Source organism: Martinezella rhizogenes (assembly GCF_027460065.1).
GTDB lineage: Bacteria > Pseudomonadota > Alphaproteobacteria > Rhizobiales > Rhizobiaceae > Agrobacterium > Agrobacterium rhizogenes_C.
This window is the reverse complement of sequence record NZ_JAPYZZ010000025.1, coordinates 1-55,587: the sequence shown is the minus strand read 5'-3', so window position 1 is coordinate 55,587 and position 55,587 is coordinate 1. Positions and strand designations below refer to the sequence as shown.

General features: G+C 57.6%; 48 protein-coding genes and 2 pseudogenes. 14 read left to right on the top strand and 36 right to left on the bottom strand.

Features of this window, described 5'->3' with window-relative positions; genetic code table 11:
* From O8B93_RS25290 to O8B93_RS25240, 11 genes are all read right to left on the bottom strand, one after another.
* On the bottom strand, positions 1 to 1,510 hold a 1,510-nt coding region (locus O8B93_RS25290; RefSeq protein WP_269712582.1), incomplete at its 3' end, for an electron transfer flavoprotein-ubiquinone oxidoreductase.
* 13 nt (positions 1,511 to 1,523) lie between these two features.
* Positions 1,524 to 2,435, bottom strand: a complete 912-nt coding sequence (folD, locus tag O8B93_RS25285; RefSeq protein WP_269712581.1) for a bifunctional methylenetetrahydrofolate dehydrogenase/methenyltetrahydrofolate cyclohydrolase FolD — start codon at positions 2,433 to 2,435, stop codon at positions 1,524 to 1,526.
* Positions 2,436 to 2,438: 3 nt separating this feature from the next.
* Positions 2,439 to 3,329, bottom strand: coding sequence for a formyltetrahydrofolate deformylase (gene purU, locus O8B93_RS25280; protein WP_269712580.1), 891 nt, complete (start codon positions 3,327 to 3,329; stop codon positions 2,439 to 2,441).
* A gap of 68 nt (positions 3,330 to 3,397) precedes the next feature.
* On the bottom strand, positions 3,398 to 4,330 hold the full coding sequence (locus tag O8B93_RS25275) for an electron transfer flavoprotein subunit alpha/FixB family protein (protein WP_269712579.1): 933 nt from the start codon (positions 4,328 to 4,330) through the stop codon (positions 3,398 to 3,400).
* A 21-nt stretch (positions 4,331 to 4,351) separates the two neighbouring features.
* Entirely contained in the window at positions 4,352 to 5,113 is a 762-nt protein-coding gene (locus tag O8B93_RS25270) for an electron transfer flavoprotein subunit beta/FixA family protein (protein WP_269712578.1), read from the bottom strand.
* Between the two features lie 348 nt (positions 5,114 to 5,461).
* On the bottom strand, positions 5,462 to 6,166 hold the full coding sequence (locus O8B93_RS25265; protein ID WP_269712577.1) for a GntR family transcriptional regulator: 705 nt from the start codon (positions 6,164 to 6,166) through the stop codon (positions 5,462 to 5,464).
* Between the two features lie 116 nt (positions 6,167 to 6,282).
* On the bottom strand, positions 6,283 to 7,653 hold the full coding sequence (locus O8B93_RS25260) for an FAD-binding oxidoreductase (RefSeq protein ID WP_269712576.1): 1,371 nt from the start codon (positions 7,651 to 7,653) through the stop codon (positions 6,283 to 6,285).
* Positions 7,654 to 7,740: 87 nt separating this feature from the next.
* Positions 7,741 to 8,499, bottom strand: a complete 759-nt coding sequence (locus O8B93_RS25255; protein ID WP_269712575.1) for an amino acid ABC transporter ATP-binding protein — start codon at positions 8,497 to 8,499, stop codon at positions 7,741 to 7,743.
* On the bottom strand, positions 8,496 to 9,221 hold the full coding sequence (locus O8B93_RS25250) for an amino acid ABC transporter permease (RefSeq protein WP_269712574.1): 726 nt from the start codon (positions 9,219 to 9,221) through the stop codon (positions 8,496 to 8,498). The genes O8B93_RS25255 and O8B93_RS25250 overlap by 4 nt, the downstream gene beginning before the upstream one ends.
* Before the next feature lie 63 nt (positions 9,222 to 9,284).
* Positions 9,285 to 10,166: a transporter substrate-binding domain-containing protein gene (locus tag O8B93_RS25245; protein ID WP_269712573.1), complete on the bottom strand. Its 882-nt coding sequence runs from the start codon at positions 10,164 to 10,166 to the stop codon at positions 9,285 to 9,287.
* Between the two features lie 72 nt (positions 10,167 to 10,238).
* Positions 10,239 to 11,150 (bottom strand): dihydrodipicolinate synthase family protein, encoded by a 912-nt coding sequence (locus tag O8B93_RS25240; RefSeq protein WP_269712572.1) that lies wholly within the window; start codon positions 11,148 to 11,150, stop codon positions 10,239 to 10,241.
* Between the two features lie 645 nt (positions 11,151 to 11,795).
* On the opposite strand from O8B93_RS25240, the gene O8B93_RS25235 reads away from it, so the two are divergent.
* Positions 11,796 to 13,310 (top strand): aldehyde dehydrogenase family protein, encoded by a 1,515-nt coding sequence (locus O8B93_RS25235; RefSeq protein ID WP_269712571.1) that lies wholly within the window; start codon positions 11,796 to 11,798, stop codon positions 13,308 to 13,310.
* A 98-nt stretch (positions 13,311 to 13,408) separates the two neighbouring features.
* On the opposite strand, the gene O8B93_RS25230 is transcribed toward O8B93_RS25235, so the two are convergent.
* The 11 genes from O8B93_RS25230 to O8B93_RS25180 form a co-directional block, all read right to left on the bottom strand.
* Complete coding sequence (locus O8B93_RS25230; RefSeq protein WP_269712569.1) at positions 13,409 to 14,131, bottom strand: ABC transporter permease; 723 nt, start codon at positions 14,129 to 14,131, stop codon at positions 13,409 to 13,411.
* A gap of 76 nt (positions 14,132 to 14,207) precedes the next feature.
* Entirely contained in the window at positions 14,208 to 15,437 is a 1,230-nt protein-coding gene (locus O8B93_RS25225) for an ABC transporter permease (protein WP_269712567.1), read from the bottom strand.
* A 108-nt stretch (positions 15,438 to 15,545) separates the two neighbouring features.
* Positions 15,546 to 16,583: an ABC transporter substrate-binding protein gene (locus O8B93_RS25220; RefSeq protein ID WP_269712566.1), complete on the bottom strand. Its 1,038-nt coding sequence runs from the start codon at positions 16,581 to 16,583 to the stop codon at positions 15,546 to 15,548.
* 14 nt (positions 16,584 to 16,597) lie between these two features.
* Positions 16,598 to 17,701, bottom strand: coding sequence for an ABC transporter ATP-binding protein (locus tag O8B93_RS25215; protein ID WP_269712564.1), 1,104 nt, complete (start codon positions 17,699 to 17,701; stop codon positions 16,598 to 16,600).
* Positions 17,702 to 18,045: 344 nt separating this feature from the next.
* Positions 18,046 to 19,251, bottom strand: coding sequence for a M20 metallopeptidase family protein (locus O8B93_RS25210; RefSeq protein WP_269712562.1), 1,206 nt, complete (start codon positions 19,249 to 19,251; stop codon positions 18,046 to 18,048).
* Between the two features lie 120 nt (positions 19,252 to 19,371).
* Positions 19,372 to 20,535 (bottom strand): alpha-hydroxy acid oxidase, encoded by a 1,164-nt coding sequence (locus O8B93_RS25205; protein ID WP_269712561.1) that lies wholly within the window; start codon positions 20,533 to 20,535, stop codon positions 19,372 to 19,374.
* Between the two features lie 110 nt (positions 20,536 to 20,645).
* The gene (locus O8B93_RS25200) at positions 20,646 to 21,005 is read right to left on the bottom strand and encodes a RidA family protein (RefSeq protein WP_269712559.1); all 360 of its coding nucleotides are present in this window, start codon (positions 21,003 to 21,005) and stop codon (positions 20,646 to 20,648) included.
* Between the two features lie 13 nt (positions 21,006 to 21,018).
* Positions 21,019 to 21,801: an ABC transporter ATP-binding protein gene (locus tag O8B93_RS25195; protein WP_269712557.1), complete on the bottom strand. Its 783-nt coding sequence runs from the start codon at positions 21,799 to 21,801 to the stop codon at positions 21,019 to 21,021.
* Entirely contained in the window at positions 21,798 to 22,484 is a 687-nt protein-coding gene (locus O8B93_RS25190) for an ABC transporter permease (RefSeq protein WP_269712555.1), read from the bottom strand. Before O8B93_RS25190 ends, O8B93_RS25195 begins: the two co-directional genes overlap by 4 nt.
* A complete protein-coding gene (locus O8B93_RS25185) occupies positions 22,484 to 23,203 on the bottom strand; it encodes an ABC transporter permease (RefSeq protein ID WP_405049093.1) in 720 nt (239 codons plus the stop codon). Before O8B93_RS25185 ends, O8B93_RS25190 begins: the two co-directional genes overlap by 1 nt.
* 7 nt (positions 23,204 to 23,210) lie before the next feature.
* The gene (locus O8B93_RS25180) at positions 23,211 to 24,065 is read right to left on the bottom strand and encodes an ABC transporter substrate-binding protein (protein WP_269712554.1); all 855 of its coding nucleotides are present in this window, start codon (positions 24,063 to 24,065) and stop codon (positions 23,211 to 23,213) included.
* Between the two features lie 613 nt (positions 24,066 to 24,678).
* On the opposite strand from O8B93_RS25180, the gene O8B93_RS25175 reads away from it, so the two are divergent.
* Complete coding sequence (locus O8B93_RS25175; RefSeq protein WP_269712552.1) at positions 24,679 to 25,317, top strand: helix-turn-helix domain-containing protein; 639 nt, start codon at positions 24,679 to 24,681, stop codon at positions 25,315 to 25,317.
* Positions 25,318 to 25,416: 99 nt separating this feature from the next.
* Here O8B93_RS25175 and O8B93_RS25170 read toward each other — a convergent pair whose 3' ends face one another.
* Positions 25,417 to 26,886 (bottom strand): purine-cytosine permease family protein, encoded by a 1,470-nt coding sequence (locus O8B93_RS25170; RefSeq protein ID WP_269712550.1) that lies wholly within the window; start codon positions 26,884 to 26,886, stop codon positions 25,417 to 25,419.
* 547 nt (positions 26,887 to 27,433) lie between these two features.
* On the opposite strand from O8B93_RS25170, the gene O8B93_RS25165 reads away from it, so the two are divergent.
* The 3 genes from O8B93_RS25165 (at position 27,434) to O8B93_RS25155 (ending at position 32,411) form a co-directional block, all read left to right on the top strand.
* On the top strand, positions 27,434 to 28,711 hold the full coding sequence (locus tag O8B93_RS25165) for an MFS transporter (RefSeq protein ID WP_269712549.1): 1,278 nt from the start codon (positions 27,434 to 27,436) through the stop codon (positions 28,709 to 28,711).
* Between the two features lie 58 nt (positions 28,712 to 28,769).
* Positions 28,770 to 31,325 carry an alpha-L-rhamnosidase gene (locus O8B93_RS25160; RefSeq protein WP_269712547.1) on the top strand — a complete coding sequence of 852 codons (2,556 nt, stop codon included), beginning with the start codon at positions 28,770 to 28,772 and terminating at the stop codon, positions 31,323 to 31,325.
* Positions 31,326 to 31,409: 84 nt separating this feature from the next.
* Entirely contained in the window at positions 31,410 to 32,411 is a 1,002-nt protein-coding gene (locus tag O8B93_RS25155) for a LacI family DNA-binding transcriptional regulator (RefSeq protein WP_269712545.1), read from the top strand.
* Between the two features lie 290 nt (positions 32,412 to 32,701).
* Here O8B93_RS25155 and O8B93_RS25150 read toward each other — a convergent pair whose 3' ends face one another.
* The 9 genes and pseudogenes from O8B93_RS25150 to O8B93_RS25110 all read right to left on the bottom strand — a co-directional run bounded on the left by O8B93_RS25150 (position 32,702) and on the right by O8B93_RS25110 (position 41,326).
* Positions 32,702 to 33,190 carry a GlcG/HbpS family heme-binding protein gene (locus O8B93_RS25150; RefSeq protein ID WP_269712544.1) on the bottom strand — a complete coding sequence of 163 codons (489 nt, stop codon included), beginning with the start codon at positions 33,188 to 33,190 and terminating at the stop codon, positions 32,702 to 32,704.
* Positions 33,191 to 33,300: 110 nt separating this feature from the next.
* On the bottom strand, positions 33,301 to 33,888 hold the full coding sequence (locus O8B93_RS25145) for a response regulator transcription factor (RefSeq protein ID WP_269712542.1): 588 nt from the start codon (positions 33,886 to 33,888) through the stop codon (positions 33,301 to 33,303).
* Positions 33,889 to 33,899: 11 nt separating this feature from the next.
* Complete coding sequence (locus O8B93_RS25140; RefSeq protein ID WP_269712583.1) at positions 33,900 to 35,483, bottom strand: sensor histidine kinase; 1,584 nt, start codon at positions 35,481 to 35,483, stop codon at positions 33,900 to 33,902.
* Positions 35,484 to 36,072: 589 nt separating this feature from the next.
* The gene (locus O8B93_RS25135) at positions 36,073 to 37,104 is read right to left on the bottom strand and encodes an NADP-dependent oxidoreductase (RefSeq protein ID WP_269712541.1); all 1,032 of its coding nucleotides are present in this window, start codon (positions 37,102 to 37,104) and stop codon (positions 36,073 to 36,075) included.
* Positions 37,101 to 37,598: a PaaI family thioesterase gene (locus O8B93_RS25130; protein WP_269712539.1), complete on the bottom strand. Its 498-nt coding sequence runs from the start codon at positions 37,596 to 37,598 to the stop codon at positions 37,101 to 37,103. The genes O8B93_RS25135 and O8B93_RS25130 overlap by 4 nt, the downstream gene beginning before the upstream one ends.
* A gap of 8 nt (positions 37,599 to 37,606) precedes the next feature.
* Positions 37,607 to 38,305, bottom strand: coding sequence for an SDR family NAD(P)-dependent oxidoreductase (locus tag O8B93_RS25125; protein WP_269712538.1), 699 nt, complete (start codon positions 38,303 to 38,305; stop codon positions 37,607 to 37,609).
* On the bottom strand, positions 38,302 to 38,892 hold the full coding sequence (locus O8B93_RS25120; protein WP_269712537.1) for a 2-hydroxychromene-2-carboxylate isomerase: 591 nt from the start codon (positions 38,890 to 38,892) through the stop codon (positions 38,302 to 38,304). The genes O8B93_RS25125 and O8B93_RS25120 overlap by 4 nt, the downstream gene beginning before the upstream one ends.
* Positions 38,892 to 39,386, bottom strand: coding sequence for a winged helix-turn-helix transcriptional regulator (locus O8B93_RS25115; protein WP_269712536.1), 495 nt, complete (start codon positions 39,384 to 39,386; stop codon positions 38,892 to 38,894). The genes O8B93_RS25120 and O8B93_RS25115 overlap by 1 nt, the downstream gene beginning before the upstream one ends.
* A gap of 456 nt (positions 39,387 to 39,842) precedes the next feature.
* Positions 39,843 to 41,326: pseudogene (locus O8B93_RS25110) on the bottom strand (IS3 family transposase).
* A 118-nt stretch (positions 41,327 to 41,444) separates the two neighbouring features.
* Between O8B93_RS25110 and O8B93_RS25105 the strand changes: the two are divergent.
* A pseudogene (locus tag O8B93_RS25105) lies at positions 41,445 to 41,895 on the top strand (transposase); the annotation flags it as partial.
* A gap of 255 nt (positions 41,896 to 42,150) precedes the next feature.
* On the opposite strand, the gene O8B93_RS25100 reads toward O8B93_RS25105, so the two are convergent.
* Complete coding sequence (locus tag O8B93_RS25100; protein ID WP_269712535.1) at positions 42,151 to 43,371, bottom strand: ROK family transcriptional regulator; 1,221 nt, start codon at positions 43,369 to 43,371, stop codon at positions 42,151 to 42,153.
* 263 nt (positions 43,372 to 43,634) lie between these two features.
* On the opposite strand from O8B93_RS25100, the gene O8B93_RS25095 reads away from it, so the two are divergent.
* From O8B93_RS25095 to O8B93_RS25060, 8 genes are all read left to right on the top strand, one after another.
* Positions 43,635 to 44,903 (top strand): ABC transporter substrate-binding protein, encoded by a 1,269-nt coding sequence (locus O8B93_RS25095; protein WP_269712534.1) that lies wholly within the window; start codon positions 43,635 to 43,637, stop codon positions 44,901 to 44,903.
* Between the two features lie 83 nt (positions 44,904 to 44,986).
* Complete coding sequence (locus O8B93_RS25090; RefSeq protein WP_269712533.1) at positions 44,987 to 45,871, top strand: carbohydrate ABC transporter permease; 885 nt, start codon at positions 44,987 to 44,989, stop codon at positions 45,869 to 45,871.
* Positions 45,871 to 46,722: a carbohydrate ABC transporter permease gene (locus O8B93_RS25085; RefSeq protein ID WP_269712532.1), complete on the top strand. Its 852-nt coding sequence runs from the start codon at positions 45,871 to 45,873 to the stop codon at positions 46,720 to 46,722. Before O8B93_RS25090 ends, O8B93_RS25085 begins: the two co-directional genes overlap by 1 nt.
* Before the next feature lie 62 nt (positions 46,723 to 46,784).
* Positions 46,785 to 47,927, top strand: coding sequence for an ABC transporter ATP-binding protein (locus O8B93_RS25080; RefSeq protein WP_269712531.1), 1,143 nt, complete (start codon positions 46,785 to 46,787; stop codon positions 47,925 to 47,927).
* 24 nt (positions 47,928 to 47,951) lie between these two features.
* Complete coding sequence (locus tag O8B93_RS25075; protein ID WP_269712530.1) at positions 47,952 to 50,087, top strand: beta-galactosidase; 2,136 nt, start codon at positions 47,952 to 47,954, stop codon at positions 50,085 to 50,087.
* A gap of 70 nt (positions 50,088 to 50,157) precedes the next feature.
* Positions 50,158 to 52,173, top strand: coding sequence for an aldo/keto reductase (locus tag O8B93_RS25070; protein ID WP_269712529.1), 2,016 nt, complete (start codon positions 50,158 to 50,160; stop codon positions 52,171 to 52,173).
* Between the two features lie 44 nt (positions 52,174 to 52,217).
* A complete protein-coding gene (locus O8B93_RS25065) occupies positions 52,218 to 52,904 on the top strand; it encodes a Gfo/Idh/MocA family protein (RefSeq protein WP_269712528.1) in 687 nt (228 codons plus the stop codon).
* Entirely contained in the window at positions 52,901 to 53,122 is a 222-nt protein-coding gene (locus tag O8B93_RS25060) for a hypothetical protein (protein ID WP_269712527.1), read from the top strand. Before O8B93_RS25065 ends, O8B93_RS25060 begins: the two co-directional genes overlap by 4 nt.
* Before the next feature lie 142 nt (positions 53,123 to 53,264).
* Here O8B93_RS25060 and O8B93_RS25055 read toward each other — a convergent pair whose 3' ends face one another.
* The 3 genes from O8B93_RS25055 to O8B93_RS25045 are packed head-to-tail and all read right to left on the bottom strand — an operon-like array spanning position 53,265 to position 55,229.
* Positions 53,265 to 53,879: an exopolysaccharide biosynthesis protein gene (locus O8B93_RS25055; RefSeq protein WP_269712526.1), complete on the bottom strand. Its 615-nt coding sequence runs from the start codon at positions 53,877 to 53,879 to the stop codon at positions 53,265 to 53,267.
* Positions 53,876 to 54,184 (bottom strand): hypothetical protein, encoded by a 309-nt coding sequence (locus tag O8B93_RS25050; RefSeq protein ID WP_269712525.1) that lies wholly within the window; start codon positions 54,182 to 54,184, stop codon positions 53,876 to 53,878. Before O8B93_RS25050 ends, O8B93_RS25055 begins: the two co-directional genes overlap by 4 nt.
* A 58-nt stretch (positions 54,185 to 54,242) precedes the next feature.
* Entirely contained in the window at positions 54,243 to 55,229 is a 987-nt protein-coding gene (locus O8B93_RS25045; RefSeq protein ID WP_269712524.1) for a TerC family protein, read from the bottom strand.
* Positions 55,230 to 55,587 lie beyond the last annotated feature (358 nt).

Here is a 55,587-nt window from a genome sequence, read left to right as displayed (position 1 = left end):
CATAGACGCCGGCCGGACAATACCGCGTCGAGGGACCGGCATAGACGTCGTGTTCGGAGCGCTTCTGCAGCTCCATGTCCTTCACCTGAAGATGCACCGGCTGGTCCTCCTCATGATTGGTGGAGGAGAGGAACACCGAAGACAGGCGGTCGAAGGTCAGAACGCCATCCGGTTTCGGATAGGCGATCGGCTTGTGCTTCGAAGCCGGCTCGAGGCTCTGCGCATCCGTCTTGCCGTGCTTCAGCGTGCCGAAGAAGGAAAAGCCGAACAACTGGTTCGTCCACATGTCCAGACCGCCGAGGCCAACGCCGAGAGCCGTGCCGAATTTCGACCAGAGCGGCTTGACGTTCCTGACCCGCTTCAGGTCCTTGCCGATATCGCCGTCGCGCCATTCGGCTTCGATCTCGACCACCTCGTCATGGGCGCGGCCGGCAGAGAGGGCCGCAGCGATCTTTTCCGCCGCCAGCATGCCCGAAAGCACCGCATTATGGCTGCCCTTGATGCGCGGCACGTTGACGAAACCGGCGGAACAGCCGATCAGCGCGCCGCCGGGGAAGGTGAGCTTCGGCACCGACTGGTAACCGCCTTCGGTAATCGCGCGCGCGCCATAGGAGATGCGCTTGCCGCCCTCGAAGGTGTCGCGGATCGCCGGATGCGTCTTGAAGCGCTGGAATTCCTCGAAGGGATAAAGATAGGGGTTCTTGTAGTTGAGGTGCACCACGAAGCCGACGGCGACGAGGTTATCCTCCAGATGATACAGGAACGAGCCGCCACCGGTCTTGAAGCCGAGCGGCCAGCCGAAGGAGTGCTGCACGAGGCCCTGTCTGTGATGTTCCGGCTTGACCTGCCAGAGTTCCTTGATGCCGATGCCGAACTTTTGGGGCTCGCGATCCCTGGACAGATCGAATTTGGCGATCAGCTGCTTGGCGAGCGAACCGCGCACGCCTTCTCCAACAAGCACATATTTGCCGTGCAGCTCCATGCCGCGGGTGAAGGCGGGGCCGGGCTCGCCATTCTTCTCGATGCCCATATCGCCGGTGGCGACGCCGATGACGGCGCCTTCGTCATTGTAAAGCACTTCGGTGGCGGCAAAGCCCGGATAGATCTCGACGCCGAGCGCTTCCGCCCTTTCCGCCAGCCAGCGACAGACGAGGCCAAGCGAGACGATGTAATTGCCGTGATTGTTCATCAAGGACGGCATCATGAAATTCGGCAGGCGGATGGAGCCGGCCGGGCCCAGGAACATGAACTGGTCGTCCTTGACTTCGGTCTTGAAGGGATGCCCCTCCTCTTCCCGCCAGCCGGGCAGCAACCGGTCGATGCCGATGGGATCGACCACGGCGCCCGAGAGGATATGCGCGCCGACTTCGGCGCCTTTTTCCAGAACGACGACCGAAAGATCCGGCTCGACCTGCTTCAGCCGGATGGCCGCGCTGAGACCCGCAGGACCCGCGCCAACGATCACAATGTCGAATTCCATCGCTTCGCGTTCGGGTAAAACGTTCATCATCAGCAACTCAGTCTCATGATCTATCAAAGTGGGGCGCTTCGCGCCCGGTGGCACGCCACGCCGCTATAGCCGTGTTTGCCATCAGCATCGCGATCGTCATTGGCCCTACGCCCCCGGGAACGGGCGTGATTGCCTGAGCGACATCCTTCACCGTCTGGAAATCGACATCACCAACCAAACGGCTCTTTCCCTCGCCCCGCTCGGGCGCAGCGATCCGATTGATCCCGACATCGATCACGGTCGCACCCGGCTTTACCCAGTCGGCCTTAACCATCTCCGGTCTGCCAACCGCAGCAACGAGGATATCTGCATCGCGACAGACATCCTCCAAATCCTTCGTACGCGAATGCGCAACAGTCACCGTAGCGTTCGCGTTCAGCAGCAATTGCACCATCGGCTTGCCGAATAAATTTGAGCGCCCGATGACTACAGCTTTGAGGCCCGAAAGATCGCTCCCGTGGATGCCACCGACCAATACCATGGCGCCCGCTGGTGTGCAGGAAACCAGTCCAGTCCTCAGATCGCCCGTCGCAACCTTCCCCGCGTTCACGAAGTTCAGTCCGTCCACATCCTTCTCGGGCCGAATGGACTGGACGACCGCCTCGCTGTCCAGATGCCGAGGCAATGGAAGCTGCACCAGGATGCCGTGGATGCTCTCGTCTGCGTTCAATCTAGCCACAAGTTCGGTCAAGTCCTGCTGAGACGTCTCTTCCGGCAAAGTGTGCTGGATCGAGGTGAAACCGCATTCCTTGGCCATCCGACTTTTCGCGCCGACGTACGTGTGGCTCGCCGGGTCGCTACCGACGATGACGACAGCGAGGCCAGTCTTTACACCTGTCTCGGTCTTTAGGATTTCCGTGGCGTCCGCCACCGCCTGGATGACCGAGGCCGCAGCTTTTTTTCCGTCGATGAGCTGTACCGGCATAGGTCAGCCCATCCGCTCGGAGGCGTAGCTGCCGGGACTTGCGGGAAACACGACGGTGCGGTTGCCGTTGATGAAGGTACGATGGTGGATATGTGCATGGATTGCGCGCGCCAGGACCTGGCTTTCGACGTCTCGGCCGAGCGAAACATAATCTTCTGCCGACTGGGCGTGTGTGATGCGTACTGTGTCCTGCTCGATGATCGGCCCCTCATCGAGATCCGCCGTCACGTAGTGCGCCGTGGCGCCGATTAGCTTTACGCCACGCTCATACGCCTGCTTGTAAGGATTCGCACCCTTGAAGCTTGGAAGGAATGAATGGTGGATGTTGATGATCCGTCCGGACATCTTTGCGCAGAGCTGGTCCGACAGCACCTGCATGTATCGCGCCAGGACAACCAGCTCCGTACCGGTCTGCTCCACGAGATCAAGCATTCGCGCTTCAGCCTGGGGCTTGTTCTCTTTCGTTACCTTGATGTGATGGAAAGGAATGTCGTGGTTTACCACGACCTTCTGATATTCGAAATGGTTCGAGATAACACCGACGATGTCGATTGGAAGCGCGCCAATCCGCCAGCGATAGAGGAGGTCATTAAGGCAGTGGCCGAAACGCGATACCATCAGGAGGACCTTCGTCCGCTTCTCACCGTTATGGAAATCGTAGTCCATCGAGAAACTCTTCGCGACGTCGGTGAACCCTTCACGTATTTCATCTTCAGAAGCGCCTGATTCCGACCGGAAGCCGACCCGCATAAAGAATCTGCCAGTCTCGAGGTCATCGAACTGCGAACTGTCGATGATGCTGCAACCCTTCTCCGCAAGGTATCCGGAGATCGCCGCCACGATCCCTCTGGTGGACTTACAAGATACCGTTAAAACGAGATTGTCATTGGTCACGTGTTACTCCATCGAGCAGGAATGGGAATGGGAGCCGACCGTTCGGCTCTCGCGACGTTACGACTGCCCTAAAGCGTTTTTTGTAGCTCAGGCAGAATTTCGAAGAGATCGCCAACGAGACCATAGTCTGCTACGTGGAAGATCGGCGCATCCTCGTCCGTGTTGATGGCGACGATGACCTTCGAGTCCTTCATGCCTGCCAGATGCTGGATCGCGCCTGAGATGCCGCAGGCAATGTAGAGATCGGGAGCGACGACCTTACCGGTCTGGCCGACCTGCCAGTCGTTGGGGGCGTAGCCGGCATCAACGGCGGCACGCGAGGCGCCGACGGCGGCGCCGAGCTTGTCGGCCACCGGAAGGATGATGTCCTTGAACTTTTCGGCGGATCCCAGCGCGCGACCGCCCGAAATCACGATCTTGGCGGAGGTTAGTTCTGGACCATTCGACGTAGAGAGGGCGTCGGAAACGTAACGCGACGGTCCGGAAGAAAGAGCTGCCGTCGAGATTTCCTCAACGGCAGCAAAGGGGCCTTGGGAGGCCGGGGAAAAAGATGAGGTGCGCACGGTGATGACCTTCTTTGCGTCGGTCGCCTGCACGGTCTGGATGGCGTTACCCGCATAGATTGGGCGCTTGAAGGTGTCGGTCGAAACGACCTCGATAATTTCCGAGATCTGCGCGACATCCAGCAGGGCGGCGACCCGCGGCAGCACGCTCTTACCCACCGACGTGGCGGCGGAGATTATCGTGTCGTAGTCGCCTGCGATGGAATAAATGAGTTCTGCCAGCGGTTCCGCCAGATTGTTGGCAAGCTCGTCGCTTTCGGCGAGTAGCACCTTGGAGACGCCCGACAGCTTGGCGGCGGCATCGGCGGCGGCCTTCGCATCCTTGCCGGCGACGAGCACGGTGACATCGCCGGCAATCTGGCTTGCCGCCGTCAGCGTCTTCGCGGTCTGTTCGGAAATGCTGGTGTTGTCGTGATCAGCCAGAAGAAGAATAGCCATGGTGATATTTCCTTTCGGACCTTAGAGGACGCCGGCCTCGGACTTGAGCTTTTCGACGAGTTCTGAGACCGATTTGACCTTGACACCTGCTTTGCGGCTGGATGGCTCTTCGGTCTTCAGCACCTTCAGACGCAACGCGGTGGACACGCCGAAGTCGGAAGGCGTCTTCTTATCGAGCGGCTTCTTCTTCGCCTTCATGATGTTCGGCAGTGAGGCATAGCGCGGCTCGTTGAGACGCAGATCCGTTGTCACGACAGCAGGAAGCTTGACCTCGATCGTCTGCAGGCCGCCATCGACTTCGCGGGCGACCCTGGCGCTGCCTCCAGGACCAGGGGCGCCGATCTCGATCTTCGAGGCGAAGGTTGCCTGTGCAGAGCCAAGGAGTGCCGCCAGCATCTGGCCGGTCTGGTTGCTGTCGCCATCGATCGCCTGCTTGCCGACGATGATCAGCCCCGGCTGTTCAGCGTCGGCAACGCCCTTGAGGATTTTGGCGACGGCGAGCGGTTCGACAGTATCGTCGGTCTCGACGAGAATAGCGCGATCGGCGCCCATGGCGAGTGCGGTACGCAGCGTCTCTTCGGACTTGGCAGGACCGATCGAAACCACGACAACCTCCGTCGCGTCTCCACCCTCCTTAAGGCGAACGGCCTCTTCGACCGAGATTTCATCAAATGGATTCATCGACATCTTTACGCCAACCAGATCGACGCCGGATCCGTCAGCGAGAACGCGCACCTTCACGTTGGAATCGATCACTCGCTTCACTGGGACTACTATTTTCATGGCCAGGCTCTCAATGCTTCTTCATAAAACCTTATATATATTCTGCAAACTTTAAGTCAAGCGGTAGTGCCATTTTTTCCGGAGCGAGGTTCTCAGTCGCATTCATCCTGGCCGCCTGATCGGCAGAATGGTGGCGGCAAAAAGTGCGTGTCGGCTAAGCGTGCGAGCGTTCGCCGCTGGCGCAAGGGTTAGCAAGTATCGCAGAGAGCCACTGACAGTGCGTCGTCGACCAAGAGCCGTCCGATCCGTTCTACTCTGCGCTCGTCTCAGCAGAATCGTCGCTGTCGAAAACGTTGTGAGCGAGGCGACGGCTTATTCAAGCGAGCCTGTGACATCGGTTGCCCCACGTCATGTATCTCCGATGCCTTCGTCGACTTTGTCGGCGAAGCTTCCATGAACCAGCAGAAATTCTAAACCCGACCGGATGTCTTTGGATATGGCGGCACTCGCCCTGGCGGCATCTCGCGCGACGAGAGCATCGACAGCCTCCTCGCAGTAGGAGGTTGCCCGGACTTTGCGGGGATCAATACTGAGATGGCGAAGGAATGGACCGCACTGGAGCCAAAGTAATTCTATGTGGGAGCGCAGAGTTTCGGAACTGCAATGCCGGTAAATGCCAAACTTTAGCTTTTGGTTGAAATCGAGGTACTTTTCGAGATCATTCGCGTCCATGGCCTGGGTGAGGCCATCGCTAGCGCGTCGGAGATCCTCGAGACCTTGGCCATCAATACGACCGCACGCTTGAAACGTAGCATGCCCTTCGAGCAATTCGCGCAGCTCCATCACCTCTTGAAAGCGGCCTCGGGTCGCGACAGGAATGGTGAACGTGCCATTTGACTTCTGAATCAACGCCCTTTCCGCCAGCAATCGTCCCAAGGCGGCCCGGGCGGGCATCTCGCTCGTCCCGAGCGCCTTGCCCACCATCCGGCCACTGATTTTCTGACCAGGCTCGAACCCGCCTCTCATCAACACCGTGCGGAGCTGCTCGTAAACCTGATCCTGCATCGACTGAAAATCGATCGGCTCCAATACAAGCCCTGTCTTCATCGTCATTCTCAACTCTGGCATCCAAATCGAGGTTTAAGCACCACCAAAAATAGCATCAAAGGTCAAGCCGGGTGTCTGCGCACCCGGCGTCCAAAATCGGCTTACAAGAGTGTTTCTCTCCTTCAAGGAAGCACTTTCCCCGGATTCATGATATTATTTGGATCAAGGGCCTGCTTCAATATCCGCATGGTACCAATGGCGTTCTTATGTTCCCATTCCATGTACTTCGTCTTGCCGTACCCGATCCCGTGTTCGCCGCTGCAGGTTCCCCCCAAGGCCAAAGTCCGCTCGATGAGCCTGTCGTGTATTTCTTCCGCCAGTTCGAACTCGGCATGATCGTCTGGATCAATGACCATGCCGAGATGGAAGTTTCCGTCGCCGACGTGACCTATGACGCTCACGAAAAATGGCACGCGTTTTAGATCTTCTCTCGTCAGTCTCACGCATTCTGCGAGCTTCGAAATCGGCACGCAAGCGTCGGTTCCGTACACGCGCGCGTTCGGACGCATGGCTAGCAATGCGTAATGAGCTTCATGTCGGGCGTGCCAGAGCTTGTTGCGCTCCTCAAGGTCAGTGGAGGAAACGAGCGGCGAGCCGGAGTAGGAGGCAATGAGTTCTGAAATTTGTTCGATCTGATCCGCAACGGAAGCAGCGGAACCATGAAACTCGAAAAAAAGCGTCGGCGCAACCGCCAGGTCCAGCTTTGAAAAACGATTAACGGCAACGATCGTCTGCTCATCGAGGAACTCGACACGGGCGATCGGTACGCCGAGCTGGACGGCTTCAGTAACCAGCGAAACGGCTGCCTCGACGGTTGGGAAGTTCGACACACCCGATGCAATCACTTCGGGAAGGCCGTAGAGCTTGATGGTAATTTCCGTGATCAAGCCCAAAGTGCCTTCGCTTCCAACGAACAGGCTTGTGAGATCGTAGCCCGCTGCGGATTTTCTGGCCCGCGAGCCGGTCCTGATGATCTCGCCGCTTGGGAGCACGACTTCGAGTGCGAGAACATTCGCCTTCATGTTACCGTAACGGACCGCGTTCGTCCCTGACGCACGGGTCGCCGCCATTCCGCCGATGGTGGCGTCCGCACCCGGATCAACGGGGAAGAAGAGGCCGGTGTCACGAAGATAGGTGTTTAGCTGCTTACGGGTGACGCCTGGAGCGACCGTTGCATCAAGGTCTTCTGCGTTAACCGCGTGAACGACATTCATCCTGCTCAGGTCGATACAAACGCCGCCCTGCAGCGCCGATACGTTGCCTTCCAACGATGTGCCAGCGCCCCAAGGTACTACAGGAATGCCCGTTTCATTACAGATCTTGACGACCGCGCTGACCTCCGCAGTCGATACTGGAAAGCACACGGCGTCCGGCGGCGACGCCGGCAGGTGCCCCTCACCACGCGCGTGCTGTTCGATGATTGAGGGATTGAGGCTGAGGCGATCACCGAGGATTTCAGCAAGCTTCGCTCTGCTATTTTCGTCGAGTTTCATACAATTTCGCTTTCGATATACATGGCGACCCGACGCCGGGACCTGCATTTCAGGGTGTGTCGATGCAGTCGGGCGGGAGCGGATTTTCTACCGACGCGTTAGGCTGCGCAGAAAACTCTCCTTGCGCGGGCTAGTCGTGACGTCGAAAAATTCGGATGGAGGCGAATCTTCTAGAATAACTCCGCCTTCCAGGAAGACGATGCGATCGGCCACTTCACGTGCAAAGTTCATTTCGTGGGTTGCAATGATCATTGTCATTCCCTCGCCGCGCAGTTCCCGCATGACAGAGAGAACTTCGTGCACCAATTCGGGATCTAGCGCGGATGTCGGTTCGTCAAAGAGCATCGCTTCCGGCCTCATCGCCAGCGCGCGCGCTATTGCGATACGCTGCTTCTGGCCACCCGACAATTCCTCCGGATAATGGTCGTGCCTTTCGGCCAGTCCGACTCGCGTCAAGAGATCCAGAGCGCGCTGCTGCGCCTCGTCCTTTCTGATGCCGAGTACTTGCACGGGTCCTTCCATGATGTTTTGCAGGGCTGTCATGTGTGGAAAGAGATTGAAGTCCTGAAACACCATCCCAAGCCGGGCGCGGATCTTGGCGATCCGGGCATGGCTGTGTGGCTTCAAGCCATTTGGAATTTCGTCGTAGTATACGCGTTCCCCGTCCAGCCGTATTTCACCGGCGGTCAGGGTCTCGAGATTATTCACGCACCTCAGAAGCGTAGATTTTCCGCTGCCAGAAGGTCCGACAAGGCAGACGACTTCACCCTTCTTGACGTTGAGGGACACCCCTTTGAGCACCTGCAGATGACCGTAGTATTTCTCCAAATCCTTCAAGATGATCATTGGCTGGATCTCCCCGCTTCGAGTGCATCATGGTGAGGCGGACGCGCCGACGCGCGCGGGCGGCGCTTCTTGTTTTGCATTCTCTTCTCGAGGTAGCGCACAAATAACGATGCTGGGAAACCGGCGACGAAGTAGAGAATTCCCGTGACCGTGTAGACGGTAAAATATTGGAAGGTCGACGACGACACCAGATTACCGGTGTAGAGCAGTTCGTTGACGGTCACGACGGACGCCAGCGCCGTGTCCTTGAAGAGCGCGATAAAGTAGTTCCCCAAAGTAGGCGTTACCACCCTGAAGGCTTGCGGCAGGATGATTCTGATAAACGCCTTGCTCGGCGTCATTCCCAATGCTGCAGCCGCGTTGCGTTGGCCCTCCGGCACGGACTTAATGCCGCCACGGTAGACTTCGCTCAAGTAGGCGGTGTAGTTCATGGTCAACGCGACGACGGCTGCGGCAAATGGATCGAGTTGCAGCCCAGCGGAAGGCAGCACGTAATATACGTAGAAAAGCTGCAGGATGAGCGGCGTTCCGCGGATAATTTCTACGAACGCTTCGAACGGCAGGCGGACCGCCCAGACCTTCGACATTCGCACAAGGGCCAGAGGGATGGCTAACACTCCAGCCAGAACGATGACTATGAGTGTTAGCAAAACGGTGTTGCCCAGCCCTTGCAAGAGCACGAATCCGTAAGATCGGATCACATCAAGGTTCAAAAGTTCCATAGTATTTCCCGACGGCGAGTATCGGCCGGACATCACCGGCCGATTTCGCAGTCGCTCCTTGGATTAATTGGCTTGCAGAGGGAAGACGAAGAGGTTTCGATCCGACAGACCGTTTTTCCGCAAGATTTCGGACATCGCTCCCGATGCTCTCGCCTCAGCGAGTGATTGATTGAACGCCGCACGGAAGCTGCAATCTTCCTTCCGGAGACCGTAGCGCGCGTAACCGTAACCGTTCTTAAGGAGGTCGTCTGGAATGGGAAAGTTGGAGAGAGCCTCGACCTTGGCATTCGGGTTGGCTTTTTTGAATTCTGCGGCAAGCAGGTCGTACTCCAGCACAACGTCTACTTTGTCCTGCTGAATGGCGGCGAACTCTTCCGCGTAGCTTTGGTAGCGGGTTGCCGGCACACCCATTTTCTTTAGATATTCGTCCGTGCCAGTCCCTAGCAATACGCCTACTCGGAGCCTCGAAAGGTCATCGAAAGACTTCACCACCTTCGGATTACCGGTCTGGACCACGACGGCTGGCCCGTACCACCAGACCGGTCCGCTAAAAGCGATCGTCTTCGTTCGTTCAGGTGTCACGTGGATGTCGGTGACGACCATGTCGATGCGCTTGGAGAGCATCGAGGGGATAAGAGAATTGAACGCGCCAGCCTCGTAGGTGATCTTGGTGATGCCCATGTGCCTCAAGACTTCGGCATGCAATTCGACGTCAATCCCGATGGCCTTGCCAGTTGCCGGGTCAATTCCGGACCACGGCATCGCTGCAGCCACACCCAGCTTGATTCCGTCCTCGGCGGCGCGCCTGTAAGAATCGTCGGAGCAGACGGGATACTCTCCTGGAAGCTCGTAATAAGGCTCGGCGGCATGCGCACCAAAGCCCACGGCTCCCGCAAAGGTGACCGCAACGCAGATGGAATGCACGTAGTTTGTTAAACGCGTCATTTCTCTCTCCATTTGATTATGTTCCCCGTTCTTTTCCCTTCAGGGATAGAACCTGCTGATTTCAAAGCGCGACTAGACCGCCAGCGCCTCTTCGTATGCGAGCAGCTCTGTCAGTTGCGCCCGCATGTTACCCACAAGCGTCGCTTCGGGAGCCCTATTCGGAAGACGAACAGGACCGACGTCGAAACCTGTGAGAGCCTGTGCCGCCTTCATCGGACCGGGATTTGGCTCGGCGTAGACGTTGACGAGGAAGTCGCGGATGCGAGCGATTTGGTGCTGCGCAAGCGCGAGATCGCCGGCGCGAGCCGTCTCCATGATCTGCACCCATGTCCTTGGCAGCACGTTCGTTGACGCCAGGACACCGCCGACGGCGCCGAGGGCGATTTGCACCGCGAAGAGATGCTCGTCGCCCGACATGATGGCGATCTTGTCGCCGACGAGCTGGACGAGCCGAGTGAAGGCTGATTGATCCGGGTTCGAGGCCTTCATGGCAAAGATGGAGCCATCATTCGCGATATCGAGCACCGTCTCGGGATGGGTTGTCACCAATGTCAGGTAAGGAATGTCGTACAACATCACCGCCTGACCCAAGCCGTCGGCGACCGCCTTGTAGTAGTCCCGAATGCCCGATTGGCTTGGCGCGGTGCCATATGGCGTAATGACCATGAGGCCATCGGCGCCGGCATCGAGGAAAGCGCGGCCGAGCGCCAAAGTGTCTGGCAGACCGGGCGTGGTGATCCCGGCGACCACCGGCACTCGCCCGGCGACCGCCTCGACGGTGGCGCGCACAACGTCCACTCGTTCAGAAACCGAAAGCGCCGACGCCTCACCGGTCCCTCCAACCGCCACGATTGCTGAAATGCCCGCTCGAAGCTGCTTCTCAACCTGAGCGCCAATTAGCGTGAGATTTAACGAGCCATCCGCATTCATCGGTGTCGTTGTTGCCGTGTACAGGCCTTGAGTTGAAGTCTTGGTGAGGGTCATGGCTGGTCTCCCATTGTCGTTGAGGCGCGTCAGATAGTGGCTCAAGACAGCGCAATGGCACGATTTCAGAGCGTATCTAAATCGCGTTGTCAATACCGCGATCTGCGATCTGTGATCGCAGTTTTTGCGAAAAAGTATGGCGACATTCAAGAGGTCATTGTTTTTGGACTAAAAATTTCCACAGCCAACCGTAAAAAAAAACGTATTGAATGTTGAAAATATTTGACATAGCGTTGCGATGCTGATGACCGCGTCAGAGAACACTAGGGAAAGCGGAACGCCGGACGAATTTCATCATGGACAGCTTTATCGGAGCCTCCACGGGCGCATCGACTAGCGAAGCTGTGTCTTATCGCACCACCTTAAGCAGAGGGCTGAAGAAATGAGCTCATTTTCGCTCGATATAAAGCGCTTCACAGCGAGCGCGATGACAATATGAGTTCCCAGGTCATCGCAGAGCACAGTCCACCGGCGTCGCACGTTTCATCTGCCGAAAGACTAAACCCCTCATGGTCAACCGGACGAGTGCACGTCTCTGTTCGAACGCCTTTTGGGAAGACCCACCACTCGCAATTCTGCCTTGGGAACTCGTGCCCAAACCACAGCTCATGCAACCAAGATGCCTGAGCATATTAAGGAGAAAACATGTCACTTCATCAGGAGTTTGATCGCCTTTCCGGTACGCTATACGTCGAAGGGCGCTACCTCAAAAGCGAAACAACCGATCGCATCGCGGTCATCGACCCAGCGACTGAAGATCGGATCGCCGAAATCGCAAACGCCTCGGAACAAGAGGTCGAGGGCGTTATCGACATTGCAAATTCGGCACGCAAAGCTTGGCTTGCGATTGATCCTCGTACACGCGCGACAATGCTTCACGAGGTAGCGGCAAGAATCCGTCGCGACAAGGCGATCTACGGCTACTTCATGACCCGCGAAGAAGGAAAACCGTTCAAGGAGTCCGTCGATGAGACGTCGTGGTGCGCCACGGCCATCGACTATTATGCCGAACTCGGACGAAGTGATGTCGGCAGGATCGCCGGCACGACGGTCCCGGGCCAGTTCCACTTCTCCGTGAAGGAGCCGCTCGGCACGGTCGTGATCATTCTCCCCTTCAACTTCCCTCTGGTTCTGCTTTGCTGGGAACTGGCGGCCGCGCTCGCTGCAGGCAATTCGGTCATCATCAAGCCGCATGAGCAGACGAGCATCACCACCCTCAAGTTTGCCGAGGTGTTCAATGACCTGCCCAAAGGACTTGTTCAGGTCGTGACCGGCGGGCCCCGGGTGGCGCAGCAGCTTGTCCGTAGCAGGAAGACCCACTGCGTAGCCTACACCGGTTCCGTTCCGATCGCTCAGGAGATTATGAAGGTGTGCGCCGACACCTTCAAACCGGCGCTCATCGAAGCTTCCGGCAACGACCCGTTTATCGTCATGCCTTCGGCGCCGATGGATGTCGCCGTACGAGCCGCCACCTTTGCCGCCTACCTGAACTGCGGTCAGGTCTGCACGTCGGCGGAGCGCTTCTACGTTCACGACAGCATCCATGACGAATTCGTCGAGCGTTTGGTGGCTGAAACGCGCAAGCTCCGCATCGGCAACGGCCTGGAAACCGTGGATATAGGCCCGATGGCTACTCATCGCCAGAGAGATCGCTTCGAGGCGCTGCTGGCGCGTGCTCGCCAGGAAGGCGCCACGTTTGCGACCGGCGGCGGTCGCCCGAATGGGCTGAACCACGGTTGGTTCATCGAGCCGACTGTCCTGACCAACGTCTCTCCCGACTCTGAAATCCTCAATGGCGAATCCTTTGGTCCGGTAGCCCCGATTTGCCGCGTAAAGAGCTTTGACGAGGCGCTTGAACTCGCCAACCGGTCAGATTTCGGACTTGGCGCAAACCTTTACTCCCGCGACATGAGCGAGATGATGCGTGCGGTGAACGAAGTTGAATCCGGCATGCTCTGGATCAATGCGCCAATCCTCGACAATGACGCGCTCCCCTTCGGCGGCCGTAAGCTATCGGGCGTCGGGCGCCAGCTTGGACCTGAAGGTCTCGCGCAGTTCCAGTCTTCGAAGTACGTGGTTATCGATCCGGCCGCGGCGCCGCAGGATTTCTGGTGGTTTCCGTATCCGGATGCAGAGAGCTACGAAAAGGCAAAGTCCTAACAATGGACTGATACGACCGGCCGCTATCCGGCGGCCGGTCAAAATGCAGTGCTTTCGGATCTGCCCGATGCGACACACTTTCGGCCGTCAGTGCCGTCTTACTTGCGCGCTCGTTGGAGGACCTGCACACATGCGATCAGGGCGATGGCGAAAAACGTCATCACCGTGGCTGCCGCTGCGATCGTCGGCGACAGATTCTCTCGGATCGCCGAGAACATCTCGCGCGGTAACGTTCGATGCTCCGGCCCTCCAATCAGCATGACCACGACGACCTCGTCAAAAGAGGTGGCGAACGCAAAGACGACCCCAGAAAGTACGCCAGGGGTGATAAGGGGCAGCATGACGCGGCGGAACGCGTAAAGCGGCTTGGCACCGAGGCCAAGTGCCGCGCGCGTGAGATTTCTATCGTAAGACGCCAGCGCTGCTCCGACCGTAATCACTACGAACGGGCTGCCCAGGGCGGCATGCGCCAAAATGATGGAGCTGTAAGACCTCACCAGACCAAGGGGGCCCAGAAACAGAGAAAGACCGACACCGAACACAACCACCGGGACGACCATAGGGCTGAGCAAGAAGGCAGTAAGAAGCGCCTTGCCCCGGAAATCACTCCACCATAGTCCAAGTGCAGCGATTGTTCCCAGGATGGTGGCCACGATTGCCGCTGCCGAACCGATCAGGAGACTATTCCAAATCGCATGAGACCACCTCGGGGAAGAGATCAGTTCCGCATACCACTGCGTGCTCGTTCCACGCATCGGATAGGCCAGAAACTGGCTGCCATTGAACGATAAGGGCAAGATGGCCAGAATAGGCACGACCATGAAAAATACGACCAGAATGGTGCAGACATATAGCAGCAGGGTCCAACCGGCTGTCTGTCTGCGTGTGGGTGAAAGCCTAGGCAAAGCTCGATCCCTTCGTGCCGGCGATCTTGGAATAGACCAGATAGAGAATGGACGTCACCACTATGAGAACGAGTGCGAGCGCGCCTGCGAGGCCCCAATTCACGGCTTCTGAGGTGTAGTAGGCGATGAAATATGAAACCATCTGGTCGCTCGCCCCCCCTACCAGCGCCGGCGTGATGTAATAGCCGAGTGACATGATGAACACCAACAAGCAGCCAGCTGCTACGCCAGGCGCTGTCAGCGGCAGATAGATTCGTCGAAACGCCAGAAGCGGCGTCGCGCCAAGTGACTCACCAGCACGCATGTAATCTGGCTTGATCGTGGCCATCGTCGCGTAAAGCGGAAGGACCATGTAGGGCAACGACACGTGCACCATGGCGATGATCACTCCTGGTCTGTTAAAGATCAATTCCAAAGGCTGAGACGTCAGGTGGAGCCACTGGAGCACCTGATTCAAAAGGCCCTGATCCTGCAACAGCACGACCCAGGCGGCGGTTCGAACGAGCAGCGATGTCCACAGAGGTAGCAGAACAAGGCCCATGACGATGCTCCGCCAAGCCTTCGGACCGTTCGCAAGAAAATAGGCGACGGGGAAGGCAAGAAGGAGGCTTATGACCGTGACAAGTGCGGCTATGCCGAACGTCCGCTTCAGTATGGCCAGGTAGACGCTGTTCTCCTCTGGCGCGTGCACGATTTGACCGGTTGCGTTCATTGCGCGGTCGAATGCGGCGAGTACGTAAAAGCCCGACGCGGGACCGGATGCCTGATAAAGCGCCTGCCACGTCTCAAGGTCGCCCCAAGCCCGATCGGCTTGCAGGAATGTTTCTCTCCAGCCATTTGGCGGGACGCCGTCAACTGATGCAATTTTACGAGCCGTCGAGTTTATCAGCGTTCGTCCGTTCGGCAGCGCATAATTGACGCGACGCGCAACCAGGGAGGTCGTGCGGGCCTGCTGCGACGTTTTCATGTCCTGCGCCAGGGCTGAAAACATTTCCTCTGATGGCTGCGTCCGATCCCAATCGCGCAATTCGCTCGATACGAGCGGCCAGATTGGTGCTAAATCATCGTCCTTGACGCTGAGCGACAGGATTTTTCCGAGTGGGACGATGAAAATAATCAGAAGGAAAAGCAGCAGCGGCAGGACAAGCAAAATACCGGCGAGACTCTTCCGCCTCGGCCCGCGATGACCTTCACCGTCTCTTTTTGCGTCGATTTTCTTCAAGGGGCTTATCCAGCTGGTAACGATTGACGTCCCTTTTACCCGGCCGCGTCGAAGATCGACGCGGCCGGGCGGCCCTGGGAGGGTACCGCACGAAACGAATTTAGAACGTCATTTCGCTGACCAAGCCTGTAGTCGTTCGGTCAGTCTGTCGTTGTTTTCCAACCAAAATTCGCTGTTTGGCGGGATCGAAACTTCAAGATTTTTCGGATTTGAAGGGATGTCAACCAGACGTTCGGGCTTGATAGATGCGCTCGCCTCCTTACGCACGACGCCGTAAGCGATTTCGTCCGGCAGCTTTGCCTGGTTTTCCGGCTGGTTGATGTAGTTCAGAAATTCATAGCCTTTGTCCCTACGGGGGGAACCCTTGAGCATCACCCAGTAGTCGAAGGTCTGCATGCTTCCGTTCCAGACAAAGGCAAAATTCCGCTTGTCCGTGCGATTGGCGGCATCGATACGACCGTTGTAAGCCGTTGTCATGACTACCTCACCTGAGGCGAGAAGCTGTGCGGGTTGCGCGCCAGCCTTCCAGAAAACAAGGTCGTTCTTTATCGCGTCTAGCTTGGCGAACGCCCGATCGACGCCCTCTTTCGTCGAGAGCACCTTGTAGACGTCCTCAGGCTTCACTCCATCTGCGAGGAGAGCTCCGGGCAACGCTACGTTCGGCGCGAGGCGAAGGGCCCGTTTGCCTGGGAACTTTGCAACGTCGAAGAAGTCAGTCCAGCCCGTCGGAACGGTCTTCAATTTGTCGCGGTCATACGCAATGCCTTCGTTATACAGGATTGCTCCGACCCCGCATTCCTCGGCGGCGCCGGGAATGTAGACATCCTTTCCACCGAGCTTCTGCCAGTCGATCGACTCGAAGAGTCCTTCTTCGCACCCCAGAAGAATATCGCTCGTCTCGACCTGGATTACATCCCAGCCCGGATCGGCTGACGATGCGCGGGAACGAAGTACGCCAATCCCGCCGTCCCAGGATTCTTCTGCAAGGTCCGTGCCCGTAGCCTTCTTGAAGGGCCCGAAGAAGACCTTCCGCTGAGCATCCTGATATGCGCCGCCCCAAGATACGACTGTGAGGTCGGCCGCTTGCGCGCCGAACGCCATAAGTCCGACAACCATGGATGTCGAAAAAACGAATTTTCTGAACATGCTGATCCCCTTTGTTATAAACCCTGTTTCAATCCGATGGCATCGCGCCTATTCCAGCCGATGGGTACGACGTCACCAACCGCCGGTAACTCATAGGCTCGAGCGTTTGGGATTTTCGCAACGACGGCGCCAAGGGCCTTGTCGTCGAAGCAGACCCTTATGTGATCGCCATGGTAGATCAGATCTGTGCACTCGGCCTGGAGTACGATGGTGTCGTCGTTAACGGCCGGCCGAACGACAACTCTCTCGGGGCGCACGGAAATGATCGCATTCCGGTCGGACGATATGAGATCGCCGGTGCGCACCGTGACCACCGCGCCATTGCGCAATTTGACATTCGAAAGCTGTGCGCCCCACTCGACGAGTTCACCTGCGATCGTGTTGTTCTCGCCAATGAACGAGGCCACGAAAGCGTTGCTAGGTGTTTCATAAAGCTGCTCCGGCGACGCCAACTGCTGTATCTTGCCCGATCCGAAGACGGCGACACGATCGGACATCGTGAGAGCTTCGCTTTGATCGTGGGTCACGTACACCATTGTGATCCCAAGCGAGCGATGAAGCGCCCGTATCTCCCGCTGCATATGCTCCCGCAACTGCTTGTCGAGAGCCCCGAGAGGCTCGTCCATGAGAACGATGGTCGGTTCGAATATCAGTGCGCGTGCAAGCGCCACACGCTGTTGTTGCCCTCCGGATAACTGGGCCGGCTTTCGATCTCTAAGGTGAGACAGTTGAACCGTCTCCAGCGCGCGCAGCACCAGCCTCTGGGTGTCGGCCTTCGTCATCTTTCGAACTTCGAGCGGGAATGCGAGATTTTCTGCGACGGTCATATGCGGGAAGAGCGCATAGTTCTGGAAAACCATACCGATTCCCCGACGATGTGCCGGTGTAAGAGAGAGCGGAACATCGTCGAGATAGATTTCCCCGGACGTCGCCTGTTCGAAACCTGCCAGCATCATCAGTGACGTGGTCTTCCCGGAACCCGAGGGCCCGAGCATCGTGAGGAACTCGCCCTTCGCAATCGAAAGGTCCAGATCTTCCACGATCAAGCTTACGCCGTCGTAGCTCTTGCTGACGCCTTCGAAACGTACAAATCCCGGCTGAAACCCTTGAACCGACATTTCAAACTCCCGGAGCATGCATGATTAATCATGCGGCTGCCACTTTGGACAGGCCGCGATCATCCGCTGCTTTTGTGGGCTCGTATAAAAAGTTCGAGCCGTGTTCCCATTCGGCAATTATACGCCGTTGACGACAAACCTTCCATAGTTTCTGCAACTCGTCAACGGGCTTTCGTACGCCATTTGACTTGGCGACAGATCGCACGAGATTTCTTCAACAAGCTTGAGCGCAGGCGCGCGGAAACAAGCAACCATCGCTCAATGAGAGATGGTTGCTGAACTTTCTTCGAAAACTTTGATGTCACATATGCGCGCGGGTCTAAAACCACCGCTCGCGTATTTTCTCAGGATAGCAACTCGACGGCCATACGGGTGAGCGCCACAGCGCTCTTCGCGATACAATCCTCGTCCGGTTGATAGTCCGAGTTATGCAAGCGATCTGCGCGACCAGATTGGCTCGACCCGATGTTGATATGGAGCGCGGGCATGCGCTCCGAGAAGTAGGCAAAGTCCTCGCCGCCGAAATCCTGGCTTACCTCTACGAGAGGCGCCTCGCCGAATTGCTGCGTAAAAGCCTCGGTCGCACGAGTCACGAGAGCCTCGTCGTTCATCACGCCCGGCACACCGCGGACATAGTCGATATCCACTGTGACATTCGACGCCTGCGCGGCGCCGTTGCAAATCCTCCGGAACGACTCTTCGGCGATATCTCTCGTCTGGGGGCTTCTGCATCGCACTGTTCCTTCGAAGATGCAGGCGTCCGGGATGATGTTCTGCGTTCTCCCCCCGTGGATGAGGCCGACGGTCAGCACTGCAGAGTTCGCTGGGTCCACCTGGCGCGAAACGACAGTCTGGAGTTGCGCGATCATGTACGCAGCGGCCACGATCGGGTCCTCTGCCAGATGCGGTCGCGCGGCGTGTCCCGAAACACCGCGCACGACGACCTTAAACTCGTCGCTTGACGCAGTACTGGCGCCGAGCGTGAGTTGCACCTGCCCGGCCGGAAGGTGTGGCATATTGTGGAACCCGATGGCAAAGTCGCCACCTTCTGCTGCGCCGTCTCGGATCATCGCGGCCGCGCCACTGTCGGCAATCTCCTCCGCGGGCTGAAACACCAGCCGAACGTTGCCATGCAGGCGCGGCTTGAGTACCGAAAGGGCGTTGGCCGCTCCTAGCAAGGAAGCGGTATGCAGATCATGGCCGCAGGCGTGCATGCTGCCTTTCACTGTCGATGCGAACGGTAGGCCGGTCGCCTCTTCGATCGGCAACGCATCCATGTCCGCCCTAATGATAACACACGGCCCCGGGTATTGGCCGGCGATCTCTGCGACCACTCCGCTACGCCCCACTCCGGTTTTCACTTCAAGTCCCATTGCGGTTAATTCGTCCGCCACTATTTGCGCAGTTCGCGTCGTCTCGAAACCCAGTTCAGGATGTGCATGAAGGTCGCGCCGTATTTCGATCAGCCGGGATTCAATATCGGAAACAAGCTCCGAGATACGTGGACCGAGATCGTTCAAAAGTTGGAGATTCAAGTGGTCGCTGGACATGAGAATAGTCCCTCGTGTTTCGTTTGGTTGAGGTCTTGACCGGAACGGATCGGCGGCCGTGCCGGAAGGAGACCAGCCTCTCCGACACCGCAGTCGGCGCGGCGTCTATTCCGTTGAAGCTCAATAGCCGCGATGGAGCATTTTCTCTTCGATATCGGACAGCGTTTGGCAACCACTGAGGTCCATCGTGAGGCCGATCTCGTCAGTCAGTATTCTCATCATCTGCATAGCGCCTTCGCTGCCGGCCGCGGCGGTGCCGTACAGCATGCTGCGGCCAACCAGAACCGCATGTGCCCCGGAAGCGATAAGCTTGAAAACGTCGCTGCCACGTTGCACCGAACTGTCCGCCAGGACTGTCACGTCGTTCCCGACGCTGTCAGCAATTTCCCGAAGGACTTCGATCGGCGAAATGGCGCTGTCCAACATCCGTCCGCCGTGGTTTGAGACTACTATCCCTTCCGCACCGATATCCTTTGCCGTTAGTGCATCCTCGGTGCGCAGTATTCCCTTGACGACGAGATTGCCCTTCCAGTGCTCGCGGACCCGGCGCACGTGGTTCCAGTTGAGGTGGGGCATCAAGTTGAGCGAAGGCCCTCCGCCTCGCTTCAGAAGGTTCTTTCTATATTGCGGCGGGTAATTCGCAAAGTTTGGCAATCCGGTTGTTGCGAAATACCGACCGAGCACACCAAGAGCCCAACCAGGATGCAGTGCTACGTCCAGAACATTCTTGGTCGAAAAGCGAAACGGAATATCGAAACCATTTCTGTGATTGAACTCGCGCTTCGGCATGACCGCAGTGTCCACCGTAAGGACGAGAGTGCGCGCACCCTTCGACCAAGCCCTGTCCAGAAGCTCGTAGGAGAGCTCTTCCTTGTCCCATAGGTATAGCTGGAACCAGACAGGAGCGGTGCTTGCATCGGCTATTTCTTCGACGGACGAGATAGCTTCGGTCGCGGCGCAATAGGGTATTCCGAATTTGGCCGCAGCCTGCGCAAGTTCAATCTCCCCACGATAACGGACAAGTCCCGCGAACGCCGTTGGCGTAACCACGATCGGTGAAACGTAGTTTACGCCAAAAAGCGTGACTGACGTCGAGCGCGGGGCAGTGTCACCCTTCAAAACAGAAGGCATGATCTTGACGCGATCAAAGCCGATCCTGTTGGAGGTCAGGGCATGCTCGTCTTCCGTACCCCGGTCGATGTACTCGAAGATCCCTTTTGGGAGACGACGCTTTGCGATCGCGCGCGCTTCCGAAAAGTTCTGAAAGTCCAATGAATCACGCAATCTGCTATTCCTATTCCTGGTATTGCGAGCAGTGCCTGCAACACGGCTGTCGCAGTCCTCGTCACGTTATTTTGTCCGCGCCTATGCGCTAGGCGACGTTTTACAAACGCTTACGCCTGAAGCGCTTCAACGGCGATTACGGAGACCTCGATCAACACGTCGTCTACCAAACTCGCGCACACCGTCGTGCGGGCCGGGAACGGCGCCTTCAAAATACGTGCATATTCCTCATTGAAAGCCTCGAAATCAGCCGCGTTCGTCAGATGTACCGTGGCCGAAACGATATGTGCAAGGCTCACTCCCTCGCATTTCAACGCCCGCTCGATACGCTCCATAACAAGTCGCGTTTGGGCGGCGACCCCTTCTGGGACATTGCCATTGTCATCCAAAGCCACTTCACCCGATAGGAATAGCAGGCCTGCGGCACGACGAATCGAGGAATAGGGGTAACCATTTTCAAGTGGAGACATATTGATCCCAATACTATCTATTTCTATCAAAGTGGCTGCCGATAAATTCCTTGCATCGGCTGGAGTCCGGATTCGAAAAGACCTTTTCCGGCGTGCCGTCTTCTTCGATCTGTCCCTGATGCAGGAAGACCACCCGTGACGATACCTCGCGTGCAAAGCCCATTTCGTGGGTGACGATGATCATCGTTCGGCCTTCTTCCGCCAGGCTGCGGATTACCTTTAGGACGTCGCCCACCAATTCTGGATCAAGCGCCGATGTCGGCTCGTCGAAGAGGATAGCCTTCGGCCGCTGAGCTAGCGCACGCGCTATTGCCACACGTTGTTGCTGACCACCTGAAAGGTGCGTGGGCCACGCGTCTCGCTTGTGCGCCAGACCTACCTTTTCAAGCAACACCAACGCTTCTTCCATCGCCTCGCGGTGGCTGCGGCCCTGAACATGAACAGGCGCCTCGGTGACATTCTGAATGACGGTCCGGTGCGGCCAAAGATTGAAGCTCTGGAACACGAAGCCCAGATTACGACGGATCCTGCGAGCGGTAGCATTGTCCGATTTTGAGACCTTGCGGCCGCCGTGCACGATATGGTCGTCACCGACGGTCACCTCCCCCGCGTTCGGCGTTTCCAGCATCGGGATGCACCGCAGGAGCGTACTTTTTCCCGATCCGCTCGATCCGATTAGCGAGATGACATCACCGTCCCTGGCAGTCAGATCAATGCCCCGCAGAACTTCGACCGATCCAAAGGATTTGCGCAGCGCTTTGATCACGATCGCAGGTTTCGCATTTGTATTGTTCATCGTGCCTCTCGGAACAGCCAGGGGGAAAGACGGCCTTCGACATAGGCAAAAAGCCAGGTCACAAGCAGGGAAAGCGTAAGGTAGATGACGGCCGCGCATAGGAATATTTCGATAGCACGCCAGGTCTCTCTGACGGCGGCGCTCGCAATTCCGGTGACTTCCATCAATGTGATCGTCGAAACCAAAGCCGTGCCCTTCAACATCGCCACGACTTCATTCGAATAGGCAGGCATCGCCTGCCTCAAGGCGATGGGGAAGCTGATCCGTCGGAAGGTACCCCATGGCGTCATGCCGACGACCTTGGCTGCCTCGTATGATCCGAGAGGAACGGCTCGGAACGCTCCGCGCAGAATTTCGGAGGTGTATGCCGCATCGTTAAGTATCAACGCCAGCAGGCCGCACCAATACGGCTCCCTTAGAAAAGTCCAGAGGAAGCTGTGCCGAATAAAGGGGATCGCACTGAGTCCATAATAGATGACGAATATCTGGATCAGAAGCGGCGTGCCACGAAACAGAAAGACGTAGGCCGAGGCAACGGCGTTGCCCACCAGCGTTGATCTCATAGCATTGAGCAGCAAAGCCAGAATGCCGCCGCCGATCAAGGAAACGATCGTAAGATTGAGGGTCAGCGGGACACCGGACAGGAGCTTGTAGAACATGTCCGATAGGAAAGTGATATTCATTACGTCACCCTCCTTTTTTCACCGTGTCTGACCGACCGCTCCGCGACCCGCGTGATCTGATCCGACAGTGTGGTGATGACAAGATAGAGCACGGCGCCGGCTACTGCGAAAAGCAGGTACTCGCGCGTGGAGCCGGAGGCGACGGCCACCTGGCGCATGATTTCCACCAGACCCGTAACGGAGACTACCGCTGAGTCCTTGACGACACCCTGCCATTGATTGCCCAGGCCGGGAATTGCCGTGACGAGAGCCTGAGGCATGATCACCCTTCGAAACAACGTCAATCGTGTCATCCCAACGACAGAGCCGGCTTCGATGGTTCCCTTCGGAACGGCCTGATAGGCGCCGCGCAAGACTTCCGACTGACTGGCCGCAGAAATCAGGCCCACCGCTAACGCGCCGGCCACGAACCCATTCACCTCGAACGGTCCCTGCATTCCGATCGCCGTTCCAATCGCGGCTACGAATTGCCGCCCGCCGAAGAAGAAGAGGTAGATCACCAGGATGTCGGGGACGCCGCGAAAAACACTCACATAAGCAGAGGCGAATACCCTGATCAGTCCGGAACCGGAAATTCTTGCCCAGGCGACAAGTGTACCGACAAACAGACCGACAAAGAACGCGACCATCGAGACCGTAAGGGTCATTAGCCCGGCCTGAAGGAGGAGCGAGCCCCATCCTCCAGCTCCAAAGCCCACAAGGGACAGCTTCTCAATCATGGCGAACTCAACGCTTGGGAGACAGATCGCGACCGAACCACTTCTTTGTGAGCTCGGCGAGGCTGCCATCTGCAGTCATCTGCTTCAGCCCTTCGTTAATCGGGCCGAGCAACGCCGCGTCTCCTTTGCGGACAACGATACCGGGGCCAAAACCCAGGGTGCCGCCCACGTATCCGGGACCAGCTACTTCGGCGGTATCTTTGTTCTTGTCGACGAAGTCCGCGAGGCTCGTTTCGGCGGCCACGACGGCGGCCAAACGACCGCTAGCCAAATCCTGGTATGCCTGGGGAAGACCGACGTATTGACGGATCTCCACACCGTTCGGCTCCAGGAACTGTTTTACGAAGTTCAACTGAGTACTTCCTGCCTCCGCTCCAACGGCTTTACCTTTAAACGCCGGAACGACCTTCGATTCAAGGAAAGCCTTACCGTCCGCTTCGCCGATGTCGACCTTGGCGTCGCTCGTCGGAATGGAAACGCCTCCGTCCTTTTCCACCACAAATGACGACGCTTCCGAGGTATAGGGAAGCGAGAAGTCCACGACCTTGAGACGTTCATCCGTTATCGTGACGCTATAGATGATGGCGTCGAATTTGCCGTCCATGAGGCTCTGCATCATGCCGTCCCAAGCCATCTGACGCAGCTCGTAGTCGAACTTGCCGCGTTTCGCCAGTTCCTTGAGAAGGTCGATCTCGAAGCCATAGAACGTGCCGTCCGGGTTCGTCATGTCGTAGGGGGCGAAATCCCCGCCTGTGACAAACACGTATTTTTTAGGGGACTCGGAGAACGCTACACCGGGTAAGGCCGTACTGATCGCTGCTGCAGTCATCAGTTTTACGAAGTCGCTTCTTCTCATTTTCATCGAAACGGTTCCTTTCAGAAACACAGTGGGTTCAACTGATGTTTGCGACCTCCGATCGGCGGTCGACGAATACACCTCTCTGCGACCAGTTCTCGGTCTGAGAACTATCGGGCCTTCGCCGGGAGGCGCAGAGCATTGGAAAATGCTAGGGTCTAAAAAGCTCACCGGCTGTCGGTCATTTTCGACGGTTCAAGCTGTCGTCACGTTATGACGAGGAGCAATAAACAAGGAAGGCAATCCGCCGACAGAGTGATCTGCACCCGAAAGCACTCATTTGATGTTCCCGTATTCTTTTATCTTGCCCAAAACGTAGTTGAATATTTCGATACACGCAATATGTTTTTTTCAACACTTTGATGGCTTCGAAGCATATTCTCATCCATCGCCAATACAGGTCCAAGTTGGGGTTGCAGCCGACAAGACTCTTTCGCATTAGAATGCGTGAGACTGCATTTTGCTGGCCCGGAATACGGCGCGCTATGGAGCCTTACGGGTCTGTACATTCCAAATCGCGAGGTGCAATGGCTACGCTGCGGGATGCCCGTTCATTTTTTTAAACACACTGCTATTGTTCGGTTAGTTCGCCTTATGTAGTTTTGCGGGATCGGTTAATATGGAGAAAGATGTGAAGGTATCCGAGGACAACGAGCAATTCGGCGACGACGAGACGATTCTGGCCAAGCCACGCACGAAAAACGACGCTAGCGATCTAGCGGTAGGCGCCAGACTCAAAGCCGTCCGCGAGCAGGCAGGCCTTTCGCAAAGACAGTTGGCCAAGCGCGCGGGGGTGACAAACTCGACTGTTTCATTGATCGAAGCGGATTCGCACGCGCCGTCCCTTGGCTCTCTGCATCGCATTTTGAACGCCATACCTATTTCCATCGCCGACTTCTTCGCACTCCCCGTTTCCAAGCAGAACGTAATGATCTACGAGGCGCAGGATCTAGCGGTAGTTTCTCGCGGCAAGGTCGATATGCGTGTGCTTGGTGGAGAGCGTCGCGATAAGAAGCTCCAAATGTTTATCGAGCACTATTCCCCGGGAACCGATACCGGAAAGGTTGCGATCCAGCACGACGGCGAGACTGCCGCCTGTATTCTCGAAGGTACCGTCGAGCTTGAAACGGAAGAAGGCGTTCGCCGTATCGAAGCCGGTGGAGGCTTTCAGATTTTTGGACCGCAGCCCTATCGCCTTAAGAACGTAGGCAAAACAGTCGCCGTCGTCGCCTGCGCCGTTACGCCGCCGATGATCTGACATTCGCTCTCCAGCTCTAAACGAAAGAATACCGCGCAAACGGCTTGGCGCCGTCTGCGCGGTATTCTGACTTTACGGAAACCTGCAGCAATAACGCTGTTACACTACCGGCTTCGCGTAGACATCAAGGTCGTTGTCCGCTGCATCAATGATCGCAAGTTCTTGCTTGAGATCGAGGTTCAGGCAGAACAGCCAGTAAAGAACCGCCCCTACGGGAATGCCGACAAAGAACGCAAAATCGACGCCGCCTAGATAGATCGCCACAGGCCCTTGGTAAAACGACAAGTACATAAACGGGATCATGGAAATGAAGGCGAGCGTATAGGCCGCGATGCCGCGCCAGTTCCAGTTGCCGTAGATTCCTCTGGGATTGAAGATCTCAGAGACCGAGTAACGGCCTTTGCGAACCACGAAGTAGTCGACGAGATTGACGGCCGTCCACGGCGCCATGAGGTAGGCCAGTACTGCAAGGATGGTGTAGAACGTTGTGTTGATAAAGTCGGTGGGCAGCAGCACGCCCACGATTGTGGCAGTAATGCCGATGATCGCGATGGTCTTGACACGCAGGCTTCGAGTGGGGGACGTCGCAACGACGCTATCCATGGCGGTAATCAAAGTGAGTGCTCCACCATACACGCACATGCCGTTAAAGATCAGCAGTGCAATACCGCCGACGATGAGGAGAACAGCGCCGAAGCCGTGGACGATCTCGTCTCCAGACTGTTGAAGCGCCATGATAAGGCTATCCTGGGGGAAGAGTGCAGCGCCCACGGCTCCAACAGCTTCCATGGAGAAAACACCAGCACCGGCGCCGAACGCCGTATAGAGAATGATGGATCGATGGCTGGTGTTCGGCGGCATATAGCGGGAGTAGTCCGACACGAAAAACGCCCAGGAAAGCTGGTATGCCAGAGACGCCGAGACAACCATCAGGAACGGTGTGAACTGGAATGTTTCGGTAAGGGCTACTTGCTCTGGAGGGAAGCCAACGCCAAAGACTATTCCGAATGTAAAGACCGCCAGCACCGCGAGAAGCACCGCAGTCGTGTATCGTTGGCCGATATGGAGGCAGTGGTAGCCAAAGATTGCGAACACGATGGAGATCACGCCGAGCACAATGCCGGTGATGCTCGCGCTCCCCAAGGTGAGTTGCTCGGCCGTCGCTCCCATCAGGTTCACGTTGAGAACGACATAGCCCCAGTAAACCAGTACCGCCACGAGCCAGATGAAAATTGCACCATAGCGACCGAACTGCGGACGGGTCTGCACCATTTGCGGCAGCCCGAGGTGCGGACCTTGGCTCGCATGGGCGGCCACAGGAATCGTTCCAAGCACGGTCCCCACCAGCAGGCCGATGAGCGTCCATGCAAGGTTCAAACCCAATGTGATGCCGATCGCGCCGGTGGCGAGACTTAATAGTTGCGCACTTCCCGCGAACCATATTGTCGCTTGATCGGAAAGGCGTCCATGCCTTTCAGAAAGTGGCACGTAGTCGATTGAGCGGTGCTCGATCGCAAGAGCATTTCTTGCGATGGCCGGACCTTTTACAATGTCGGAATTGACACTCACTGACTTGCTCCCCTGTATGTGCTAAGCGCGCAGATACACCTGTCGGAAAGACAGACGTCTCCCAGGCCTCAGAAATCTTTGTCGATTAATTACGCTGCCGCCTTGCGCCCCTTATGTATTTTCTTGCAAGACAATACCGGCAGCTTATGTGCAATTTTTTCAACATTCAATATGTTTTTTTTTACGATTACCTGCACCAGACAGTCTTACTGATCGCACGCGGTGCTCCAACTTCGCGTACTCAACAGCCATTTACCCCTAGTCCGAATGATGCAGCGTATCCGGCTTGCCTCTGCGCCAGATGGCCGTGATCAGTGCGTCGGCCAAGCACTGAGGCCAACCTCGTCCATCGGCCAAGCTGTGACGGCGGCCTGACGACTTGCGTCGCATTATTTAGCTCAAGCGCCGTTTCCAACCGGCGCGCTCACAGCAGATCAGAAATTCCATTATTGACGCGCGATAATATTGAAATAATGTTGATTGACGCGCGCTAATTTTCATTTAGGTATGATTTCCACCCGGAGGGGGAAATATCTAGGAGGTTCTCATGAAAGACTTTGACCGTGCGCCGGCACTGGATGCACGCTATTGGAAACTCGCCATTACCGGTGGGATGGCATCATATCTGGATTCGTCAGCCATCATTTCAGTCGGCATCAGTCTCGCGATCTGGAAGACCGCTTACGGAATGGATCCGTGGGCGGTCGGCTTCATTAGCGCAGCTCTTACATTAAGCATCGCCGTGGGGGCGCTGGTTGGTGGTCGGATTGCCGACGTTTTCGGTCGTCGGTTGATCTTCAACCTCGATCTGGCGCTCTATATACTAGGCGTCGTTATCATTATTCTCGCTCCGAGCCAGAACGCTCTCATAGCGGGCGTTATAGTAACAGGACTTGCTGCTGGCGCCGATCTTCCAACGTCGATCGCGGTCATTTCGGAGCGCGCGCCAAAGGATGGCCAAGGCCGGCTTGTGGCGTTCACCCAAGTCATGTGGACAATAGGCATCGTGGTGAGCACCCTTCTGGGCTTCCTCGTCGCGAACCTTGGGATGACTGGCGTAAAAATACTGTTCGCGCATCTCATCATTGTCGCGCTCCCAACATTGCTGGTACGGCTTTTCAGCAAGTCGTTCCAGCAGCTGGAGGCTGAAACAAAGGCGAGGAACACTGTACATGAAGATGAAATCGCCATCCCGCTGAAGACGATTTTAACAGCGCCGCACTTCGTCAAGGGCATTTTTCTGACTGCCGGTTTCTACATTTTCTATGGCCTTGTCGCCAACACATTCGGTCAATTCAAGACCTATTTCCTTGTGACGGTTGGCGAAGCAACCCAATCAACTGCAACGGGCTTCTCGTTTGCAGCAACCTTGGTCGGCCTCGCTTGCGCATCGCTGTTCGCCCGCTCGGCGGACAGCGAGCGGAGAAATCACCTGTTCTACTTCGGCGCTGTCCTGCTGGTTGTCAGTTTGACGGTTGCAGCCTTGTCTGGCGGCAAGATACTCTGGATCATGCTGGTCGTCCTGGTCCTTTACAATCTCAGTAACCCGTTTGCGGGTGAGGCGATCTACAAGGTCTGGAGCCAGGAATCCTTTCCGGTCAACGCGCGCGCAACCGTGCAAGGTTTCACTTACGCCATTGCCCGGTTCGTATTCGCCGGCTTCGCGCTTGTCACGCCGACCATCATAGCCTGGAGCCCTTCCGGTCTTTTCTGGATGCTTGTCGGTCTCGCCATAGTCTCAGCTTTCGTCGGCCACATCATTATCCGCACGACCGCACGTCAGCCGGTTGCAAGTGCGGAAACCCATGCCGAGCAAATCGCTTAGCGGCGCAATCTGCAACTAGCACAACGCACATACGCCAAAAAACCAGAGCAGCCCGATCATGAATCTTTCCAGAACCGATACGTTTACCCGGTCAGACCGGGCTGCTCAGGAGACAGAAAATCACGCCGCCGATTTGACGAGCCTTTCAGTAGGAAATGATGATCCATTCGCAGGATGTGATCTTATAGGGCCTTCCCGAGCCAAGGATCTGTCGGCCGGCGCGCCTCGTCTTTCGAAGCAATTTCTGGTCGATGGAGAAATCACTTCGGCCATTTTGTCGATTACGGCCCTTGGCTTGTACAAGGCCGAAATCAATGGTGTTCGAGTTGGCGATGACGTCCTCGCACCGGGGTGGACCGACTATAGATATCGGCTCATGTACAGCCAATACGACGTTTCGAAATACATCAATACTGGTCGGAACACCATTGATGTGCTGCTCGGAAACGGTTGGTATCGAGGCAAACTTGGCCGGCCATCGCGCAGAGATTTTTATGGCGATCGGCTTGGCCTGTTGGCGTCGCTCAAGATCACGCTGCAGAGCGGCAAGGTTATCACAGTAACCAGCGACGAGAGTTGGACTGCGTCAAGTTCGTTCATCCAGTCGGATGACCTTTATGATGGCTGTTCATTGGATTTTCGGCATGAGCCGCAGGCTCTTGGTGTCGAAAAGATCGCGTTTGACACAACAATCCTTGAGCGTCAAAATTTTCCCGGAATTACGGTCACCCAGACGCGTCACGGCAACGCTCTCGGATTGCAGGATGATGGTTCCCTTTTATTCGATTTCGGACAGAACCTCGTCGGCTGGGTAAAACTATCGCTCAAGAAACCCGAATGCGGCCGCAAGGTTGTCGTTCGGCATGCCGAGGCGCTTGAGAATGGGCGTCTGGCGCTGCGCCCACTACGAGATGCCAAGGCGACCGACACCTATTATCTCTCCGGCCCCGGCGACAGTATCCTGGCGCCCGAATTTACGTTTCATGGTTTTCGCTATGCGTCGATCAACGGTGTTCGCGAGGACGAGATCGCGCGGATTGAAGCCATCGTCATTGGATCTGCAATGAACAGGACAGGATGGTTTTCTTGTTCCAACTCCTTGCTGAACAAGCTTCACGAGAATGTCGTGTGGAGTCTCAGGGGAAATTTCGTTGGGATACCGACGGACTGCCCCCAACGGGACGAACGTCTCGGTTGGACTGCCGACATCCAGGTGTTTGCGCCCACTGCCGTGTATCTCTACGACTGCATGAACCTGCTTGAATCCTGGTTGCGGGATTTGACATTGTCGCAATGCCCGGACGGGTCGATACCGGTGATCGTCCCGGATATCTACAGACGTCAGTCGGTTGCAACGGCGGGGTGGGGCGATGCAGCGACAATCGTTCCCTGGGTGCTTTACGAGCATTCGGGTCGCGAGGAAATACTCGCATCCCAATTTGATACGATGTTGCGCTGGCTCGAGCGCGTCGAAAGAGCGACAGGCACGGATCTCATCTGGCGAGGCGGACATCAATACGGTGACTGGCTGGATCCAACCGCCCCACCTGACGATCCTGCAGCCGCGATGACCGACCGGGACCTTGTTGCGACGGCCTGCTTCTACAGGTCCGTGAAGGTCGTTGCCGACAGTGCGAATGCCCTTGATCGAGCAGCCGACGAAAGCAGGCTGCGTGACTTGTCTGATAGGATATTTGACAGGTTTCACGCGACCTTCGTCACTCGCGAAGGCTGTCTCACTTCTGAGACGCAGGCCGCATACGCCATCGCGATCAGCTACGGCTTGCTGCATGGAAAACAGATGCAACATGCAGGTCAACGCCTCGCTGATCTCGTGAGAAAAACCGGATTTACGATTGCGACGGGGTTCCTCGGCACGCCTGTCATTCTCGATGCCCTGACGGCAACAGGCAACGAACGTGTAGCAATGCGGCTACTTACCCAGACGCAATGTCCCTCATGGCTGTATCCGGTAACGATGGGCGCAACAACGATGTGGGAGCGTTGGGACAGCATGCTCCCCGATGGGACGATCAACCCCGGCGAAATGACAAGCTTCAATCATTACGCCTTCGGTTCGGTTGCCGACTGGATGCACCGCACTTTGGCCGGTTTACGCAGCGAAAGTGTTGGCTGGAAGACGTTTTCCGTTACCCCGCCGACTTGGAGTGGTCTCAATCAAGCCGAAGCACAATTCGACAGTCCGTGCGGAAGCATCAGCGCATCATGGCAGTATGGGGACGGCCAGCTACACGTGCGCATCACCGTTCCAGAAGGAACCAGCGCAGTGGTCAATTTGCCACAAGAAAGCGTTGCACTTCGTCCGGGAACACATTCGCTGACGCGAATTCTCGATTTCGCGAGTGGCTCCAGCGTCGCCCCCTCCCTACTTCTCACGCGCGCGGCAATGGATGACGAGGAGGCCTGGGACAGGGTCGAGGTAGCGATCAGGGAGTTTCGCCCGCTGTGGACATCCAAGCAGATTGCAATAGCAGCATTTCCTTATCTTGATAGGCCGCTCGAAGAGCTCAGCCGATGTATTGGACTATCCATTCCGACCATCGAGGAGGACCGTTTGCGCATTCATCTCCGGGATATCGCTACCATGTCGTAAAACGTCCTGACCTGTGATAACCGAGGGCCTATGAGTTGCGTCCATCACGCCATGGGCGCGCGGTGACCGACAGGGAGGAGATTCATGAGCGAGGAACGAGCGCAAGTGGCGAATATGGCGGCGGTTGCGCGCATAGCTGGCGTCTCGCGCGCTACAGTTTCCAATGTCCTCAATCATCCCGATCGGGTCAAACCGGAAACCAGAATTGCGGTTACAATCGCGATGGAAGAACTGAAATTCGTCAGAAATAGTGTTGCAGCGCGGCTTGCAGCGGGCCGCGCAGATAGTATTGGCATTGTCGTTTCCGGCTTCGACCACTCCTACTCGTCAGAAGTGATCACCAGCGCGCAGGAGATTGCGCTGCGTGAAGGATTGCATATGGTCATAACCTGCAGCAATCACGACAAGGCGTTGCAGGACAAGCACCTGCGATATTTTCACGGCGCAGGGGTGGGAGCCGTTATCCTCGTGCCGATGCCGCACTCGGATGATTCAATCAAAAAAGCGATCGCAAGAGACACGCGCCTTGTCCTAATTGACTACGACGGTGTCGCTCTCGGTTGTCCAAGCGTGAGAATTGACAATCTGGAGACAGGACGCTTGGCAGCACGTCATCTGCTGGCGGCTGGCAAGAAACGCCTGCATTTTGTCGGCCCGGACGGCGTTCGCGCAGTTGTAGAGGATCGTTATTCCGGAGCAGTGGAAGCTGCAGGACCAATCTCCGTGATGCGGTCCAACGTCAATGGCCTTTCGCGGCAGGCAGCTGCAGCCCACGCAAAGGACATTGCACGCCTGGCACAGATGGGACGGGTCGATGGCGTGATCGCGGCCACGGACGTGATTGGCGCCGAAATGCTGCTTGCTTTCCTGGAAGCTGGGCTGCGTGTACCGACGGATATCTCCGTCATTGGGTGCGACCACAACGCCTTTGCGGCCAACGGCCGCATCACATTGAGTACCGTTGACCTGCTCAGCCAACGTGTTGGCGAGACAGCGATGGAGCTCGCGCTTGCGGAGATAGATCATCGCAGGCTGTCGCAAAAAAACATTGTCTTGACGCCCAAAGTGATAGTTCGCGGCACCTGATGAGGTTTAACTGGGGCGCGCCGGGGTGATTGTATTACCGCTGGCACGCTGAAAATCGTGCCTTGGTGGAGGTGGAACTCCGGACTGGCTACGCCCGTCGCCCACCCCTGCCATCTCCCTGTCCATCCTGCCTGACTGACGCTCAATCCTACCTTGTTTGTCATCCTGCGGGCGACGCCATTTCCGATACTGCGGAGAATGAATGCCCAAGAACGGGCGCGAACCTCGTCCGCGTTTTAGCTGAAAATTGGCCGTGACACAGGGAAGTAAACGTCGCGAACGGACGGGGCTTACTTCAGGTCTTCGGCAGCCTTTTTGATTGCGGCGACGGCGCATGCCTCGTCAAGGTTCGCCCCTGGAGCCCCACTGACGCCAATCGCACCAATCACCACATCGCCAGCCTTGATTGGTACACCACCTTCAAGCACCAGAAAGCCGGGAATGTTCACCACTTGGGCCGAACCCGGATTGTTCGCGGCATTCTCTGCCAGCTTCGAGGTTAGTATCCGCAACGACGCAGAGGTGAAGGCCTTGGCGCGCGAAGAGTCAACGGTGTGCGGACCAGCATTGTCTGCACGAACCAGCGCGCGAAGGACACCCGCACGATCGACGACGGCTGCGCTCACACTATAGTTGTCTGCGGCGCAAGCTTGGACTGCATTGCTGGCCATTTGAACGGCGAGGTCGGAAGGGATATTCTTTTCGGTAAGGAGTTCGGCCTGCACCGAGCTGATTGTAAAACCGAAGGCGGATGCGACTATAAAAAAATGTTTGATCACAGCGTGGTTCCTGTCGTTGTTCGGCGAAGCGTTTGGCTTGCACGGCCGAAGTGATACCAAAGCGTCCCCCTTGGCATAATCCGCGCTGTCACCACTCGGCGTAGGTAGGATTACCTACGTGTTGCCTTGTTGGTGAGCGTCAATCGCACGAACTCGGCCACGGAACTGGTTCCGAGTTTTCCGGCAATCTTTGCCCGATGCGCATCGACGGTACGCGCCGATATCCCGAGTGCCACTCCAATCTCCTTACTTGCCCATCCGTTGGCGATCATCTCGAGAACCTCGCGTTCGCGGTCCGTCAACTGCGCCAATTGCAGTCGTGCCTCGCGCCGCTCCAGCCGGGCATCCAGGCTTTCAAAGGCCTGTTGAACCGCCCCGAACAAAACCTCACCATCAACCGGCTTGCCGAGGAAGTCCTGGATGCCGGCCTTGAAGGCACTGCGGCAGGCCACCACATCACCGTGGCCGGTGATCATGATCGTCGGCCAGTCAATGTCGCGTTCAGCCAGTTGCGCGTGCAGTTGCAGCCCAGAAACCAGCGGCATACGCAGATCAACGATCAGGCATCCTGGCTTCTCCTCATGAATATGCGCAAGAAACGTCTTGGGGTCACCGAAGGTCTCGACGTCAACTCCGTAGGTGCCAAGCAGAAAGGCTATCGCCTCTCTGACGGATTCATCGTCATCGACCAGGTACACCTTATACTTACTCACAATACCTCGCTCTTTGATACGCAGGGCAACGTAATGGTAAACCTTGCCCCTCCGCTTGTGGAGTTTTCTGCTGCTATTTTACCGCCAATACGTTCGACGAGGGTCGCGCATAGCGATAGTCCGAGTCCCATGCCCTCGGGCTTTGTCGTGAAAAAGGGGTGAAAAAGTTTTGGCAGGGCACCGGGGACGATGCCCGGCCCATTGTCGCTGACGATGATGCGGGCTTCGTTGGCCGCTGCTTGCGTCTCTATTCGGATGATTGCCACTTTCGAGTCGGTGCCCTCAAGTGCATCAGCTGCATTGCGTATCAAATTGTGCAGCACCTGTTGCAACTCGATAGCGTCAGCGACGACTTTCAGCGGCTGCGGTCTGAGGCTACAAGCGAGGCGGATACCACGCTGCTTCAAATCTATACTCGTTAGCGCGACGATCTCGGTGACGATCTCATTTAGCGAGTTTTCAACGGGTTGCGGTGCCTTCTTTGAGGCATAGTCGCGCATCCGCCTCAGGAGTTGTCCAGCGCGCTTGGCCTCTTGGACGTTGACTTCCAGCGCGCTAGAAATGCGTTTGATATCGGCTAGATCCGCATCTGCCAACCTAAGCGCCGCCTGGCTGCGACTGAGAATCGCAGTCAGCGGCTGCGTCAACTCGTGCGCGATGCCTGACGCCATCTCGCCCATCGCATTGACCCGCGAGGCATGTGCAAGCAATGTCTCTCGTTCATGCAACACGGCGCGTGCTTCGGCCTCTTCCATTGCCCGTTGCAGCCCCAGCGTTGTCGATCGCTGACGCAATGCAAACATCGCTGCAAACAAAGCCAGCCCTGTGGTGGCGGAAAAGCCCAAAAAGGGCTTTGCTGAAAAAAGTATGGCAAGCGGCACCGGCCGCTCAATCAATAACGACAGCTGCTGCTTTTCGCCATCAATAATGGATTCAAAATGCAGCGGCGCAACAAACGAAGTTCCTGTATCGACGCGATCCCGTGCCGGCAGATCGAGCAAGGGTTTTCCCCCTAGCATAAGGCGGACATGGGCCCAGGCAGGCTGTTCTTCGGGCTCTATTAGAAGCCGCGCATCAATGGAAAGCACTACCACCGATTTCGAAGGCACGAGCGCGCGTTTCGCTAGCAGATAGTGTCCGTTCCTGTTTTCGTAGACAGTGATCTTGCCGCGTACCTGCTCGGCAAGCGGGCCGCGCAGAGGAGAGATGTCCACGCTTTTACCCTCTGGGACCTCCAGCAGTACACTCAAGCCCTTGTCCTCGGTCGCTGTATCCTCGAGCGAGACAAGTTCGATCCAAGCGATCCTCGGATAAAACCGGGTGATGGTTTCCATTACGTGCCGAACAGCGCCGAACGGGGCGGGTTCCGCTCCGCTGGTGAGCGCAATAAGGCTGGTCATGTGTGCATCGTGTTGTGCCACGCGCTGCGAGATCAGTCGTTGCAAGGTCCGTCCGGTCGCTTCCAACTCATCAGCCAGCCGCCGCTCCGTCGTTTGGGCTGAATTAAAAGCGAACCCCAGTATCGCCGCGAGCCACAGGCCGACGCCGATAAGCGAATATTTAAGGGTTGTTCCTATCACAAAATTCAATCCCTTAGCCGGGGGCCGCCAATAAACAAGAGAGTACCGCTCCACAGATGCCGCCGCCTGTAGACGTTTTTTCAAAGGCGAGACAAGTGCATTGAATAACCTTCAATAAAAATAGCTTTAAGCAACTCCCCCGTTCTTGGCGACCCCGTGCTCCATAGGGGCCACGCCATCAGCGTGGATTCGTTGCAGCAGACGGCGCGTGTGGCTTTGCGATCTCGAAGACGGGACCAGAATATATGCTTGTCATTTCGACACCCATTACAATAGCTGTTCAAGCACAGGGCGGGATCGAATGAAGAACGGCCGAGGCCTTCCTTCGGAGCCCTTCTCGATCGGCCCAACTCGATAAGGACTGGTGCAAAGACGGCTGCTCCTCCTGCATCCTCCACGTTGGTCTGCCAACATCACCACGAGGGACCGGATAGCGATTAGGCCTCATCCTGGCGACGTACTAACTTCTGGACGAGCCCCTCCATATCTCGAGCTTTGGTATGGGGCTATTAAATGGTAATTCTATAACTGTGAGGATCAGTCAAGATTATACACTTTGACGCGACGACGCGGCTATTGACCGTCAGCGCTATTTTGCCGTTCCAGCCGCTCCGTCTCGCGCACGCACCGTTTGCCGGATGACGACCTTCCCTCGCGCTCGCCCAGTTGCCGATCGCTTCAAGGCGGCGACGGTCTCCTCGAACAAGAATTCGCTATCAATGACTGGGCGCAGAGCGCCTGCTTCAATCAGCCTCCCGATTTCCGCAAGTTGGTCACCATCCGGGCGCATGAACAGAAAGCTGTAATCGATACTGCGTACTCGCGCCTTTTTGCGGATCGAATAACTTCCAAATCTGATGAATTGTTTGACCAACCAGTTAGCGTTGATCCTTTCCCCAAAGGCAGGATCAGGCGGCCCAGCGATCGAGATCAGCATTCCTCCGGGCTTGAGCACATTGAGAGACTTCACCGTCACATCGCCGCCGAGCGTATCAAGTACAACATCATAATCACTTAAACGCTGCTCAAATGCCTCCTGGCGGTAATCAACCACCTCATCGGCACCAAGATCGCGAACAAGCGCGAGGTTGGCGGTTCCAACGGTGGTTGCGACATGAGCTCCCAAATGCTTGGCAAGTTGGATCGCTACCGTGCCGACGCCGCCCGAACCGGCATGCACGAGCACTCGTTGTCCCGGCCGCACCTTCGCGCGTTCGACCAGCACTTGCCAGGCGGTAAGCGACACTAGCGGTAGTGCCGCGGCTGCTGGCGGATCCAGGTTCGCCGGGATGGGGGCGAGATCGGCTTCGGCGACCGCGATCCGCTCGGCAAAGGTACCGACGCGGTCCCCGCCGACACAGGCGAACACCCGGTCGCCGACCCTCCAACGCCGCACGCCTTCGCCGACGGCAATGACAGTGCCGGCAAGATCATGCCCAAGGACCAGCGGCATGTCATACCGCAGGATCGCCTTGAAGGCGCCCGTGCGGAGCTTCTCGTCTAGCGGATTAACGCTGCTTGCATTTATTTCGACCACCACTTCGCCTGGACTGGCGACTGGCTCGGGAAGATCGTGAAGCGTTAGCGGCTCTCCATAGCGATCCAGGGCATAGGCCTTCATTGGTCGCCTCCCGTCGCTTCCAGTGGCTCAAGTGCACCGCGTCCCCCGGGCTCAACGTCGAAAACCAAAAGCGTCGAAGTCGCTGTGGCGCAAAGTCTTCCGGCGCCGTCGTGAAGTTCAGCCTCGGCAAAGGCAACACGGCGCCCGCAGGAGATAACTCGCCCTGTGGCGCGGACCGTTCCACTCTCGGCGCTGAGTCCGCGCAGGTAGGATACCTTCAACTCAAGCGTCGTATGGCCGCGTCCGGGTTCCATAACTGTATGCGTGGCAATCGCGCACGCGCTGTCGAGTAAAGTAGCCGCATAACCACCGTGCACCGCACCCAGCGGGTTATACGCCCTGCCGTCGGGTATTCCTTCGAATACGGCTCTTCCTCGATCGACCTCGACCAGGTGAAAATTCAGGGTATCACCCATCGGCGCTCGCCGGCCAGCGGCAAGCAGGGATCGTAAATGGGCCAGCCCATCCGGGCGGTTATCTTCGGTTTTGCTCATTCTTGTGCTCACCATTGCTCGTGAAACGGTCGTACCTCGGCCAAGAACGACCAGGCGTCCCGTGGCTGATGTGCGAGGTGGAATACTTCGGCCGCGATAGACGTCGGCGAGATGAAAAAGTCATCCGGTTTAGTCGGCTGGAGCTCACGTTGCCAAGGAACGTCAATGGCTGCATCGATAACGAGATACGCAACGTGGACACCTTTGGGTCCGAGATCACGCGCCAGGGATTCGGCAAGGATGCGCTGTGCCGCCTTTGTTGGCGCAAAGCCCGCGAAAGCCGCCTTGCCCCGTTGCGAAGCGCCATTGCCGGTAACGACGATCGCCCCTTCGCCGGCCTCGATCATCGCGGGTGCAGTCAGGCGGGCGAGATGGAACAGCGCCATGGCGTTGATCTCGAAGTTGCGGACGAGCGTCTCCGCCTCGATCTTGTCGAAGGTGCCGAACGCTCCCCCGACCGCGTTGTGGATCACCACCTTCGGAGCGCCCACCCGCTCGATCGTGCGTGCCAGCGCCTCTGGATCGGAAACATCGCATGGCACCGCGATCGTGTCGGCGATTTCGCGCTCCAGCGCGATGAGCCGGTCGGCATTGCGGGCCAGCATCGCCACACGATAACCTCCTTCCACGAAACGGCGGACGGTTGCAGTCCCCGTCCCCGGGCCGACTCCGGTGACAAGCGCGAGCGGCTTTTGGATATTGCTCATGCCGCCGCCTCCAGGCGCGCGATTTCCTCACGCAGAAAGTCGATCCGATCATTGCCGAAGAACATTGCGCCATCGACAATCATTGTCGGCGACCCGAAAACCCCGCGCGTCGCCGCCTCGTCAGTGAAGCCGTCGAGTTGAGCCACCGCCTCTTCCACGTCGATCCTGTCAGCGATAACCGCAGTGTCGATGCCCGCTGCAGCGAGCTCGGCAACAACGGCTTCCGACGTCGCCAGCAATCGGCCTTCGCTCCAGATGGCGCGGAACAGCGCGAGCGTCACGTCCGCGCGCTGCTCCGCTGCGGCCACGATCACCGCGCGCGCCATTGCCTCGCCGTCATTCGTCCGCATGTCCGAGGGGTTGAGCGCAAGCCCGTAACGTTGCGCCCAGCGGCCAAGATCGGTGCGCGCGTACCGGCCTTTGGCGGCGCAGGTGATCGTGGTCGGCGTGTTGCCAACCTTCTCCATCACCGTTAGCACCTTCATCGGCTTGAAGTCGATCGAGGCGTTCAGCCCGCGAAGCTGGGTGAACGCGAGATAGGAGTACGGGCTACGGAAATCGTAGAAGAATTCGATGTTACGGGACATCAGTCGGTTCCTGTTGCAGTTAAAAGGCGGTGAGTGGCGTCATCGGCTCCCGGGCCCGGCCGCAGCCCAACACGTTCAAGCGACAAGATCTCACCGGTCACAGCATCGACCAGTGCCAAGGTCAGGGGACGGCCGGTCTCTCGATCGATCATTTCGATAGAGGGCGCCGCAAATCCGGTCGCATCCCAGCGATCACCCCATTCGCGTAACGCCACGCTGACCTTCCACAGGTCGCGACCCTTACGGGTCAGGCGGTATTCGTCACGCGGCGGGCGCTCCTGATAGCGGAGACGTTCGATGATGCCCGACGCGGTCAGATGCTTAAGCCGCGCCGCAAGCGTCGCGGCCGGAATTCCCGTGCTGGCCCGCAGGTCGTCGTAGCGACTGAGGCCGAGCGACAGGTCGCGTATCACCAGCAAGGCCCATCGGTCGCCGATCTGTTCCAATGCTCCTGCAATGGAGCAGCGCATGCCCGAGAATGACTTAGTCTTCATCCGCAGCTCCACTTCCCATGTGGCATGTGGAAGCGATACCGCCACTTAAGACGCGCGGCCTGTTCCGACTTTTGAGTAGCGCTGAGCAGGTCCAGTCGTCGATCTGATCCATATTGGCTAAGCTCAAGCAGGGCACGCACAAACATTTCATCTCCCATCCGATCTCATATTATCAATACCAATCGTGCAAATCAGTTACTTCAATTATTGAACCTATGTGAAACAAGCTGGGTGCGCAAGCTCTCTTGATATCAGCTCGAACAGCAACTCCGTGCCGGTCTTGGAGAGCTGCACAAAGCCCAGCTCGTAATGATGAGAAGCTGGCAGGCGGCCACCTACTTCTGGAACGGTAGCAGACCCCGTTCGTAACGGGCCTCCATCATCTCGCTGACCAAGGCATGTTGATTGCCACTGAGAACTGACCCGGCGGGGGTGCGGATAAAAAATTAGACTACTTCATAAGTTCAGGCCGAGGCTCTGACGATGCTCGACCGGGCTGAGTGATCCCAGCGATTTCTTGACACGCTTCTCATTGTACCATCGAATATATGCATCCACCTCGGCGACGAACTGTTCGATCGTTACGGTCTTCCAGTCTCGTGGATAGAAGAGTTCGGTTTTCAGCCGACCGAAGAACCCTTCGCACGCGGCGTTGTCTTGCGAACAACCCTTTCGGGACATCGAGCGAACCAATTTTGCTTCGCTGATACGGGCTAGCCAGCCGGGCCAGCGATAATGGGCTCCGCGATCAGAATGGATGATTGGTCGTTCTTCGCCATCATTCACGGTTCCGATGGCTGCATCCAGCATCGTATTGACCAGGCCCGCATCTGGTTGTGTTCCAATCGACCAGCTTATGACCATGCCGTCAAAGCAATCGATGATGGGCGAAAGGTACACCTTGCCAGCTGGGATCTGGAACTCGGTGATATCTGTCAGCCATTTCAAGTTCGGCGCCTTTGCATTGAAGTCGCGGTTGATCAGGTTGTCGGGTGCGGGACTGATTTCTCCCAGATATGGTCCAAACCGCCGTCGACGCGGTGTGGCAACGACCAGTTGCTCCTGCTTCATCAATCGCTGGACAACCTTTTCCGAGATTATCACGCTCTGCTTGGCCAGCGACGCCTGTAGTCTCCGATAGCCGTAGCAACGACGGTTTGCTTCAAAGATTTCCGCTAGGCTGTGGCGGACGGCGGCATACTTGTCTGCCAGGCACATGCGGGCGCGATGGTAGAAGTAGGAGCTACGGGCAATCCGAAGCTGGGCAAGCAGCTCTGGCAATCGATAAACTTCCTTAAGGGCGTCAATCAGCTGGGTCTTTTCCCGAGTACTCAGGATCTGCAGATCGACGCCCAGGTACGGACATCACGCTGGAGGGCTTCAAGCTGGCGCTCGAGTTCCTCATGTTCTGGCACTTTAGAGTTGGCTTTGCGGCGTTTCATAGATGAAGGGGCCTCATGACCGAGAAGCTGATCTTTCCAGCTGTGCAATGTCGGCCTTGAGACGCCCAGCCGGTCAGCCACCTGTTGAGCGCTTTCATCTCCACTGCATAGTTCGATGACCCGCGCTTGCCGGACCTCGTCGGAATAGCCAGGGTGCCACGATCGACCGACCATCGATGTTCGCGTCTCAGGAAATGCCTCCCGGACCCATGCGGTCAGTGTCCCTCGTCCGGGATAGCCAAGTGCCCTCATCGTCGCAGAGATGCAACGATCATGGGCGCGAAAGTGCTCAAGTGCCGCCTGCCTCTGAGCCTCGGAATATTTTGGCACTCGCGCTACCGGCTGAGTACGCAGGTCGAGATGCTGTACGTACTCGCGGTACCAGCCCCTCAGCGCATTCTTGGTGGGATAACCCAACTGTCGAATGGTCGAGTTAAGTCGCTTGCCAAGCCGGATATAAAGCTCAACGGCTCGAAGTCTATCTGCGTAGGAATACATGAACTACCTCCTTGGTGGTCCAAGTTTTCGTCCGCACCCCCTATTTTAGGCTGCGCCGGGTCAGCTCTCAGTGGAAATCAACAGTATGACTATTGAGCGGAGGAAGGACATTGAATGGCAGGGAAAATCGATGGCTAAAAAGATCCGGTCAATAGGCGTGACGAAAAGTTAGATACTACCGTTGGCGGTCTGAATACGGCGGCTTGGAGGGCGACCATGTGAAGCGGTTGAAAGAGCTGGAAGCCAAGAATGCCCGGCTCCGGCGTGCCGTTTCCGATCTCACGCTGGACAAGATGATCCTTGCCGAGACCGCTAGGGGAAACTTCTAAGCTCCGCCCGCCGCCGCGCCGGCGTGGATCATGTTATCGAGGAACGGCGTGTGCGAGAAACGGGCGTGCCGGATTCTCGGCAAGCATCGTTCGACGCGACGCAAGATCGCAAAGACCCCGAATGACGAAGCGGCGTTGACCCCCGAGATCACGGCGCTCGCTCTCCAGTATGGCCGCTATCGCTATCGTCGCATCACTGCGATGCTACAGGCTAGCTGGATCGTAAACGTCGAGCGCATCTGCTGCGGGACGGGCTGAAGATGCCGTAGCAGCAAGAGTGCTTGGGTGAGACTTAGGTCATGCGCCGAGATACCGTCCGCATCACAATAAATCTGTTAAGGCGACGCCACCAGTCGAACAACGCGGTCAGTCGCGGCCGATCACGCCGTTCGTCTACGACGGAGCCATGAACGGCAACGTGTTCCTCCCCTATGTAGAGCAGACACTGGCGCCGAGCCTGTCAGCGGGCGATCCAATCTCACCCCCTGTCCCCGATCAGCGCAAGAATGGCTCGCCTTTTTGTCGGGCAGTTCCAGCAGTCTGCGGAAGCGCATTTCCCGCAGACGTTTCGAAATCGAAGAGCTTTTGCGTGACGAGAGCGGCAGCACCTCTTGCCCATGAATTGTCTTCCCAATCCGGCAGGACTGATGGCGGAGCGCGAAACGTGTTTTTCTTCAATGCGGCACGCAACGGTCCAAACAGCGCATCGCCGAAGGCTACCGCCTCGCCACCAACAACGATGACTTCCGGATCGGTGACATTGACGAGATTGGCGAGATGCCGGCCGATGCCGTTTCCCGCTTCCTCCAGAACGGCAGCAGCCTCGGGCTCGCCTCTCTTCAAGGCAGCGAGCAATTCGGACCTGCCAGCGTCCCCTCCACGCCCCGTCGCGTCGCGCCACGTGCTGAGGATCGCCGGTTCCGCATAATAGGCCATCAGACAGCCGCGTTTTCCGCACTCGCACGGACGTCCATTTTCCTCGTAGGAGACGTGGCCGAACTTACCGGCAGCACCATTTGCGCCGCGATAGAGCTTGCCCTCGAATATCTGCGCACAGGCAATGCCGACGCCGATCGCCAGCACAGCCATGTTCCGATGCTGACGCCCAAGACCGAACAGTTGCTGAGCGATCGCGTAGGCGTTGGTGTCATCCTCCAGCCAGACTGGAACATTGACCCGTTCGGCCATCATCGGGCCGAGCGGCACGTTATCCCAATTGTAGCGATGGCTGCGGACACAGACGGCTTTCTGATTGTCAACAACGCCGGGTATCGAAATACCTATGCCCGCCAGCCGCGCCTCTGGTCGATCGACAATCGATACAAGTTGAGGCACGGCCTTCGCTAGCGTCGTTGTGATGTGATCCGGATCGTGGCCCGCGAGCGGCAGACGCATTGAGCCGAGCGGATTGGTGGAAAGATCGGTAACGACGCATTCGACCGAGCCGACCATTAGCTTGAAGCCGATGGCAAGGCCTCCAGCATAGTTGATGTCAACCGGTATGGGGCGACGTCCGGCCGACCCGGCAACAGTCTTGCCTTCGATCAGCAAGCCTTCATCGATCAGATCAGCCACCACAAAGGTCACCGCCGCCGGACTGAGCCCTGTCACCGAGGCAATATCGGCGCGACTGCGCGCGCCGTCCTGCCGCAGAAGATTGAGGATCAGTCTGCGGTTCATTGCCCTGGCCGTGCTTTGGTCACCTTTCAATTTCACAGGCTTTCTTTCTTTATTTTGTAAATTAATCATTGCCTCTGATTTGGATATATGCAAACTTTACCCGACTGATCAACACCAGAACCGGATTCAGCGACATTTAATCCGGTTCGTTCCGACAAATCACAGGGATCCGAAAGGAGCGGGTAAACAAACGTTTTGCCCGAGGATTCGCTGCGTCCTGTCGCGCTTCGGACAGCCATTGAGGAGAAGGGTTGTAGCGGCGTGAATGATTGAATGAAATGGCAACGGGAGGAGTGAAAATGACATTCAAGTGCATCGAACAGGCATCAACAAGACGTGCGTTCCTCAAAACCGCAGGCGGCGTGTCCGCGGCGGCACTGACGGGTTTCTCAATGCCATCCCTCGCCCAATCGGCCGAGGTCACGGTCATCTCTGCGGAAAGCAACGCCAAGGCGCTGGAAGCGTTGCGGCGCATTGGCGCGGATTTCGAAAAGCAGTCAGGCACCAAGGTCGTCATCAACAACATGGACCACGAGGCGCACAAGACGGCGATCCGTAACTATCTGGTCGCCGGCGCCCCCGATGTCTGCTTCTGGTTTTCCGGAAACCGCATGAAGGCTTTCGTCAACCGCGGACTGTTCGATGATGTTTCCGATCTTTTCGAGAAGGAAAAATACAAGGATGTGCTGGGCGCCACCACCGGCGCCGTGACCGTCGATGGCAAGCAGTACGGCTTGCCGACCGGCGGCACCATGTGGGGCATGTTCTATCGCAAAGACGTCTTCGCCGAGCACGGTCTGGCCGTGCCTGCGACCTGGGACGAATTCCTCGCCTATGGCCAGAAATCGAAGGACGCCGGCCTCACGCCGGTCGCGATTGGCACCAAGGAGCTTTGGCCGGCTGCCGGCTGGTTCGATCAGATGAACCTGCGCATCAATGGCCTCGACAAGCATTTTGCCCTGATGAACGGCGAGATGGCCTACACTGATGCGACGCTAAAGCCTGTCTTCGACCATTGGGAAGAACTGATCAAGCAGGGCTTCTTCACACCGGATCACACCTCGTTCGGCTGGCAGGAAGCTGGCGCTTTCCTCGCCCAGAAAAAGGCCGGCATGATGAATCTCGGCGCCTTCGTGAAATATGCCTTCCCGGAGCAGGATATCGGGCAGCTGACCTTCGCCCCCTTCCCCAAGATAGAGAGCATTGATCGCTACGAGGAGTTCTCGGTCAATTCGGTCCATATTCCCGCCAATGCGAAGAACAAGGCGGGCGCCCGCGAGTTCCTCGCCTTCTTCTACCAGCCGGAAAATCTGAGCGCCTATCTGGAGCCCGCGGGCAACGTTCCGCCGCGCAACGGTCTTCCGGCCAGCAAGGATCCGTTGGTCAATGCCGCAGTGGAAAGCCTGAAGACGGTGGCCGGAACATCCCAATACTACGACCGCGACACCGATCCGGACATGGCCCAGGCAGGCCTCATCGGCTTCCAGGAATTCATGGCAAAACCGGAGCGCAGGGATGCCGTCCTTCAGCGCCTCGAGGGAACTCGCCGCCGGATCTTCAAGATCTAGCGCCTCCCGGCGGAGGGGAGCGGGACTTTGTCTCGCTCCCCGATGCCTTCCAGATTCCGTGTTGTGAATGAGGTAACCCAAGCATGAAGACCCTTTGGCGCCGCCATCGATGGTGGCTGACACCAACCCTTCTGATCATGCCCGCCGCAATTCTCTTTTCCGTCGTCATCCTGGCGTCTTCGGTGCAGAGCCTGTGGATCAGCTTACACGAATGGGATGGCTTCGGCCCAATGATCTGGATCGGCTTCGGAAACTATCGCGAGCTGTTTAACGATCCGCAGTTTTACGTATCACTGAAGAACAATGTGATCTGGCTGGCGATGTTCATGATGGCGCCGCCGCTGGGCCTCGCCATCGCGCTTCTTGTCAACCAGAAGATTCGCGGTATGCGGTTTTTGAAATCGCTGTTCTTCATTCCGCTGGTGCTGGCTTCGGTCGCAGTTGGCGTTGTCTTCTCCTGGGTTTATACGCCGCAATTCGGGCTTCTGGCGGTGATCTTCCGCTTCTTCGGCGCAACGGCGCCGGCCCTCCTCTCGGACGAGAATTTCGTTACCTTCGCCGTGGTCCTCGCAGCTCTCTGGCCGCAGATCGCCTTCTGCATGGTGCTTTATCTGGCCGGCCTCAACAATCTGAGCGAAGACCTGATCGGCGCCGGACGCATCGATGGCGCCAAGGGTTGGAACATGCTGCGCCACATCGTGCTGCCGCAACTGACACAAGTCACTTTCATCGCCATCGCCGTCACCGTCGTTGGCGCCTTGCGCTCCTTCGACATGGTCTCTGTGATGACCCGCGGCGGACCGTTCGGCTCGTCCTCGGTGCTCGCCTACCAGATGTTCGAACAGTCGATCTTTTCCTATCGCTTCGGCTATGGCGCGGCGATCGCCTCGGTGCTGTTCGTCATCATGGCCGTCTTCATCGTCTGGTACCTCACGCGGATCATTCGCGCTGAAGAAAGGGGAGTCTGATGTATCCTCGTCCCATTCCCGAAAGCGCAATCTGGCAGCGCCGCCTCTATGTCGCTGTCGTCGTCGGCATCCTGATCGTCTGGCTGGGACCGCTCTTTGCCGTCATCCTCACCTCGTTCCGCTCGATGCAGGATGTAATGGGCGGCAATCTCTGGGGTTGGCCGACCCAGTTCGGCCTGATCGAGAACTATACGGCGGTCTTCACGCAGACGCCGATGGCACAGTATTTCCTCAACAGCCTCGTCATCACAATCCCGTCGGTGATCGGCGTTCTGATCTTGAGCACGCTCGCCGGCTACGTGCTGTCGCGCTATCGGTTTCCCGGCAACATGTTGGTCTTCGCGCTTTTCGTCGGAGGCAACTTCCTGCCGCACCAGATCATGATGATCCCGGTGCGCGACCTGATGGTGCGGCTCAACCTCTACGACACGACGATGGCGCTGATTGTCTTCCATGTCGCCTTCCAGACCGGCTTTGCTACGCTGTTCATGCGCAACTTCATTGCCGCCCTGCCGGACGAACTGTTCCAGGCCGCTCGCGCCGAAGGGGCAACGCCCTTCCAGACGCTAGTCCATGTGGTCATTCCGCTGGTCCGCCCTGCCCTTGCGGCACTGGCGATCCTGCTCTTCACCTTCATCTGGAACGATTATTTCTGGGCGGTGGTGCTGACCATCAGCGACAGCGTCAAGCCGGTGACTGCCGGACTTGCCAACCTGCGCGGCGAATGGGTCTCGGCCTGGAACCTCATTTCGGCTGGAACTATCGTTGTCGCAGTGCCGCCGGTCATCATGTTCTTCCTGATGCAGAAGCACTTCATCGCCGGTCTCACCATGGGAGCGGTCAAGGGATGACGGACCACCAGCCAAACACCCCGCACGCCGGATCCGAAACCGAAATTCGCAAGCAGGACGCCATGACCAGTCTTCAACTTCGCCAAATCCAGAAAAGCTACGGCGCCTATCACGCGCTGCGTGGCATTGACCTTGATGTCGAGCAGGGCGAATTCATCGTCATGGTCGGTCCCTCCGGCTGCGGCAAGTCCACGCTGTTGAAGACCATCGCCGGGCTTGAGACGATCTCCTCCGGTCAAATCTTCATCAACGGCCGCGATGTCAGCAATGCCGAGCCGGGCGAGCGCGGCATCGCCATGGTGTTCCAGTCCTATGCCCTTTATCCGCATATGACGGTGGCAGAAAACATGGGCTTCGGTCTGCGCATGGCGCACCGGCCTAAGGACGAGATTGATGCCGCCGTGATGCGCGCCGCCAAGATCCTGCGCATCACCGACCAGCTCGACAAGCGGCCGAAACAGCTTTCCGGTGGCCAGCGCCAGCGTGTCGCCATCGGCCGGGCGATCACCCGCTCGCCCGATGTCTTCCTGTTCGACGAGCCGCTTTCCAACCTTGACGCGGCATTGCGCACACAGATGCGGGTCGAACTTTCCAGCCTTCACGCCAAGCTCGGCGCGACAATGGTCTACGTCACCCACGATCAGGTCGAGGCGATGACCATGGCGAGCCGCATCGTCGTGCTCAACCACGGCTCGATCGAGCAGGTCGGCTCGCCGCTGGAACTCTACCGCAACCCCGCCAACCTCTTCGTCGCCGGCTTCCTTGGCGCGCCGCGGATGAACTTCTTCGAGGTGATCGTGGATTCCACATCCGGTCACGCTGCCACTGTGTCGACGGCTGGCCTCTCGCCATTGACCGTCGAGCTGGCCGAGGGCGCAACGGTCCAAGCCGGCGAAAAGCTGACCATGGGCATCCGCCCGGAAGATCTGGGCGTCGTTTCCGGCTCCGCAACCGCGACACTCTCGGGTAACATCCGGCTGGTCGAACATCTCGGCCGCGAAACCATTCTCTATGTCGATGCAGGCCAGTTGCAGTGCGTCAGTTCCGAGAGCGGCACCGGCAATGTCACCGTCCAAATCGGCCATGTGACCGCCGTCTCCAACGACACGGCCATCGGCCTCAGCATCGACCCCCGTAAACTCTACCTTTTCTCTTCCGGCGATGGGCGGACGATCAGCGCCCGCAAACCCATCCTCGCCGACTGACCTGCCGCTTCAGGAGCCATATTCATGACCGAGAATTCACGTACCCTTTCCGTCTGGCGCACTATCGACACCGACCGCTTCCTGGTCGGCACGCCACATTATCCCGAGCATGTGAACGAGAGCTATTGGGACAATGACGCCCGTCGCATGGCGGAGGCCGGTTTCAACGCCGCGCGGCTTGGTGAGTTCGCCTGGCACATCTTCGAGCCGCGCGAGGGCATCTTCGATTTTGATCTGTTCGACCAGGCAATTGCCGGGCTTGGCCGCCACGAAGTCAAGACGATCCTATGCACGCCGACCGCGACTCCGCCGCGCTGGCTCACCGTAAAGCACCCGGAAATCCTGCGCGTCGACGGCAACGGCCGGTCGATGAGCCATGGTTCGCGCCAGCACGCCGATACATCGAGCTCGGTCTTTCGCGACTACAGCCGCAAGATCACCAGCGCGATGGCGGAGCACTATCGCGACAATCCTGATGTCATCGGCTGGCAGACCGACAACGAACTCAACACCAGCATGCCGGAATCCTACTCGGCCTCGGCGCTCAAAGAGTTCCACGCCTATCTTGAGGACACCTACAAGACCATCGACAAACTTAACTTCGCCTGGGGCGGGGATTTCTGGGCGACGGCTTACGACGATTTCAGCCAGGTCGTCTTCCCGCAGGATTTTGCCCCGACCTTCCCCGGTCCAGGCCATCTGCAGGACTACCACCGTTTCCTCGCCTTCTCGACCGCCCGCTTCCAGCACGACCAAGTCGAGATCCTGCGCGCGATGAACAAGGACTGGTTCATCTTCCACAATCTCGGCGGCCTGCGCGACATCGACTTTCGCGGCCAGTTCTCGACCGATCTCGATTTCGTCGGTTACGATATCTATCCGTTCCTCTATGACGAGTTCTTCCGATTCGGCGACCATGCGAAGGCCCAGGCACTGCATCTCGACATCTGCCGCGGCTTTTCCGGCAACTACATCGTGCCGGAGCAGCAATCCGGCTTCGGCGCCCAGCCGGGCTTCTGCACGCTGACGCCGGAGCCCGGCGAAATGCGCCGCATGGCGATGTCGTCGGTGGCGCGTGGCGCCGACGGCGTCATGTTCTTCCGCTGGCGCCCGGCCCATTTCGGCGCCGAAATCTACTGGATGGGGGTCATCGACCACGATGACGTCGCTCGTCACCGATATGACGAAGCCAAACAATTCGCGACCGAGATGACGGCGCTGAAGGACAAGATCCTCGGCACTTGGGTGCGCATGGATGTCGGTATCGCCGGCTCCGACTTCGACAACCAGGAGGCCCACAAGACCTTCCCGATCGGCCTTCCGAGCCCGCAGGATAATGCCATACTGCTGCATCAGTACTGTTACGATCGGGGCATCGCCTGCGGCTTCATTCATCCGGAAGACGACCTGTCGAAGTTGAAGGTCTTCTATGTCCCGCATTGGGTAATCTGGAAAGATGAATGGACGGAGCGGCTGGAAGACTTTGCCCGCAACGGCGGCACCGTCATCATCGGGGCCAGAACCGGCACGCGCGACGAAAACAACCACGTCATCCGCGAAACGGCGCCGGGTCGTTCCTTGTCGAAGCTGACCGGAGTGCGCGTGGAGGATTTCGGACGGCTGGCCGCACCTGATGCCAAAGGGCTTTTCACCACCATGACCCGCTCTGGCGGTCTCGTCATTCCGCCCGATCGGCCGGCCGAATCAAGCCGCCGCATTCGCCGTTTCACCTTCGGCAATCGCGAACTCGATGCCGGTTATTTCTACGAGAACCTTGCCACGGAAACGGATGTCGAAACGATCGGTGTCTGGTCCAACCGATACGCCGAGGGCGCGCCTGTCATCACCTCGCGCACCGTCGGCAAAGGCCGCGTTCTCTACGTCGGCACGTACCTGACCTCGGACCTGACCCACCAGCTCGCGACACGGACCTTTGCGGATGCGGATGTAACACCGCTGGTGCCTGACCTACCTGACGGTGTCGAAGTGACCTTGCGCGAGAACGGCGAGCGGCGCCTACTCTTCCTGCAGAACATCAAGGACATACCTGCCGAGGTGACCGGCGTCCCGTCGGGCAAAAACCTCCTCGACAACAACAAGGTCATCTCCGGTGCGCTGACACTCGCCGGCTACGGCTGCGCCATCATCGAATTAAATTGAACACTGAGGGCTAGAGCCAGCACGGCAACGATCGCCGCCACCGAGGCTACGTCTGAAAAGGAATACAAGCATGACCGCTACAAGCAAAGTCCGCTGGGGCATTCTCGGCCCGGGCACCATCGCCAAGGACTTCTTCGCCGGTGCCGCACAGTCGTATAATGGTCCCGTCGAGGCCATCGGCACCCGCAATCCCGGCAAGCCCGGCCTTGCGGAGAATTTTCCCGGCACGCGAATCATTAACGGCTACGAGGCGCTGCTTGCTGACCCCGACATCGACGCGGTCTATGTCGCCATTCCCCACCCCGGCCATGCCGAATGGGCGATCAAGGCCGCGGAAGCTGGCAAGCATGTGCTCTGCGAAAAGCCGATGGGCCTTTCGGCAGCCGAAGCGGAAGCCATGCAGGAAGCAGCGCGCAAGGCCGGCACGTTCCTCGGCGAAGCCTATATGTACCGCTTGCATCCGCTGACGGCGAAACTGATCGAACTGCTGAAAGCCAAGGCCATCGGCGATATCAGAATGATCAAGTCGAGTTTCGGCTTTGCCAAGCTGCCCTTCGATCCCGAGCACCGGCTGTTTTCCAACAAACTCGCCGGCGGCGGCATTCTCGACGTCGGCGGCTATCCGGTCTCCATGGCGCGGTTGATCGCTGGTATCGACGAGGCCTCCGGTTTTCTCGATCCCGACAAGGTGACGGCCGTCGGCCATCTCGGCGAAACCGGCGTGGACGAGTGGACGTCGGCGCTTCTCCATTTCCCGAACGGCGTCATCGCTGAAGTCTCCTGCTCTGTGTCGCTGGCGCAGGAGAATGTCCTGAGAATCATCGGCACCAAGGGCCGCATCGAACTCGACCAGTTCTGGTTTGCCGGCGGCAAGCAGGGCGGTAAGAGCACGATCCGCACCATCGGTACCGATGGAACACGCCGCGAGGTAGAGGTGTACGAGCCGCGCCATCTCTACAGCTTCGAGGTGGATGAGGCGAGCAATGCCATCCGCACTGGGCGCAATGAGTTCAGCTATCCCGGCATGACCCGCGCTGATACGCTCGGCAATCTGCGCGTGATGGACAAATGGCGTGCCGCGATCGGACTCGAATATGAGAGCGAGAAGCACACGAACCGGACGCGAACGCTTAGAGGCGACGTGCTTACCCGCAAGACGAACAAGGTCGCGCGGGGCCGGATCGAAGGCCTGCCGAAGGAGATGTCACTCGCCGCCCTCGGCTTGATGGAGTTCTCCACGTTCTCTGGCGCAGCCATCGTTCTAGATGCCTTCTTCGAGGCCGGGGGAAATCTTGTCGATACCGCGTTTGGCTACGGCAACGGGATGCAGGATCGCCTAATCGGTGAATGGATCCGCAGCCGTGGCATACGTGAAGAGACCGTAGTGATCGGCAAGGGTGTTCATACGCCGCTCTGCTATCCCGACGTGATCGCCAAGCAACTCACCGTCAGCCTCGACCGCATGAAGGCCGATTACGTCGATATCTACTTCATGCATCGCGACAATCCCGACATTCCGGTTGGAGAGTTCGTCGATGCGATGGATGCCGAGGTCAAGGCCGGGCGCATTCGCGGACCCGTTGGCGGTTCCAATTGGACTCGCGAACGCTTCGACGAAGCGATCGCCTATGCCGAGCAGACAGGCAAGACCCGCCCAAGTGTGCTGTCGAACAACTTCTCGCTGGCAGAGATGGTCGATCCCGTTTGGGCCGGCTGCATCGCGTCTACGGGCAAGAAGTGGACAGGCTGGCTCGCGGAGAAAAAAGTCACCAATTTCGCCTGGTCCAGCCAGGCACGGGGTTTCTTCACCGACCGGGCCGGGCGCGGCAAACTGGATGACGCGGAACTGGCACGCTCCTGGTATTCGGAGGGTAACTTCGCCCGCCGTGATCGCGCTATCGAACTGGGCAAACGTCTTGGCAAGAATCCGATCCAGGTGGCGCTTGCCTATGTGCTGGCACAGCAGGGCCGCGTCGTGCCGCTGATCGGTCCGCGATTGCTCGCCGAACTCAACCACAGCCTGGAAGCCTTCGACATCCGCCTTTCGCAGGACGATGTTCGCTGGTTGGAAAGAGGTGACAAATGAGTTCCGGCACGTCATCAATGGCGCCGCCTCTCAAGGAGGAGACCATGCGACGAATCGGAGTGGGTATCATCGGCTGCGGCAATATTTCGGACGCCTATCTGAAGGCCGCGCCGAAATTCCCGGTGCTTGATATCGTCGGTGTCGCTGATATCAATCCGGTCGCTGCCGAAACAAAGGCGGCAACCTATAGCGTCGCCGCCATGAGCATCGACGCGCTGCTTTCCGATCAGCGCATCGAGATCATTCTCAACCTAACGACGCCGCAGCATCATGTTCCGGTCGGGCTGCAGGCGGTGGCGCATGGCAACCACATACATTCGGAAAAGCCACTGGCGACAACGCTCGCTGATGCCGAGCGCCTGGTCTCCGCTGCCCGGGAAAAGGGCGTCCGCGTCGGCTGCGCACCAGACACGTTTCTTGGCGGCTCGCACCAGACGGCCCGCCGGATAATCGACGGGGGCACGATCGGCGCGGTCGTTGCCGGCTCCCTCGACTTACATCCCTGCGTTCGTCCTCAGCCGTTGCGGCCAGCCCGATACGCTGCGAATGGTGAACTTCATGCCTTCGAAGGCGCGATGGCACAGCTTCAGGCGCGCCTTCAGGAACAGGCTTGGCGGGCAATAGTCCAGTCGCGCAGCACCAAGGTGAGGCAGTTAAAGCGATCATTTCGGAAGCACTCAGTCACCCATAGGAAGCTCATCTATACAATGATAGGGGGATATCGGCCTTGAGCACCAGGTTGGGTGGCCGGCTTTCCGCCCACAGGGACCTCGATAAATTGGCCCGCGCTTTCACCAAGATCGACGACGAAACACTCGCCAGCTCGGAAAATTCCCTTCTCGATAGCGGTTGCGAAGGCAGGCGAAAAGACGTCAATCTTTGTGCAGAGCGTCAAGCCACTGCACGCGCCGTGCAGGACATGGAGGATACGGACCATTCCCGCCCATAGCGCACCTGTACCAGAATACGCAATCGGCCTTTCCCGGGATAAGGTGTCGCGGGAATCCTGAGTTGTTGAACTGAAGACCGGCATCGACAGATACGATTGTCACTGGGCGACATGCGCAGTCCTGCGTTTCACGTCGTTATCGTTACCCGATTGTAGTAATGACGCCATATACCAAAGCCGCCGTCGCGGCCAAGGCTACAACCGAGAAGATCAGTCCAATCAGTGTGATCAGACCATCGCGTTCCAAGAGGGCGACGGCAATGACGATCAAGGCCAAGGCCGGCAGGAAATTTCCAAAGGGTATCGGCAGAGCGATGGCGACTGCTAGCAGGAAAATGGGAAAACCCAGCAACATTTGAACCGGATTGCCGGTCAGAACAGCAAGTCGGTCACGGCGCATGATTTTTTCTGCCCGAGCGATCAGCGGGCCGGTGTAGCGAAGGGTGACATCGATCGTGCTTGACGACAGACGGCGTTTTTTAAGACTCACCGGCAGCCAGATCGTCTCGCATCCGGAAGCTATCTGAAGCGCCACCAGCGCAAGCGCCGTTCCAAAGACCATTCCGAATGGTCCTGGGATCGGCGAAAGTGCCGGCAGTGTCAGAAGCAGGATGATAAGGGCAGTGCCGGCTTGCCCCATGACGGACAAAGCCTTGCCGATTTCAATGCTGCCTTCAGCTCGACCAAGAGCGGCCAATTCACGGAGGCGGGTCGATGCGATCCCTTCGCCCTGCGGCTGCTGTTCTCTCCCCGTCATACTGCGCTATCCTCGCCATTCTGTTTCAGAGTATTGACCAATGCCGCACAACCCGGCGCGCTCGTGTCCAGGAGATCGAGTGGGTTATTCCAGCCGAGCGAAACGCGGACGGTATAGGAGAGCGCCCAACCCATATCATTTGTTGCGCGATCGATAAGACGGGGCGCCTGTGTTGCCAGGCACTCCTGCGAAGCGCGGACGATCTCGGCAGGCGCTTTTGCTGCCGCCACACGGTCAGCTATTTCGGCTTGCATCGGTTCGATGATGAATATTGAAAAAATCGCAGCGATAATTTCTGAGAACATGGATGTGTTCCTTGAGGTTGGTTGTGTTGGAAGGGGACGAGCAGTGTGCCGGGTAGATTCAATGGGGCGGCAGCGGCTTGGCGCGGGTCTTCAGCAAGCTCCAGACGACGCCGCTTATAATGATCGCGAAGGTGATACCGAGCGACAGGGCAGCGGGGAATTTTTCCAGACCCAGCATGTCAGCGACGAAGATCTTCGAGCCGATGAAGACGAGGACGATCGCAAGAGCCGGCTTCAGATATTTGAAGCGATGGATCATTGCCGCCAACGCGAAGTAGAGGGCGCGCAAACCGAGGATCGCGAAGATGTTCGACGTGTAGACGATGAACGGGTCCGTCGTGATGGCAAAGATCGCAGGAACCGAGTCTACGGCAAAAATGACGTCGGCGACTTCGACCAAGACCAGGGCCATGAACAGCGGCGTGATGAACCAGACCATCTTGTCGGTCTGCGGATGCGCCTGCTTCACGAAAAAGCGTTCACCATGATGGCTGTCGGTAAGGTTGAAGCGACGGCGCATGAAGCGAATGATCGGGTTCTTTGACACATCCGGCTCGGCATCCTTCATGATAAGCATCTTGATGCCGGTCACGATCAGGAACGCGGCAAAGACATAAAGCAGCCACGAGAACTCGGCCACCAGCGTCGCGCCGACGCCAATCATGATCGCGCGCAAGAGGATGACGCCGAGAATACCCCAGAAGAGCACACGGTGCTGGTAAAGGCGTGGAACAGCAAAGAAGGAAAAGATGAGGGCGATGACGAAGACGTTGTCGAGGGCCAGTGTCTTTTCGACGACGAAGCCCGTCATGTAGGCAAGTCCGGATTCCGCGCCCAGATACCACCATACCCAACCACCGAAAGCGAGGCCGAGCGAGATGTAAAGCACCGAAAGCTTGATGCTTTCACTGACACCGATTTCCTTGTTTTCCTTGTGCAGGACGCCGAGATCGAACGACAGTATCGCAATCACCAGGCCCAGAAAGCCGGCCCACATCCAGAGAGGCTTACCCAGCCACTCCACGAACAAAAATGATGTTTCCAAGAAACTGAGCCTCTGTCGGCGCGCGATGTCGAAAGGGTCCGACATCGCGAGAGCGCCGACGGCTCTCACCAGAGGGGCCCGGACCAGCGGGTTGGCGAACAATTGGGAACGCTGTTTTTCCCCTTCAAGAGCCTGGCACCCAGAATCTTTTCTTTTTTTCCCGTTGCACGACGTTATCTGCTCAAAAGCACGCCGTTCGAATACTGCTATTGAAACTCAATTTACATGCCCTACATCGTGGCTGCGGACCGGGCCCCTCTGATCAAGGCTTGCCTTTTTGATGTCGGACCGCATCGAGCGTGCTCGGTGCAGTCTTGGGGTTTAACGTCCATCTCTCCGAACATGCTCGTTGATTTTT

Excerpts from the sequence above, each read along its gene's own strand:
- folD (WP_269712581.1), bottom strand. The coding sequence starts at position 2,435 with ATGCCGGTACAGCTCATCGACGGAAAAAAAGCTGCGGCCTCGGTCATC.
- O8B93_RS25275 (WP_269712579.1), bottom strand. The coding sequence starts at position 4,330 with ATGGCTATTCTTCTTCTGGCTGATCACGACAACACCAGCATTTCCGAA.
- O8B93_RS25270 (WP_269712578.1), bottom strand. The coding sequence starts at position 5,113 with ATGAAAATAGTAGTCCCAGTGAAGCGAGTGATCGATTCCAACGTGAAG.
- O8B93_RS25265 (WP_269712577.1), bottom strand. The coding sequence starts at position 6,166 with ATGACGATGAAGACAGGGCTTGTATTGGAGCCGATCGATTTTCAGTCG.
- O8B93_RS25260 (WP_269712576.1), bottom strand. The coding sequence starts at position 7,653 with ATGAAACTCGACGAAAATAGCAGAGCGAAGCTTGCTGAAATCCTCGGT.
- O8B93_RS25255 (WP_269712575.1), bottom strand. The coding sequence starts at position 8,499 with ATGATCATCTTGAAGGATTTGGAGAAATACTACGGTCATCTGCAGGTG.
- O8B93_RS25250 (WP_269712574.1), bottom strand. The coding sequence starts at position 9,221 with ATGGAACTTTTGAACCTTGATGTGATCCGATCTTACGGATTCGTGCTC.
- O8B93_RS25245 (WP_269712573.1), bottom strand. The coding sequence starts at position 10,166 with ATGACGCGTTTAACAAACTACGTGCATTCCATCTGCGTTGCGGTCACC.
- O8B93_RS25240 (WP_269712572.1), bottom strand. The coding sequence starts at position 11,150 with ATGACCCTCACCAAGACTTCAACTCAAGGCCTGTACACGGCAACAACG.
- O8B93_RS25235 (WP_269712571.1), top strand. The coding sequence starts at position 11,796 with ATGTCACTTCATCAGGAGTTTGATCGCCTTTCCGGTACGCTATACGTC.
- O8B93_RS25230 (WP_269712569.1), bottom strand. The coding sequence starts at position 14,131 with ATGGTCGTGCCTATTCTGGCCATCTTGCCCTTATCGTTCAATGGCAGC.
- O8B93_RS25220 (WP_269712566.1), bottom strand. The coding sequence starts at position 16,583 with ATGTTCAGAAAATTCGTTTTTTCGACATCCATGGTTGTCGGACTTATG.
- O8B93_RS25215 (WP_269712564.1), bottom strand. The coding sequence starts at position 17,701 with ATGTCGGTTCAAGGGTTTCAGCCGGGATTTGTACGTTTCGAAGGCGTC.
- O8B93_RS25210 (WP_269712562.1), bottom strand. The coding sequence starts at position 19,251 with ATGTCCAGCGACCACTTGAATCTCCAACTTTTGAACGATCTCGGTCCA.
- O8B93_RS25200 (WP_269712559.1), bottom strand. The coding sequence starts at position 21,005 with ATGTCTCCACTTGAAAATGGTTACCCCTATTCCTCGATTCGTCGTGCC.
- O8B93_RS25195 (WP_269712557.1), bottom strand. The coding sequence starts at position 21,801 with ATGAACAATACAAATGCGAAACCTGCGATCGTGATCAAAGCGCTGCGC.
- O8B93_RS25190 (WP_269712555.1), bottom strand. The coding sequence starts at position 22,484 with ATGAATATCACTTTCCTATCGGACATGTTCTACAAGCTCCTGTCCGGT.
- O8B93_RS25185 (WP_405049093.1), bottom strand. The coding sequence starts at position 23,203 with ATGATTGAGAAGCTGTCCCTTGTGGGCTTTGGAGCTGGAGGATGGGGC.
- O8B93_RS25180 (WP_269712554.1), bottom strand. The coding sequence starts at position 24,065 with ATGAAAATGAGAAGAAGCGACTTCGTAAAACTGATGACTGCAGCAGCG.
- O8B93_RS25175 (WP_269712552.1), top strand. The coding sequence starts at position 24,679 with ATGGAGAAAGATGTGAAGGTATCCGAGGACAACGAGCAATTCGGCGAC.
- O8B93_RS25165 (WP_269712549.1), top strand. The coding sequence starts at position 27,434 with ATGAAAGACTTTGACCGTGCGCCGGCACTGGATGCACGCTATTGGAAA.
- O8B93_RS25160 (WP_269712547.1), top strand. The coding sequence starts at position 28,770 with ATGAATCTTTCCAGAACCGATACGTTTACCCGGTCAGACCGGGCTGCT.
- O8B93_RS25155 (WP_269712545.1), top strand. The coding sequence starts at position 31,410 with ATGAGCGAGGAACGAGCGCAAGTGGCGAATATGGCGGCGGTTGCGCGC.
- O8B93_RS25135 (WP_269712541.1), bottom strand. The coding sequence starts at position 37,104 with ATGAAGGCCTATGCCCTGGATCGCTATGGAGAGCCGCTAACGCTTCAC.
- O8B93_RS25130 (WP_269712539.1), bottom strand. The coding sequence starts at position 37,598 with ATGAGCAAAACCGAAGATAACCGCCCGGATGGGCTGGCCCATTTACGA.
- O8B93_RS25125 (WP_269712538.1), bottom strand. The coding sequence starts at position 38,305 with ATGAGCAATATCCAAAAGCCGCTCGCGCTTGTCACCGGAGTCGGCCCG.
- O8B93_RS25120 (WP_269712537.1), bottom strand. The coding sequence starts at position 38,892 with ATGTCCCGTAACATCGAATTCTTCTACGATTTCCGTAGCCCGTACTCC.
- O8B93_RS25115 (WP_269712536.1), bottom strand. The coding sequence starts at position 39,386 with ATGAAGACTAAGTCATTCTCGGGCATGCGCTGCTCCATTGCAGGAGCA.
- O8B93_RS25095 (WP_269712534.1), top strand. The coding sequence starts at position 43,635 with ATGACATTCAAGTGCATCGAACAGGCATCAACAAGACGTGCGTTCCTC.
- O8B93_RS25090 (WP_269712533.1), top strand. The coding sequence starts at position 44,987 with ATGAAGACCCTTTGGCGCCGCCATCGATGGTGGCTGACACCAACCCTT.
- O8B93_RS25085 (WP_269712532.1), top strand. The coding sequence starts at position 45,871 with ATGTATCCTCGTCCCATTCCCGAAAGCGCAATCTGGCAGCGCCGCCTC.
- O8B93_RS25080 (WP_269712531.1), top strand. The coding sequence starts at position 46,785 with ATGACCAGTCTTCAACTTCGCCAAATCCAGAAAAGCTACGGCGCCTAT.
- O8B93_RS25075 (WP_269712530.1), top strand. The coding sequence starts at position 47,952 with ATGACCGAGAATTCACGTACCCTTTCCGTCTGGCGCACTATCGACACC.
- O8B93_RS25070 (WP_269712529.1), top strand. The coding sequence starts at position 50,158 with ATGACCGCTACAAGCAAAGTCCGCTGGGGCATTCTCGGCCCGGGCACC.
- O8B93_RS25065 (WP_269712528.1), top strand. The coding sequence starts at position 52,218 with ATGCGACGAATCGGAGTGGGTATCATCGGCTGCGGCAATATTTCGGAC.
- O8B93_RS25055 (WP_269712526.1), bottom strand. The coding sequence starts at position 53,879 with ATGACGGGGAGAGAACAGCAGCCGCAGGGCGAAGGGATCGCATCGACC.
- O8B93_RS25050 (WP_269712525.1), bottom strand. The coding sequence starts at position 54,184 with ATGTTCTCAGAAATTATCGCTGCGATTTTTTCAATATTCATCATCGAA.